This window comes from Streptomyces sp. NPDC029014, assembly GCF_055564695.1.
Genome location: NZ_JBVHVT010000015.1, coordinates 1 through 55,856, shown reverse-complemented (window position 1 = coordinate 55,856; position 55,856 = coordinate 1). Strand labels below are relative to the sequence as shown.

Sequence of the window (55,856 nt, the reverse complement as noted above, 5' to 3'; positions counted from 1 at the left end):
CACGGCCCGCTCCGCCAGCCCCGGCGTCGCCACCTGGAGGTCGATGCGCCAGCCGGCGTCGTTGTCGAAGGCCCGCCCCCGGTAGGACCACCAGGAGTACGGCCCCTCCGCGTCGGGGTGCAGCTCGCGGACGACGTCCACGTAGCCGGCCTCGGAGTAGACCTTGCCGAGCCACTCCCGCTCCTCGGGCAGGAAGCCGGCGCTCTTGCGGTTGGTCCGCCAGTTCTTCAGGTCCGCTTCCCGGTGGCAGATGTTCCAGTCTCCGCACACGACGACCTCGCGCCCGTCGGCCGCCGCCTTCTCCTTCAGGGCGGCCAGGTAGGGCAGGAACTCCGCCATGAACCGGTACTTCTCGTCCTGCTTCTCGGTCCCGGCCTCCCCGGAGGGCAGGTAGAGGCTGGCGACGACCACGCCGGGCAGGTCGACCTCCAGGTACCGCCCGGAGCCCTCGAACTCGTCGCTGCCGAAGCCCACCTGCACCCGCTCGGGCTCCCGCCGCGCGTACACCGCGACCCCGGCCCGCCCCTTGGCGGCGGACGGCGCGAAGACGGTGTGCCAGCCCTCGGGCTCCCGCACCTCGTCAGGGATCTGCTCCTCCTCCGCCCGCACCTCCTGCAGGCACACGACATCGGCCTCCGAGCCGGCCAGCCACGGGGAGAACCCCTTCTTGGCGGCGGCGCGGATCCCATTCACATTCACGGAGGTCACGGTGAGCATCCCAGCACCATAGCCGGACCCTTCCGTACGATGGCCGGATGTCTCACGGGATAGACCTGCGCGCGGTGCCGTACGACCACCCGGACGCGATCAGGCTCAACGACCAGGTTCAGCTCGAATACCAGGAGCGGTACGACGGCGAGGGCGACGCCACCCACCTCGACCCGGCGATGTTCCTGCCGCCGCAGGGCCTGTACCTCGTGGCGTACGACACGTCGGGGAGCCCGTTGGCCACCGGAGGCTGGCGCGCCCAGGACGAGAACGACGAGGGCTACTCGGACGGCGACGCCGAGCTGAAGCGCATGTACGTCATCCCCCGGGCCCGCGGCATCGGCCTGGCCCGCCGCATCCTGGCGGAACTGGAGGCCGACGCCCGCGCGGCCGGCCGCACCCGCATGGTCCTGGAGACCGGCGACAAGCAGCCGGAGGCGATCGCCCTCTACCTCTCCGAGGGCTACACCATGACGGAGAAGTTCGGCTACTACCGCGACTACGAATCCAGCCGCTGCATGGCCAAGCCCCTCGCCTGACCCGGCACCCGATTCCCGCCCGGCACCCGCCCGGGCGGGACCCTTTCGGCGTTCGGGCACAAAACAGAGGATCCCGCCCGATCTTCCGATCGGACGGGATCCTCTTTGTCTGTGGGGTGTTCACGAGTGCCTCTGATCAGGCATGCGTGGAGCCCTTGAAGATCGCTTCCCGCCAGACGGGTGATCGTTTCCCAGGCCTGGGACGGATCAGTCCCACCAGAGATCCCAGCGGTGGGCACCGGTGATCCGCTCGGCGTACGCGGCCAGTGTGTACGGTCTGCAGCCCTGCCAGATGTTGTCCGGGCAGAAGGCAAAGTGCTCGGCCGCAACCATGAGGGCGTCCTTCCGTCGCGCTGGGCGCCCCGCCTCGAGGACGTCCCAGGCTCGTGCCACCTTTTACCGGGTCATGAAGAAGGGGGTGAGGCCATCGAGCAAGTGCGGGGGCCCTTCTTCAGTTCGTTTCCACTGTGCAGTCTGGAGCGGGCCGCGGCGGCCTAGTGGCCCGAGGCACAGCCTGGCGGTGGGCGCGCTTTCCGTGTCGGAAAGCAGCAGCTCAGCAGGCGCTGATTATCCGCATGAACCTTTAGACAGCTGACGCAGGCAACCCACGTGTATGCTTGTCCATTTTTGCGCCCTTAAAATTTGCCCCGGTCAGCTTGGCGCCACGCAAATCAGCGCCGCGCAAGTCAGTGCCGCGGAAGTCAACGCCGCGCAAGTCGGCATCACGGAGATCAGCAGCGTTGAGAGAGGTGCGAGTCAGCTTAGCTTCCCCATATCCCAAGAGAGAGATTTTTGCGAGATCCGCACTCCGCAGATCGGCGCCGGCGAGGTTCGCACTGGTGAGGGTGGCTCCACCCAGCTCCGCCCTAGTGAGATTAACACCGTGCAGGTCCGCATTGCTCAGGTTCGCCCCCGCAAGATTGGCATCCGTGAAGTTGGCCCTCTTCACTTGACGCGCCCCACTGCCAGTGGACAGGCTAACTTCCCCGCCGACGAGTGCACCGGCGAGGTTTGCCTGCCCCAGGTCAGCCCTAGAAAAGTCCGAGCCGTAAAGAATCGCCTTGGAGAAATTCACAGAGGAGGCATAGGCGTCACTCAAGTCGGACAGACCCAGCTCGGCGTTGGATAAATCCACCCCTTCGAGAACAGCCTGCTTGAAGTTGCACAATACAAGATGGGCTTCGCGCAAGTCGGAGCCTGACAGGTGAACCCGCCGAAAATTCCTTATAGGCACCTCTCTGAGGAGCGGCACAGATCCGATTTCAAGTGCGCTGAGATTGACGTACTCAAGGTCGGCTGCGAGTGGCGAGGGCGACTCGGGACGGTTAGCCAGAACGGTGAGCGCCGCAGAGACATCGCCAGGTGGTTGGAATTTAATCTCTTCCTGCTTCTTGTCGGGCAGTGGAGCTTTTCCGCGGATGTAGGAGGACAGCACTGAGGTGACAGCGGCATCGTCGCGTGGGGAGTCCTGCAAGATGCGATGGAGCGCGTAGATTCCACCGATCCGTACGGGCTCTTCTGAGGCCCCTAGGTTAGTAATCGCCGTATTGAACCGGTTGGTAATTTGCCCCGCATCGGAGATACGTAGTTCCTTACTGGCCTGCCCCACCTGAACCCAGCTGAACAGCACCGCGGCCAGAGCGGCCACCCCCGGCAACATCGAGGCCACCAAACCCCATCGATGCAGCCGACTGCCACCCGCTTCCGTGACCGCCTGACGGAAGCCTAGCCTTGCTTCCCGAGCCGTCCGGCGTCGTGCGGCATTGCGCAACCGACCCAGCTCACGCTTCCTTCGCACAAGGCCATGTCACAGCACGAACAGTAGTCCTGAGCCTTGCCACGCGGGCCATACGTGGATGACCCCTCCGACGGCAGATCTCTAGCATGGCCCGGAGTGATGAAGCTAGCCGTCGGGAAGTCGCATGCCGGGCCTCAGACGGGTCTGCTCGGGGAAGTCGTACACACCCGTGCAGTCCTGCCAGTGCTTGACGGTGCCCTGCGGGCTGTCGTCGGTGGGCATGGGGAGCCTACGACGTGAACGAGACTTGTCGCCCCTCGATGGGGCTTGGGCGCGAGGTGAACGTGTGCGATCGGTTGGGGGCAGCTGCGGTCACCCTCTGCGATCTTGTTGCAGTCCGTCCTAGGGCTGCTCACGAGTACCCCTGACCAGGCGGCACAGGAGGGGTTTGAAGATCGCTTCCCGGTTACCCGAAGATCGCTTCCCGTTGACGCCGCGACCACTTGGGGCTTCTTGCCGGCAGCGCGAGAGGAAGCGGAGCCGTTCTGGTAGCCGAGTTTCATATGCTTCCGTTTCCTTGAGTCTCTCCCATAAAAAAAGGGGGGCATAGCGCTCTGCCCGCAGGTTCCGCGGCCGGTCGACAGGACGCTGCGCCCGACGACCGACCAAGAGAGCTCATCTCTTTCTGGCGCTGCCCCTACATCAAAGGTCCGGCCGACGCCCCGTTCATCGGCGAAAAGCCTACGCTGCGGACTGAGGAACGGCGAGGAGCACCCGCGTGTGCAGTGCCTGGCGGACACCGTCAGGCACTGCCTTTTGCCGTACGCCCCTTCGGCCCGCGAGAGCCGCCATGCTGATGAGTGCCGATGCCGCGTCTGGTGCGTGGCCATACGGAGTAACGCAGCAGACGGAAGACTGCCTCCCCGGGCATAGTGGGGGAATGGAAGGCGCTTCGGCGAGGCCGGCGATGTCTCGCAGTAGGCAACGATTCGAGGCTGTGCACAAGTGGTCTGCTACGGCTGCAGCTGTCGTCGCCCTGGTCATTTCGCTCTACAATTTTGCCGAGCTGCAGCGCCAACCAAACGTCGATATGACGCTCCCTCACCTCTTGCGTCTCGAAAAGCTCGGCAATGGCGTTCGGCTCTACGTACAGCCGACAGTGTCCACCAGGTTTAAGAGCGAGAATGTCGAAGTCGTCCGTGATGCACGCTTGCAGCTAACCCCTACCGACTCCACCTCTATTTCGAAGCGGCCGGTCTTTTATTGGAGAGAGAGCGTCACATGGTACTACGACCCGGATACGGACACGGTCAATAACCATTGGAGCAGCGACCCTGCCCCATTTCTTGTCAGTCAGGACAAACCTCAACAGCCGTCATTCGAGTTTCTGGCCGACAACTGGATGTACCAGGCGGGCCGGTACGAAGGCACCCTTGAGCTGAGCCGTTCAGGGGATCACGCTCTCTTGACCACGAAGTTCTGCCTGATCATTTCGGAGGCAGCCGTCAATGAACTGCGAAATCCACAGCCACCGGACCAGACGATCCGCTTCTTCCGCAACGACCTGCCCAAGTTCGCCTCGTCCGGCAGCGCTTCAGGCTGCTACCGGAGGGACACGGATTAGAGACCGTTGAGCCGCCAGCACACACGGCGAGACACGTCGCAGAGAACCCGACATCGTCCGTCCGCACTCCCACATCCGGGCCCATGGATGCGGCGTGGATGATGGCGAGGTGACGAACATCAGTGACGACCACGTGAAGGTCCACTTCCGGATGGACATAGACGAGGACGGCTGGCCGCCGGCGAGTGTCGAGAGTCTATGGGCGGTGGACCTTGGCGACGGCACGGTGCGGTTGGACAACACCCCGTGGTTCGTCCGCGGCATCGCCAGCGGGGACGTCATCAAGGTAGAGCTCGATGGAGACGGTGTCTTCTGGGCCGGGGAGACGGTCCGGCCGTCTCAGAACTGCACGATCCGGCTGATCGTGCTGAAGGACGACGGCTCAGCCGCTGCCCGGCAGAGTGTGCTGGAAGTCTTCCACCGCCTCGGCACCACCGGCGAGGGGATCGAGCGGTACCGGATGGTGGCCTTGGACGTCCCGCCTTAGGCGGACCTGCCGCGGATCCGCAACCTCTTGGAACGCGGCGAGGCAAAGGGGTGGTGGCACTGGGAGGAGGGCTGTATCACTGCTGCCTGGGACGCTGCGGCAGAGCGATGAGATCGCCTGCCTACCCTCGGCGGTTGGCGTTCAGCCATTCGTCGCTGTTCCACATTACGTGCATGGCCCCTACCGGGTCGAACTGAATGTCGGGGTCGTTGCTGTGGACGAGGCAGATCAGTCGGCGCTGAAGTACGGCTGCGTGACGGGCTTGGTTGGCGATGATGTCGAGTGCGGCTTGCGCGACTTTGGGGCAGGCGGCTGCGAATCGGTCGTAGTCGGTGAAGGTGAGGACCAGTCCCGTGCCTTCCGCTGTGTCGTCGTAGGGGCCGTAGCAGGCCACATCTCCGAGGCAGTCGTTGAGTGCGTCAAGGTTGTGGCCGTAGTAGTCGGTGAAGTGCAGGGCGGCAGCGAAGGCACGGTGCATGTCTTGCTCCGTGCTCCATTGACCGGCTGCCAGCCGGACGACGCGGAAGTCACGGTCTTCGAGACGCTGCACAGCCTGGTTGAGGAGCCGTTGGCGCCAGAAGAGGGTGACGAACGTGTTGCCCATGTACTCGATGCCGGGGAAGCGGGCCTTCGAGGTGTTTGGCGTCGGCTTCAAGGCTGCGTGACGGCGATAGTCGTCCAGCAGTCGGAAGAACTCCTCGATCGGAGTGGAGCCGTCCGGGGTGTTGCGTTCGATCTCTGCGGCCCAACCAAGGGAGCTGGACATGCCGTGGTGCTCGCGCAGCCACTGCGTGAAGTGGTCGTCTGGCCAGAAGGCGAACGGCTCGTTGATGGAGTGCACGCCCAGTGCGGCTCGGTAGCCGACGAGGATCGACTGCAGGTGGAGCAACGAACCACCAGGCAGCCACATGCCGGGGCGGAGGCGGATCTGCTCCAGGAAGTCGTACACGTCTGTGCACTCCTGCCAGTGCTTGGCGGTGCTCTGCAGGCTGTCTTCGGTCGGCATGTGCTGAGCCTACGGCTCGGACGGGAGTTGTCGTCTGGCGAAGGGGTGCGAGCGCAAGGCGGGCGGGCGTGGTCGTTTGGGAGCATTGGCGGTCACCCTCTGCGATCTTGCTGGCGCCGCCTCTAGGTTTGGCTGGGGCTTCGAGTGCCGCGAGGTCCGCCGTTGGCTGCGGGGTGGAGGCAGGGTCGGGATGACGTCGCTCTTCGAGCGTCTGGATGCGGAAGAGGCCATTGTGCGCGGTGAGTTGTCCGCGCTTCGCGAGAAGGTCGCGGTGGCCGAGGAGCGGCTGGTGCACCTGACGATCACGCGGGAGACGCTGATTTCCCTCGCCAGCGATCAGGACGACAAGCCTGGGCCGGAGGCCGGCGAGCAAGCCGCAGGTGGCGAGCCCTCGTCGGGTGGTGGCGCTGACTTCACAACTCATGGCACCGAGGAGCCTACTGAGAGGCCCACGCCTGCGAGGCCTCTGGAGTGGGAGGTCGCGCGCGAGCGGATCCTGGTTCTGCTGGCGGGGGCGGGGCGGGCGATGAAGGTGCAGGACATCGCCGCGGCGATCGGCGAGGACACCTCGAGCACCTTGAATGGGCGGCGGGTGGAGACGACTCGGTCCCGGCTGAAGCGGCTGGCGAAGGAGGGCCAGCTGGTGGAGGGCCCGATCGCATGGTTCGCAGTTGCCCCGGCAGCCAGCGCGAGCGGGGAGGAAGGGGCCGCCACGGGGTGAGCGCGGCCGCGAGCGCGCGGCATTCAAAGGGTGGCACCGCCGAGGGTTCAGCTCGGCGGTGCCGGGTTGCGTGACCGCCCAGGCAAGGGTGGCTTCCGCACGTCCGAGCGTAGTAGAGGCTCTCTCCGCTCGGCGTCCGGAGCCACGAAGTTCGTCATGCCCGTTCGCTGTTTGGCGTTTCCGGGCACGGATCGAGGCTCAATGCGTTCTGTTCCGTTCGATATCGATGCTGTCCGGCCACAGCGTGGTGTTGGTGAAGTGGGCCAGGCGGGCGACGGTGGCCACGTCGGGCCAGGACCGTCCCGCCAGCAGGTCGGCGATGGCCTGGCGGTTGACCCCGGAGCCGGCCGCGGCCGCCCGCAGGCTCAGCCCGTGGCTGGCGAGCGCCTCCTCGAGGGTTCGGGCGATCTGGCGAACCGCGTCGGCGGCTGGGTCGGCGCTGGCCTGCTCGGGCCAGGCTTCCGGATCGTCGGTCAGCTCCCGAGGGGAGCGTGCGCGGGCGCGTCCGCCGACCATGCGCGCACCACCTTGTCTATTGAAGTTGATCAGCTGTGGAATGGCTGCTTGTCCAGCCGGTATGCATGGACCGTGGTCCTTGATCCCGAGACTTCGGCGAAGATCACCCGGTATCGGCCGAAGCACGCAACGGCCGTCTGGGTAGACGTCGCGCCGATGGTGCGGTCGGTGGTCGCCGCTGTGGTGACTGCCGTGCCCTACGACGTGGAGAGGCTGCTTCACGTCACCGGGCGGCTGGCGCTGTGGGCGGAGGCGGCTGGGCTGGAGCGCAATCCGAATGAGTGGTTGGGCAACGAGGTCATCGACGCGTTCGTGCTCTCCCGCGCCGGTGACATCAAAGGGTCGTCGGTGCGGACCTACCGGACATGGCTCTTGCGGGTGCGGGACGCTCTGGCCTGGAGCGAGCGCGGGGAAGCGGCCCCGGCCCGCATGCACGCAGAGACCAGCCCGCATCAGCCCTACAGTCGTGCAGAGCTCGCGGGCTTGCGGCACTGGGCCATGCATCTGCCTCGTCAGCAGAAGACCGATGCCCTCGCGCTTCTCGGTCTCGGTGCCGGCTTCGGACTGACGCCACGGGAGATCGCGGCATGCCGAGGACAGGATCTGCGGCGGCAGCGTCCGGGCGGTCCGCTGATGCACACATCCGTCAACCGTCTGGTTCCACTCGTCGCCCGTGCCGCCTGGGACGGGGTCCTGGGGGAACTCGCAGATCACACGGGCAGCGGCTACCTGTTCCGGCCTCGCCGCACCACCGAGTACTCCAAGAACCTGATCGGCTCCTGGCCACTCAATCACCGGCCGCCGGACGGCCTGCCGCTGGTGTCGGCCGGCAGGGCGCGGGCGACGTGGATCGTCGAGCTGATGACGGCGCGGATCGACCACCATCTGATCGCCCAAGCCGCCGGCCTGGCGTCCGCCGCTTCCCTGGCCCGCTGGCAACATCACGTGCCACCTCTTGATCACGCCACTGCCGCCCGCCTCCTGCGCGGGCCGGAGGCATGACCGCAAGGCCCCGGCCCTGGCAGAAATCGGAACGGATCAGAGGGTGCAGGCCCCGGCCGGTCACCGATGCTCCGGCGGAGATCCCGGACTCCAAGGTGGGGCAACTTCTCGCCCTGCTGGAGAGCTCCGGGGCCCTTGACCTGATCGCTCTCGAACTTGCCGAGCGGCCGGGACCCAAGGGCCTGCCGGTCCGCACCGTGCTGGTCGGTGTGCTGCTGTCCCTGCACTACCACCGCAGTGCCACCCTTGCCGACGTCTGCCGGGTCCTCCTCGATCAACTGCGGCCACCAGCCCGTGCCTGGTTGGAGGTGCCCGACCCAGCCACGGTCGATGTTCACGGCCGGCACGCCTTCACGCGCCGGGTCTACCGCGCGTTCGACCGGCTCACCACCGCTTTGGACCCCCATCGCTGCGACCGGCGACGCCGCCTGCCCACGGTCGAGGCCGTGCAGGTGATCGCGGCCTGGGAAGACGAGGCAGGAGTCGAGCAGGTCCGCCGCCGGAGGGTGCTGCAAGAGATCAGCGACCGGCTGGTTCTCGTCACTGTCCGCATTGCCCACCAACGCGGCCTCTTTCGCGGCTGGCGAGGCGATATCGGTGTCGACACCACCCCGTTCCCCGCATGGCACAAGCCCCACCCGGACCGGAAGAACCTCTCGTCGGTCGAAATCACGGCGGGCTGGCATCACTGCGGCGGCTCCAAGGAAGGCATCTTCGGGCACTCCGCCACCCTGGTGGTCGCTGGTTCCCGGCGGCACCCCACAGGACACCCCCAGGCGGGCAAACGCGTCAGCCGGCACCCGCAACTCGCCCTTGGGGCCGTTCTTGACACCCCCGGGAAGCGGATCGGCCCGAATGCCATCCACAGCCTCACCAGGCTCGTCCCGTTCGGGTTCCCCACCGGGTTTCTGGCCGCAGACCGCGCCTACACCGACCAGCAGACCGAGAACTTCGCCGCCCCGGCCCGCCGACTCGGCCACCGGCTCGCCCTCGATTACAAGCAGGACCAGAGAGGCGTCCAGGGCACTCACGAGGGAGCCCTCCTCATCGACGGCTCCCTCGCCTGCCCCGCCATGCCCCACGCACTCGCGCACGCGACCACCGGCCTCGACGACGAGGCCGTACGCGACCTCGCCAACGCCCCCGCCCTGCAGGACCAGATCGCCCAGCGGGAGCCGTACTTCCTCAAGGTCAAGGAATCCGCCGACTCGCGGGGCGCTGTCCGCTACCAGTGCCCGGCCGCCGGGCCGTCGCCAGCTGTCGCCTGCCCCCGCTACAACCAGGTACACCGCATCCCGCCTCAGAGGCCGGTCGTCGTCGACCTGACCAGCCGACGATCCGCTCAGGCGCACCTCGCGGCCAAACCGACCGTCCCCATCCCTCAGACCGAACGGCTGCGGCCTCCACCCAAGAACGAGCTGCCCAGAATCTGCCAGCGGCCCACGATCACCGTCCGGCCCGGCGACCTCGGCATGATCGACAAGTTCCGCCAGGACAGGCACTACCTCCACCCCACCTGGCAAGACGTCTACCGACCGCAACGGGCCAACATCGAAGGGCTCAACGGCCGCGCCAAGGCCCACGGGATCGACATCTCCGACCCGTCCAAACGCCTCGCGCACGGACGCGTCGCCCAGACCATCTTCCTCGCCTTGATGATCTGCTCCGTGAACCTGGCCATCCTTCACAGCTGGCACCAGGCCACCGGCACACTGAACGCCCTCACCGGCTTCGACACCAACGTCACGGCCTACGACCACGAGAACCGCAGCCCCATCCCGGCCGGCCTTCCGCCGCCAAGAACCCGGATGATCCAAGCAAACACCTGAGAACCGGCATCACGCGCCGCGAGCTGCCATGCCCCCCAGACGGCCGAAAGCGTCGCATCCACGCGGACCACCCCCAGGAATTCCCTTCACCCCTGTCCCTGGTCGGCCAAGCACCGGGACGGGCCATCGGACACCGGCTCGAACACGCCGCAGAAACGCAGAGATCCCGTCCAGCCTTCCGGCTGAACGGGATCTCGTGACGATTCTTGAGAGCTACTCAAGAACTGTCGTCTGTGGACCTGTGGGGATTTGAACCCCAGACCCCCTCGATGCGAACGAGGTGCGCTACCAGACTGCGCCACAGGCCCTTGCGACGTGTGAAACATTAGCATCCTCGCGTCGCTGCACCAAAATCCGTTCCCCGGAGCGGCCGCGAGGCCGTTATTCGTTGGCCGCGCGGGGGCGGTCGTCGCTCTCGTACTGGTCGAACAGCGGGGTGCGGCCGCGGTCCCGACCGCGCGGGCGGGCCCCCTGCTGCGGCGCTGCGGCGTCCGACTTCGCCGGGGCTCCGGGCTGGGCGCGCAGGCGGGGGTCGGTCGGCTCGGCCGTGCTGGAGCGGGCGGCGCTCCAGCCGTCCGGCGCAGCCGGGCCGGTGGCGCGGGGGGCGACCGGGGCCGTCACGTACGTGGGCAGCGGGACCGGGACCGGCTCCCAACTGTCGCCGCGGCCGGGGCCGCGTTCGCGCTGCTGGTCCACCCACTCGGCGTGGTCGGTCTGCTCGACCAGGGCGCGCCGCCCGGCCTCCTGCGGGGAGACCGCCGCCGCGGCCTCCGGTTCGGCGCCCGCGGCCTCCTCGGCCTCGCGGCGGCCCGAGCGGTTCTCGCGCAGCTGGCGGGCGGCCGCCTCGGCGCGGCGGCGGTCCATGGTGAACTCGTAGCGCCGCCGCTCCTGGGCGCGCAGGTACGCGATGTACGCGCTCAGCATCACGGCCGGCAGGCCCGGCGCCCACAGGTAGGCGACGCCGCCGACGGCGGCGACGACGGCGCCCAGCGTGAAGACGAGGAAGAGCAGCGCGGTGGTGCGCCGGCGGCGGGCGAGCACCTGCAGGCGCTGTTGGCGCCGCTGCCGCTCGGCCACGGCCTGCCGCTCCACGGCGGCCGACCTCGGCTCCGTCCTGGTCGCGGGCATGCCGACGGGCCGGACGTCGGCGTCCACGGAATTCACCGTTTCCGTCGCGGCGTCCGGATCAGCAAGGTACTGGGGCTCCGCCTCCTGGTCGGCCCGCTCACGCAGCCCCTTGGCGTAACGGCGCTCCATTCCCGCCCGGCCGGAAAGCAGCCGGATGGCAGTGGAGAAGCGTTCCGTCGGACGGGCCTCGTTCAGCTCGTCCTGCCTCCGGAGCCACATGGGCACCAAGTAGGCGGCCCAGGCCCCCACAATGACTGCGTAGATGAGGCCGCTGCTGCTCACACCTCACACCGTAGAGGGATACGGCCGGGAGGATCCGCCAATTGGACCGGTGTGTCGCACGAACCGGCTGATATCAACGACTTTTTTTGTGATTCTTCGGATCAGGATATGGGCGAATCGGATCCCGGCTGCAAGAATTCGAACGGATATTCGAATTCGGGGTTTCGCCGGGTCCCGCCCGCCCTTTACGGCGCGCCCGACTCCGGCCCCCGGTCCCGCGTGCGGTGCCAGCGGTTCACCAGGCCGTCCTGGACCTCCTCCGCCGTCAGCGCGTACACCAGGTGGTCCCGCCAGGCGCCGTCGATGTGCAGGTAGCGCGGCCGCAGCCCCTCCTCGCGGAAGCCCAGCTTCTCCACCACGCGCCGGCTCGGCCCGTTCTCCGGCCGGATGCACACCTCGATCCGGTGCAGTCCGACCCGTGCGAAGCAGTGGTCCACCGCGAGCGCCACGGCGGTGGGCATCACGCCCCGCCCCGCCACCTCCCGGTCCACCCAGTAGCCGACGTGGCCCGCGCACATGGAGCCCCAGGTGATCCCGGCGACCGTCAGCTGGCCGACCAGCCGCCCCTGGTACTCGATGACGAAGGGCAGCATCCGCCCCGCGTTCGCCTCCGCCCGCAGGTGGCGGACCATCTGCCGGTACGTCGGGCGCTGGACCACCGGCCCCCAGGGCGCGGGCGGCGGAATCGTTGCTTCCCACGGTCGGAGCCATTCGCGGTTGCGGCGGTTCACCTCGCGCCAGGCGCTCTGGTCCCGCATTTTTATCGGCCGGAGGGTGACGTCGCCGTCGGTGAGCGCCACCGGCCAGGTGGGTCCGTTCAGCTCGGGCTCCCCGACGGTGCCGGGTGGTCGCCGCCCCGGATCTGGTCCACCGCGTGCGGGAGGATCCGCGCCAGCACGGCGAGGCCGTCGCGGACGCCCCCGGTGGAGCCGGGCAGGTTCACGATCAGGGTGCGCCCGGCCACGCCCGCCAGGCCCCGGGACAGCGCCGCGGTCGGCACCTTCGCCAGGCCCTCGGCCCGGATGGCCTCCGGGATGCCCGGGATCTCGTAGTCCAGCACCCGCGCGGTGACGTCCGCGGTGCGGTCGGTCGGCGAGATGCCGGTGCCGCCGGTGGTGAGGATGACGTCGTACCCGGCGGCCACGCCCTCGCGCAGCGCCTGCTCGACGGGGTCGCCGTCCGGGACGACGCGCGGGCCGTCCACGGTGAAGCCGAGCGCGAGCAGCCCCTCGGCCAGCAGCGGGCCGCCCTTGTCGGCGTACACGCCGGCCGAGGCCCGGTTGGAGGCGGTGACCACGAGCCCGCGCACCCGGCGGGGGCCGGCCTCGCCGGCCGGCGCCGGCCCCCCGGCGGGACCCACGGCCGCGTCCGCGTCCGCGTCCGCGCCGTGGGCGTGGGCGTGGGCGTGGCTGAAGGCGTCGCCGCCGCGCGGGGCGTTCACGCGCGGGTCCAGTCGCCGGACTTGCCGCCGGTCTTCTCCTCCACCCGGACGTCCGTGATGACGGCGCCCTTGTCGACGGCCTTGACCATGTCGATCACGGTGAGCCCGGCGACCGCGACCGCGGTCAGCGCCTCCATCTCCACGCCCGTGCGGTCGGTGGTCCTGACGGTGGCGAGGATCTCGACGGCGTCGTCGGCGACCGACAGGTCCACCTTCACCCCGGAGACGGCGAGCGGGTGGCAGAGCGGGATCAGGTCGGGGGTCTTCTTCGCGCCCATGATCCCGGCGATCCGCGCGGTGGCGAGGGCGTCGCCCTTGGGTACGCCCTCGCCGCGCAGCAGCTCGATCACCCGGGGGGAGACGAGCACGCGCCCGCTGGCGCGTGCCGTCCGCGTCGTGACGTCCTTCTCCGAGACGTCCACCATCCGGGCCGCTCCGGCCTCGTCGATGTGCGTCAGCCTGCTCTGCGTGTTCATGGGTCCGTGCCGCTCCCGCTCCCGGGCCCCGAGGGGGCCTGTGTGGTGCAACACGCTACCCGCACCTGCCGGGACGGGGGCGCCTGGGGAACGGGTCCGGCGCCCCGTCGGACCTGCGCCTCAGCCGAGCGGGATCACGTCCAGCTCGGTGCCGGGCTCCACGGAGGTGGTGTCCTCCGGTACGACCATCAGCGCGTCGGCATGGGCCAGGCCGGCGATCAGGTGGGAGCCGGTCCCGCCGACCGGGCTGACGGTGCCGCTGTCCGCGTCGTACGCGCCGCGCAGGAACTGGCGGCGGCCGGCCGGGGAGCGGAGCGCCTCGTCCGCCTTCAGGACGGCGCGCACGCTCGGCCGGCTGACGTCCTGCAGGCCCATCAGCGCGCGGATCGCGGGCCGTACGAACAGTTCGAAGGAGACGTACGAGGACACCGGGTTGCCGGGGAGGGCGAGCAGCGGGGTGTGGTCGGGGCCGACGGTGCCGAAGCCCTGCGGCTTGCCCGGCTGCATCGCGAGCTTGCGGAAGTCCATCCGGCCGGCGTCCGGTTCGTCGGGGCCGGTGCCGATCGAGGACAGGGCCTCCTTGACCACGTCGTACGCGCCGACGCTGACGCCGCCGGTGGTGACCAGCAGGTCGGCGCGGACCAGCTGGTCCTCGATGGCGGCCTTCAGGGTCTCGGCGTCGTCGGCGACGGCCCCGACCCGGTAGGCGATGGCTCCGGCGTCCCGGGCGGCGGCGGCCAGCGCGAAGCTGTTCGAGTCGTAGATGGCGCCCGCGGCCAGCGCCTCGCCCGGTTGGACCAGCTCGCTGCCGGTGGACAGGACGACCACCCGCGGGCGCGGCCGGACCCGTACGGTGGCGCGGCCGATGGCGGCCAGCAGCGCGATCTGGGACGGGCCGAGCAGCGTGCCCGTGGCGAGCGCGAGATCGCCGGCCTGGACGTCGCTGCCGCGGGCGCGGACGTGCGCCCGCGCCTCGGCGGGCCGGTGCACGCGGACCTCGCCGCCCGCGCCCTCGGGGGCCGCGCTGGCCGGGGCCATGCCGGCGGCCGCGCCGCCGCCCGTGCCGCCGTCGGTCCACTCGACCGGGACGACGGCCTCCGCGCCGGGGGGCAGCGGCGCCCCGGTCATGATCCGGGCGGCCTGGCCGGGGCCGACGGTGGGCAGCTCGCCGCTGCCCGCCGCGACGTCCCCGATGACCGTGAGCACCGCGGGGAACTCCTCGCTGGCGCCCTGGACGTCGGCCGTGCGGACCGCGTACCCGTCCATCGAGCTGTTGTCGAAGGGCGGGAGGGCGACGGGGACGGTGACGTCCTCGACCAGGACACAGCCCTGGGCATCGAGCAGCTGGAGTTCGATCGGCTCCAGCGGGCGGACGGCGGCGAGTACGTCCGCGAGGTGCTCGTCCACCGACCACAGGCGCTGCCGGCCGGAGGAGGCGCCGGTGTCCCGGGGTGCCTCCGCCGCCGCGTCCGTCGCCTGCGATGCCTCAGGGCTGCTGCTCAAGGTGCTACATCTCCTCCGTGACGTAACGGCGAAGCCAGGTGCGGAACTCCGGGCCCAGGTCCTCACGCTCGCACGCGAGACGGACGATGGCCCGCAGGTAGTCGCCGCGGTCCCCGGTGTCGTAGCGACGGCCCCGGAAGACCACGCCGTGCACCGGGCCGCCCACGGTCTCGTCGGCGGCCAGCTTCTGCAGGCCGTCGGTGAGCTGGATCTCCCCGCCGCGGCCCGGCTCGGTCTCCCGCAGTATGTCGAAGATCGCGGGGTTGAGGACATAGCGTCCGATGACCGCGTAGTTGCTCGGCGCGTCCTCGGGCTCCGGCTTCTCGACGAGGCCCGTGATGCGGACGACGTCCGCGTCGTCCGTGGGCTCGACGGCGGCGCAGCCGTACAGGTGGACGTTGGCCGGGTCGACCTCCATCAGGGCGATGACGCTGCCGCCGGTGCTCGCGTGCACCTCGGCCATCTGGCGCAGCAGCGGGTCGCGCGGGTCGATGAGGTCGTCGCCGAGGAGGACGGCGAAGGGCTCGTTGCCGACGTGCGGCTCGGCGCACAGGACGGCGTGGCCGAGGCCGCGCGGGTCGCCCTGGCGGACGTAGTGCATGGTGGCCAGGTCGCTGGACTCCTGGACCTTCTTCAGGCGGTCGTCGTCGCCCTTCGCGGCGAGCGCCGACTCCAGCTCGTAGTTGCGGTCGAAGTGGTCTTCCAGGGCCCGCTTGTTACGCCCTGTGATCATGAGGACGTCGTCCAGACCGGCCGAGACGGCCTCCTCGACGACGTACTGGATGGCCGGCTTGTCCACGACGGGGAGCATTTCCTTGGGCGTCGCCTTCGTCGCCGGAAGGAAGCGGGTGCCGAGGCCCGCGGCAGGGATGACTGCCTTTTTGATCACGGGGTGCAACTGAGTCATGGGCAGAACCATAGTGGGTGATGCCGTGGCCTCCGTTTGGAAACCGGTAAGTAGATCAACGTTTGATCGTCTTTGAGAGGAAATTCGAGCCGCCCGTGGTCACCACCCCGCCGAACCCCGCCCGCCCGCCGCAGCCGTCCCCGAAGACGCTGCTGCGCCGTGAACTGCTGGCCGCCCGCCGCGCCCTGTCCCCCGAGTCCCTGCGGGCCTCGGCCCGCGCGCTCTCCCGCTCCGCCCTGGCCCTGCCCGAGCTGTCCGACGCCCGGACCGTGGCCGCGTACGTCTCGGTCGGCAGCGAACCGGGCACCCGCGACCTGCTGGACGCGCTGCGCGCCGCCGGCAAGCGGGTGCTGCTGCCCGTCCTGCTGCCCGACAACGACCTCGACTGGGCCGCGTACGAGGGCCCGGGCTCCCTGGCCGAGACCGCCCACGCGGGGAAGATGCCGCTGCTGGAGCCCTCCGGGCCGCGCCTCGGGCCGGGTGCGGTCACCGGCGCCGACACGGTCCTGCTGCCCGGGCTGGCGGTGGACGGGCGCGGGATGCGCCTCGGGCGCGGCGGGGGCTCGTACGACCGGGTCCTCGCGCGCCTGGAGCGCGCCGGGGCGCATCCCGCGCTGGTCGTGCTCCTCTACGACGAAGAGGTGGTCGCGCGGGTCCCGGAGGAACCGCACGACCACCCCGTTCAGGCGGTGGCCACCCCCTCGGGGGTGGTGCGTTTCACGGATTCAGCGTGAGCCGGTACACCGTCGCCTTGTCCACGGCCTCCTTGCCGAAGGGCCAGTCGAGCAGGTCGCCCTTGGCCCACAGCGTGGTCTGGTCCGTGTAGTTGTCGTGGTACGCGTGCCCGGAGGCGCCGGTGAGGTTGATCCAGCGGGACTTGTCCAGGTCGGCCAGGTTCACGACCATCCGCATGGACGGGACCCAGGTGACCCCGTAGCCGCCGGCCGCGTTCCAGCCGGTCGCGTTCACGGTGGCCTCGCCGCCGCCCAGGTTCCACGGGCCGCGGTTGAGCACGAACCGCAGGAAGTCCGGGCCCTCCGTGCCGATGGTCTGGTTCTTCAGCGTCAGCTGGTGCATGCGGCCCCAGCTCCAGGTGGACTGGTCCTTGCCGAGCTTGGCGGTCAGCTCCCAGCGGGCGTCGACCATGGCGCGCGCGAACAGCTCGTCGCGGGTGGTGGTCGCCGGCTTGTTGCGGACGGCGGGCGACTGCCACCAGGCCGACTTCTCGTCCTTGACCAGGCGGCGGACCACCTCGAACCAGCGGTCGCCGCCGTCGGGCTGCGCCGAGTCGGCGTCGCGCGCACCGCATTCGCGGACGGTCTTGGCCAGGTCGTCGGCCGGCCCGCTCGTCGCCTCGCGTACGTTCATGCAGCTGCCCTGGATGCGCAGCTCCTTCGGCAGCTTGTCGCCGAAGGCCAGGCGGAGGATGTTGCTCCAGACCGCGTTGAAGTAGGCGGCCGCGGCCGAGTCCGGCTCCTGCGTGTAGTTCCAGCCGTCCAGCAGCTTCTGGGCGTCGCGGACGTCCGGGTCGGCCATCTCGATCTTGGCCAGGATCGGGGTCAGCAGCGCGGCGATCTCGCTGCTGTTGTCCATCTGCATGGCGCGCATGTCGTCGCTGGAGACCTTGCCGCTGTCCTTGATCTTCGCCTCGATGAGGTCGTTGATCCGCTGGCTGCGGGCGCCGTAGCCCCAGTCGCCGGTCAGCAGGTGCGGGTACTTGCCGGCGCCGGTGCCGTTCTCGACGACGGCCTGGTTCGCGGTGACGATGAAGCCGCGCGCCGGGTTGTAGTCGTACGGCATCTCGTCCTGCGGGATGTAGCCGGCGGCGTCGTCCTTGCCGCTCTTCCAGGCGTACTTCGGGTCCCAGCCCGGGGCGGGCATGCGGCCGTCGCCGGCGCCGCGGACCGGGATGCGGCCCGGGGCCTGGTAGCCGATGTTGCCGTTGGGGCCCTTGTTGTCGGCGTAGATCAGGTTCTGCGAGGGGACCTCGAAGTCGCGGGCGGCGGCCCGGAAGGTCGCGAAGTCCTTGGCCCGGTCGAGCTTGAAGACGGCGTCCATCGACTTGCCCGGGTCCAGGGCGGTCCAGCGCAGGGCCACGGCGTAGCCGTCGCCGCGGTCCGGGGCCGAGCTGGGCACCGGCGCGCGGCCGCCGACCGTGCCGAGCTCGTCGCTGCGGTCGGAGACCAGCGGGCCGTTGTTGGTGGAGCGGATGGTGATCTTCTTGGAGGCGCCGCCGGCGACCTTGATCTCCTCCACGCGGGTCTTGAAGGGGACCACCTTGTTGTCGTAGACGTAGCCCTCGGGCCGCACCTGCTCCAGGTAGAGGTCGGTGACGTCGGCGCCGAGGTTGGTCATGCCCCACGCGATGTCCGCGTTGTGGCCGATGACCACGCCGGGCATGCCGGAGAAGGTGTAGCCGGCGACGTCGTACTGGCACTGGGCAGAGACGGTGCGGCAGTGCAGGCCCATCTGGTACCAGACCGAGGGCAGCTGCGGGGACAGGTGCGGGTCGTTCGCCAGCAGCGGCTTGCCGGTGGTCGTGTACTTGCCCGAGATGACCCAGGAGTTCGAGCCGATGCCGCTGCCGTTGGGGCCGAGGATGGCCGGGACCTGGTCCAGGGTGTTGGCCAGGGCGCTCAGCGAGGTGCGCAGGCCCGCGGTCGCGCCCTGGGCGCTGGCGTCCCCCGCGAGGCCGGACTTCGGGGCGGTGGAGGCCTGGTTGGCGGTGGAGGCGCCCGCGGCGCCGGAGCCCGCACCCGCGCCGGCGCCCGTGGAGCCGGAGCCGGACGTCGAGCCGGAGCCCGCGCCCTTGGCGTTGTCGGAGCCGGCGGCGGCGGTGCCCTGCGGCGTGAACTTGCCGCCCTCGATCTTGCCGCCGTCGACGATCGGCTTGTTCCGGTCGAAGGGGTACGGCGGGTAGAGCTCGTCGATCTGCTGCTGCGAGAGCTTGTTGGTCATCAGCGCGCGGTCGATCTCGTCCTGCATGTTGCCGCGCAGGTCCCAGGCCATGGCCTTGAGCCAGGCCACCGAGTCGACCGGCGTCCACTTCTCGGGCTGGTAGTCGTCGCTGAGCTTGAGGGCCGCGTGCTCGACGGAGAGGTCCTTGCCGGACTTCCCCTTCAGGTACGCGTTGACCCCGTCGGCGTAGGCCTGGAGGTACTTCTTCGTCTCGGCGGAGAGCTTCGACTCGAACTCGGCTTGGGCGACCTGGCGCCAGCCGAGGGTGCGCAGGAACGCGTCGGTCTCGACCTGGCCGTCGCCGAACATCTCCGAGAGCCGCCCGGAGGTCATGTGGCGGCGCACGTCCATCTCCCAGAAGCGGTCCTGGGCGTGGACGAAGCCCTGGGCGCGGAAGAGGTCGTCGTCGTTGTCGGCGTACAGCTGGGGAATGCCGTTGGCGTCGCGCTTCACCTCGACGGTCCCGGTCAGGCCGGGGACCTTCAGGGAGCCGGTGGTCTGCGGGAAGGAGGCCCGGACGGTGTCCAGGCCCCAGTACGTCCCGTACCCGAAGCCCGACACGAGCGCCAGGACCAGAACGAGCACGAGCAGGCGGGCGCGTCGCCCCTTCTTCTTGACGGAAGGGGCGGTTTCTTTCTCGGGCATCGCTGTCCTTAGAGGGGCAGGGTGGTCCTGGCAGTACTGGAAGCAACCATAGGCGCAGGACCGCTCCCGTTGATCCGCCAGGGGTCGAGGTCCTCAGGACAAGGGCGAACCGGCGTTTCACAATGTGACTATCGCGTAAAGGAAGCGTCAAATATTAGGTAAGGTAACGAACTACTCGTCGATCCGATCGCCAGGGGGACCGATCCGCCAGGCGTGTTGAGGAGGGCCGCCCACTGACCGTCCACACGCTCAACGAACTTCTGCTGGTCTGCTCGCTCGTCCTGCTCGTCGCCGTCGCGGCGGTGCGCCTCTCCTCGCGCAGCGGCCTGCCCAGCCTGCTCATCTACCTCGGCATAGGCATCGCGATAGGCCGGGACGGCATAGGCCACGTCGTGTTCAGCAATGCCGCGCTGACGCAGGTCATCGGGTACGCGGCCCTGGTGGTGATCCTCGCCGAGGGCGGCCTGGGCACGAAGTGGAAGCAGATCAGGCCGGCGCTGCCGGCCGCGGCGGCCCTGTCGCTCGTCGGCGTGGCGATCAGCGTGGGCGTGACGGCGGCGGGCGCGTACTACCTGGTGGGGCTGGACTGGCGACAGTCCCTGCTGATCGGCGCGGTCGTCTCGTCGACCGACGCGGCGGCCGTCTTCTCCGTCCTGCGCAAGATCCCGCTGCCCGCCCGGGTCACGGGCGTGCTGGAGGCCGAGTCCGGCTTCAACGACGCCCCCGTCGTCATCCTCGTCGTCGCGTTCTCGACCATCGGCCCGATCGAGTCCTGGTACCTCCTGATCGGCAAGATCGCGCTGGAGCTCGCGATCGGCGCCGCGACCGGCCTCGCCGTGGGCTTCCTGGGGGCGTACGGCCTGCGGCACGTGGCCCTGCCCGCCTCGGGCCTCTACCCCATCGCCGTCATGGCCATCGCCGTGACCGCGTACGCGGCCGGCGCGCTGGCGCACGGCTCCGGCTTCCTCGCGGTGTACCTCGCCTCCGTGGTGCTCGGGAACGCGAAGCTCCCGCACTGGCCGGCGACCCGCGGGTTCGCGGACGGGCTCGGCTGGATCGCCCAGATCGGCATGTTCGTCCTGCTCGGCCTGCTGGTCACCCCGCACGACCTGGCCGAGGACTTCTGGCCGGCGGTGGTCATCGGGCTGGTGCTGACCATGGTGGCGCGGCCGCTGTCGGTGTTCGTCAGCCTGGTGCCGTTCCGGATCTCGGCGGCGGAGAAGACGCTGATGGCGTGGGCGGGCCTGCGCGGCGCCGTCCCCATCATCCTCGCGACCATCCCGATGGTGACCGGGATCGAGGGCAGCGACCACATCTTCAACATCGTCTTCGTGCTGGTCGTCGTCTACACGCTGGTACAGGGGCCGACGCTGCCCTGGCTGGCGCGCAAGCTCAACCTCGGCCGGTCCGACGAGGCGGCCGCCGACCTGGGGATCGAGTCGGCCCCGCTGGAGAAGCTGCGCGGGCACCTGCTGTCCTTCGCCGTCCCCGAGGCCTCGCGGATGCACGGCGTCGAGGTGAGCGAGCTGCGGTTGCCGCCCGGGGCCTCGGTGACGCTGGTGGTCCGGGACGGCAAGAGCTTCGTACCGCTGCCGGCGACCGTGCTGCGGCGCGGGGACGAGCTGCTGGTGGTGGCCACCGACCCGGTACGGGACGCGGCGGAGGCGCGGCTGCGGGCGGTGGCCCGGGGCGGGAAGCTGGCCGGATGGCTGGGAACGGGGAACGGGACGCCGCCCCGCTGACCGGATTCCTCGGTCGAGGGCCGGTGCGAACCGTCAATCCCATGGCTCTCACCGGCCTCAAACATTAGAGCGTCGCTCTAATGCGCACGTTTTCCATGGAAACTGCGGCCCTTTACCCCGGTTCGAGGGGTTCTGGAGGGGCGAACATCCAGTTAATCGCAGGCGAAGTCACATCTTGTCGGCGGAATCACAGGGCGTGATAGCACACCTGCCTGTACGATAAAGGCACACCATATCGAACCAACTCTGCCTGACGCAGAGCTGGCGCGACCGCAAAGCGGCCGTGGCTCCCTCACGCAGTGGGCGCCCAGGTATCACTCGGTTCTGCGCAAGAGGACAGCTCTCGGGGTTCCCGCGTACGGGTGCGGCCGCTCACCAGCGAAACACCTCCGCAAGCCGGGATCTCTACCAGGCAGCGGAAAGGCCAGGCCGTGACATCCGCGGTCACGACCGACACGTCCGCCCGGCCCGGATACGGAGCGCTGCTGCGCACCCCCGGCGCCCTGGGCTTCGTCCTCCCGGGATTCGCCGCCCGCCTCCCCTTCGGCATGCTGACCATCAGCATCCTGCTCCTGGTCCAGCACACCACCGGCTCCTACGCCTCCGCCGGCATCGTCTCCGCCGTCACCGGCATCTCCATGGCGCTGTCCGCGCCGGTCATGGGCAAGTTCACCGACCGCCGCGGCCAGAGCGCCGTCCTCGTCCCGGTCGTCCTCGCGCACGCCGCCGCCGTCGCCGTCCTGGTGACGCTGGCCCTGGTGGACGCCCCGCTGTGGGCGCTCGCCCTCTCCGCCGTCCCGACCGGCGCCTCGGTCCCGCAGGTCGGCCCGATGGTCCGGGCCCGCTGGACCGCCCGCCTGGAGGGCTCCCCGCTGCTGCCGACCGCGGCCGCCTTCGAGTCCGTCACCGACGAGTTCACCTTCGTCGTCGGCCCCGTGCTCGCCACCGCGCTGTGCACCGGCGTCCACCCCGCCGCCGGCCTGACCACCGAGGCCGCGCTGACGCTGATCGGCGGCCTGGTGTTCGCCGCCCGCCGCTCCACCCAGCCCACGGTCCTCGCGGCCGCGGCGACCGGCGAGAAGCACGCCTCCGCCCTGTCCTACGCCGGCCTGCGCGTCCTGATCGCGGCCTTCCTCGGGATCGGCGCCGTCTTCGGCGGCATGCAGGTCTCGCTGGCGGCCTTCTCGAACGAGATCGGCAACCCCGGCGCGAACGGCCTGCTGTACGGCGTCTTCGCGGCCGGCAACATGACCGCGGGCATCGCCTGCGGCGCCATCGCCTGGAAGATCGGCCCGCGCCGCCGGCTGCTGCTCGGCTACGCCGGCCTGACCGTCACCGCCTCCGTCCTGTGGACCGCCCACTCGGCCGTCCTGCTGGGCGGCCTCGGCCTGCTCGTCGGCCTGTGCATCGCCCCGGCCCTGATCACCGGCTACACGATGGTGGAGTCGCTGGTACCGGCCCACACCCGGACCGAGGCCTTCACCTGGCTGACCGGCGCCGTCGCCTTCGGGCAGGCCGTGGCCGTCATCGCGGCCGGCCGCCTGACCGACGCGCACGGGTCCTCGTACGGCTTCCTCGTGCCGATGGCGGGCACCGTCCTGGCGCTGGCCACGCTGCTCGCACTGCGGTCGAAGCTGGCACCCAAGGCCCCGAGCCGGATCATCAACTCGTCCGCTCCCGCCGACGAGCGTGGGATGGGTCACCGAGTGCCGGTGACGGTGGACTGATCCGCCGGAATACGTCACCATGGAACATCGTTAGCACTCATCGAGTCAGAGTGCCAGGAGGAAATTCGTGCCGACCTACCAGTACCAGTGCACCGAGTGCGGTGAGGGCCTCGAGGCCGTGCAGAAGTTCACGGATGACGCTCTGACCGAGTGCCCGAACTGCCACGGACGCCTGAAGAAGGTGTTCTCCGCGGTCGGCATCGTCTTCAAGGGTTCCGGCTTCTACCGGAACGACAGCCGCGGCGCCTCGTCGAGCAGCACCCCTGCCTCGAAGCCGGCTTCGACGTCGAGCACCACCTCGACGGCCTCCTCTGCGCCGGCCGCGTCGTCCGCCCCGTCCGCGGGCGGCTCCACCTCGGCCGCCTGACCGAGCCGCATCGTCGCCAGGCCCCGCCGCCCCTTCGGGCAGCGGGGCCTCGCGCATGCCCCGGTTAGGGTGACGGCATGGCTAACGCAGAGATCGGTGTCATCGGCGGCTCGGGCTTCTACTCCTTCCTGGAGGACGTCTCCGAGGTCCGGGTGGACACCCCGTACGGGCCCCCCAGCGACTCCCTCTTCCTCGGCGAACTGGCCGGGCGGCAGGTCGCCTTCCTGCCCCGCCACGGCCGGGGCCACAAGGTCCCGCCCAACAAGATCAACTATCGGGCCAACCTGTGGGCGCTGCGCTCGATGGGCGTGCGCCAGGTGCTCGGGCCCTGTGCGGTCGGCGGGCTGCGCGCCGAGTACGGTCCGGGGACGCTGCTCGTCCCCGACCAGCTCGTCGACCGTACGAAGTCCCGCACCCAGACCTTCTTCGACGGGGAGCCGCTGCCGGACGGGACCGTTCCGAACGTCGTGCACACCACCTTCGCCGACCCGTACTGCCCGGTGGGCCGTTCGGTGGCGCTGGCCGCGGCCCGCGGCCGCGGCTGGGAGCCGGTCGACGGCGGCACCATGGTCGTGATCGAGGGCCCCCGCTTCTCCACCCGGGCCGAATCGCAGTGGCACGCGGCCATGGGCTGGTCGGTCGTCGGCATGACGGGCCACCCCGAGGCCGTCCTCGCCCGGGAGCTGGGCCTCTGCTACACCTCGATGGCCCTGGTCACCGACCTGGACGCGGGCGCGGAGACCGGCGAGGGCGTCTCCCACACCGAGGTCCTGAGGGTGTTCGGGGAGAACGTCGGCCGGCTGCGCGAGGTCCTCTTCGACGCCGTGGCGGCGCTGCCGGCCACGGACTCCCGCGACTGCCTGTGCACGCACGCCCACGACGGCTGGGACCTGGGTATCGAGCTGCCGTAGGAAGGCCCGGGGCGGGGTGCCGTGAGGGCGGTCCGCCCTCGGCGACGCCACCCGCAGGACGACGCGGCCGCCTCGCCCGGTGCGAGGGGGCCGCGCCACGTCCGGGTGATGCGGTTGTCCACAGGCTGGGGACGGTCCACAGGCGGGAGCGGGATCGGGCGGGGCGGCGGATCGTGGGGGAGTCCGGACGCCCGTCCGGACACCGGACCACACGCGAACCGGCGGTGCCGTCATGTCCAGGACCTCGCAGACCCCGTCCTTCCCCTCCTCCTCTTCGACCCCCTCCCTCTCCCCCGTTTCCGTCCCCGGTTTCGTCCCCGGTGTCGTCCCCTCTGCTCCTCCGTGCCCGCCGGCGCACACGGTCCCGGCCTTTCCGCCGCTGCGGGTCGGGCGGGGCGGGGACCGGCTGCGGCGGGCGCTGCGGCGCCGGCGGCGGGCGGCCTCGGCCGCGCTGGCCGTCGCGGCGGCCGCGCTCGCGGTGGCGGGCGGCCCCCAGGCCCAGGCGACCCGGGGCGCCGGGCCGCCCGCGAAGGAACCACCACCGCCACCGCCCGTACGGATGGTCTCCGCGCCGGTGCGGATCGCGGACGCGGCGACGGTGCGGCTGCTGCGGCCCGGTGACCGGGTGGACGTGGTCGCGGCGGAGCGGGCCGGGCCGCCACGGGTGGTGGCCGAGGGGGCCCGGGTGGCAGGCGTGCCCGATCCGGAAAAGGGCGGCGCGGACACCGGGGCCGGAGGGGCGCTGGTGGTGCTGTCCGTGCCCCGGGACACCGCTCGGGCGCTGGTCGGGGCGGGTGCGGCGGCGCGGCTGGCGGTGACGCTGTGCTGATCAGGAATCGGACGCGCGTACCGGCTGGTGACCGCGGTCCGGACCCGGACTGGACACGCCGGGCCCCGACTGCCGTAGTTTTCGGAACCGTTGGCTCCATTCCAGACGGATTCGAAGAGAGGCTCAGCAGTGAGCGAGAAGAAGGAGAGCGTCCTGGCGGGCTTCAAGGCCTTCCTGATGCGCGGCAACGTGGTCGACCTGGCGGTCGCGGTGGTCATCGGCGCCGCGTTCACGAACATCGTGAACTCGGTCGTGAAGGGGATCATCAGCCCGATCGTCGGCGCCGTCGGCACCAAGAGCCTGGACGGCTACAGCTCCTGCCTGAAGGGCCCCTGCGGCGTGGACGCGAAGGGGGAGGCCATCGGCGTCAACATCCTGTGGGGCTCGGTGCTGAACGCCGCGCTGACCTTCCTGATCACGGCCGCGGTCGTGTACTTCCTGATGGTGCTGCCGATGGCGAAGTACCTGGCCAAGGTCGAGGACCGGCGCAAGGCCCGGGAGGGCGCCAAGGAGACCATCGAGGTCACGGAGCTGGTGGTCCTCAAGGAGATCCGGGACGAGCTCGTCGCGCAGCGCGGCCGGACGCCCGGCTACGGCAACGGGTACGGCAACGGCGGTCCCGCGGCGCCGGGCTCCCAGCACCACCAGTACTAGCAGTACCGGCCGGACCGCCGGCGGCGGGCGGTCAGAGGTGGTGGGGCGGCTTCTCGTCGAGGAAGCGGGCCAGGTCGGCGCTGCTCCCGGCGGCGGGGGCCCGGTCGCCCCACCCGTGGTCGGTGTCGTCCCGGGACTGCTGGTCCAGCGGGTCGTCGAAGACGAGCCGCGGCCGGGGCTTCCGCGGGGCCGCGGATCCGGTCCGGGACTCCGTCGGGGATTCTGCCCCGGCCGGGGCCGCCGGTGCGGCGTTCGCGGACTGCGGGTCGGAAGCGGGGACGGTGCTCATGCCCCCCAGGGTACGGCCGCCCGCGCCGCCGCCCCCGCCCGGCCGGGGCGGCCCCGGCACCGGGATACGGGGTCAGCGGTCCTCGGGGTCCAGCCGCCACAGGCCGAGGACGACGAGGAAGGACAGGGCGAGGAAGCCCGCCCCCCACCAGGCGGTGGCGGTGTTGCCCCGCATCCACGCGTCGACGGTCACCGTCAGCCCCCAGAGCTGTCCGGTGACGACCGTCAGGGCCAGGACCACACGGGCGGACAGTTTCGAGGAGCGCTCCGGCTCCTGTTCGGTGCCGGCCCCCGGGCCGGGCCCGGTGTGCCGGATCCGCGGGTCGCCGTAACCGCTGGTGGGGCGGATCTGCGGGTACCGCTCCCGCACCGGCCGGTTCAGCCGGGGTTGCGCGCTGCCGGGGTGGTACTCCGGGCCGGGTGGCGGTGTGGGTGGTGGTGCGTCGCTCATGTCCGCCGCCGCTCGGTGGTGCCGGCCGCGCCGGGGCAGCCCAGTCTGCGGGCCAGCGGGTCCTGCGGGTCACCGATCTGCCGGCACAGGGCGGCCTTGCCGGGCTCCCCCGACCGGGCGGTCGCGAGGGCCCAGATGCTCCCGTCGGGGTCCTCGGCCAGGAAGACCCTGGGGAGCGGGCGGGGCGGCGGTCCCGCGGTCACCTCGCCGGTGCGGGGGTCGAAGACGCCCTCGTGGCAGGGGCAGTACAGCTGCCCGTCGGCGCCGCGGTCGGCGCGCCACAGCACCGCGCAGGCCAGGTGCGTGCAGACGGCGGAGTAGCCGACGAGGGAGCCGTCGGGCAGGCGCACGGCGAGCGCGGGGTCCTCGTCCCCGGGGAAGCGGAAGGCCACGGACTGGCCCGGGGCCAGCCGGTCGGCGACCTTCTTGGGCCGGGGCATGGCGTGGGTGTCGCCGTGCCGGTGCAGGATGCCGGCGGCGACGCCGACTCCGCCGAGGGCGAGGCCTCCGGAGACGGTGGCCACGATCCGCAGGTAGTCGCGGCGGTTGGTGAGGGAGTCGGCCCTGATCCGGTCGCGGAGCCCGGGGGCGGCGTCCGGGTCGGCTTCGGGGGAGGCGGCGGGCGGTTCGGTCAGACTCATCGGACGTCGACTCCGTTGATCTCCACGACGGGCAGTCCGCCGGGTACGGGCCCTCGCGCCCGGTCGGCGGGGACGACCGTCGCCACGCCGGTGGCCACCACCGCGTCCCCGAAGGCGAAGGTGTCGGCGACCTCCACGCCGGGGCGTTCGGCCCGTAGCTCTTCGAGGGTGCCGTAGAAGAGGGCGCCGGTCGGGCAGACGGTGGCGCACATCGGGGCGAGCCCGTAGGAGGTGCGGTCGTAGCAGAGGTTGCACTTCATCTGGAGCTTCGCCGCGAGGTCGATCTTCGGGACGCCGAAGGGGCAGGCGTTGACGCAGTTGGCGCAGCCGATGCAGCGGCTGGGGTCGGCCTGCTGGACCACGCCGTCGGCGGTCACCGGGATCGCGTCGGCGGGGCAGACCTCGGCGCAGGGCGCGACGGGGTCCTCGCAGTGCATGCAGACGGTCGGGAGGGAGGCGACGGACGTGCCGGGTTCGGTGTAGTCCAGGTGGATCATCGACGTGCCGCGGTGCGAGTCGCATTCGCGGCAGGCCGAGACGCAGGCCTGGCAGCCGATGCAGCGGCCGGGGTCGATGAAGATCGTGCGGCCCATCATGGCGTCGGTCGGCTCCTCTCCGCCGTTCCGCGGCCCTGCGGCGCGGTGGGCGGCAGCGGGTCGGTGCGGGCGGTCCGGGTCTCGGCCGGGGTCTCCCGGCTGCCGGGGGCGGCGGGGGGTGCGGGGGCCTCGTCGACGCGTTCGGCGGCCTCCACGCGGGCGGCGCACACCTTGTACTGGGGGATCTTCGAGCGGGGGTCGAGGGCGTCGATCGTGAGGACGTTCGCGGCCGTCGGGGCGGGCCAGTGGTAGGGGACGAACACGGTGTCGGGGCGGATGGCCTCGGTGACCAGGGCGGGGAAGACGGCGCTGGCGCGGCGGGTGACCACGCGGACCGGGTCGCCGTTGCGGAAGCCGTGCGAGGGGTGGACCTCCACCCAGGGGCGCGGGGTCTGCTCGACGAGGGCGTCCAGGCGGCGGGTCTGGTTGCCGGAGAGGTAGTGGGCGACGGTGCGGCCGGTGGTGAGGGAGAGGGGGTACTCCCCGGTGCAGGGGTCCAGGGGCGGATGCCATTCGACGGCCTGGAGGTGGATCTTGCCGTCGGAGTGGTGGGTCCGACCGTCCTCGAACAGGCGGGGCGTGCCGGGGTGTTCGGTGGAGGGGCAGGGCCAGGCGATCCCGCCGGTCCGTTCCAGGCGCTCGTAGGTGATGCCGTAGTAGTCGTTGACGGTGCCGGCGGAGGCGACCCGTAGTTCCTCGAAGACCTCGCGGGAGCCGCGGAAGTCGAAGTGGTGGCCGGCGCCGAGCCGCTCGGCGAGCTCGCACAGGACCCAGGTGTCGGTGCGCACCCCGGGGGGCGGTTCCTGAGCCTTGTTGTGCTTGACGACCCGGGCCTCGGCGTTGGCCATCACGCCCTCGTCCTCGGCCCAGGTGGTGACGGGGAGGACGACGTGGGCGTTGGCCGCGGTCTCGGAGAGGAAGAAGTCGAGCTGGGCGTGGAACTCGGTGGCGTCGTAGCCCTCCTTGACCACGGCGTGGTGGGGGAGGGAGACGAAGGGGTTGTTGCAGACGCCGATCAGGCCGCGGATCTCGCGGCGCTGCATCTGCCAGACCATTTCCATCATGGAGGTGCCGGCGCCGGGGAGTTCGGACTCCTCGATGCCCCAGATCCGGCAGATCTGGCGGCGGTGCTCCGGGTCGGCGATCGAGCGGCCGCCGGGCAGGAGGTCGGACTTCTGGCCGTGTTCCCGGCCGCCCTGGCCGTTGCCCTGGCCGGTGAGGGTGCCGTAGCCGGCGCCTGGCCGGCCGATGTTGCCGGTGGCGACGCACAGGTTGATGACGGAGAGGCAGTTCTCGACGCCCTGGGAGTGGTGCTCGATGCCGCGGGCGTGCCAGGCCATGGCCTTGTCCGCACCGGCGAAGGTGCGGGCGACCTGCACGATCTGCTCGGCGGGGATGCCGCAGACGGCGGCGGCGCGGGAGGGCGGGCAGTCCCGCACCGCGTCCAGGACCTCGTCCCAGCCGGTGGCGTGGGCGGCGAGGTAGGCCTCGTCGGCCAGGCCCTCGGCGGTGATCACGTGCAGGAGGGCGTTGAAGAAGGCGGCGTCGGTGCCGGGTCTGAGGGCGACGTGGATGTCGGCGGTCCGGGCGACGGCCGTCTCCCGCGGGTCGACGACGATCAGGGTGGCGCCGCGGTCCCGGGCGCCCCACAGGTACTGGGTCAGCACGGGGAAGCACTCGCCGACGTTCGCCCCGGCGATGAGCAGGCAGTCGGTGAGGAGGATGTCGGAGAAGGGGTTGCCGGCGCGGTCGATGCCGAAGGCCAGCTTGTTGGCGCCCGCGGCGCTGACCATGCACAGCCGGCCGTTGTAGTCGACGTGCTTCGTCTTCAGGGCGACCCGGGCGAACTTGCCGACGAGGTAGGTCTTCTCGGTGAAGAGGCTGGCGCCGCCGAGCATCCCGAAGGCGTCGTTGCCGTACCGGTCCTGGATGCGGCGGACCTCGGCGGCGGTGAAGTCGAGCGCCTCGTCCCAGGAGGCCTCCCGGAACTCCTCGTTCCTGGAGCGGCGCAGCAGCGGCGCGGTGAGCCGGTCGGGGTGGTTGACCTGCTGGTAGGCGTTGATGCCCTTGGGGCACAGGCGCATCCGGTTGATGTCGTGGTTGCGCGGCTCGACGCCGAAGACCTTGCCGCCGCGGTCCACGCGCAGGTACATGCCGCACTGCACGCCGCAGAAGCAGCAGTGGGTGGGGACGAGGGTCTCGCCGTCGCGGTCGGCGCGCCACCGGTCGGCGGGGATGCCGCCCGCGTCGCGGAGGGCACGGGTGCCGGGAGGGGCGATCGACGGGTCGATCGCGGTCATCTGAAGCCCTTCTTGACGTGCGTGAGGTAGGCGCCGCCGCGCAGCACCCGTTTGCAGCGCGGGCAGTACTCGGCGAAGGCGTCGAAGCCGAGGCCGAGGTCCTGCATGGTGCCGCGCAGGTTCTCCACGTACGGGGCGGTGTCGACGGGCTCGCCGCAGCGCCTGCACGCGAAGACCAGGTCGTCCTGCCGGGCCGTGTACTTGAACAGCTGCATGCCGACGGCGGCGGGCCGCTGGACGATGTGGAAGAACTTCCCGAACGGGATGTAGACAAGGGTGAAGACCACCGCCGCCATGTGCAGCAGGGCCAGCGCCTGGTAGCCGCCGCCGTGCAGGAAGAGCGCCGAGAAGGTCAGCAGCAGCCCGGTCACCGCGATCACGATCAGGCAGATCAGCGGCAGCAGGTCCTGGGCGAAGCGCTGGCCGGTGGTGGCGCCGCGGTCCTTGGTGCGCCGCCACAGGAAGTAGCAGGCGCCGGGGATGACGAGCAGGGCGGCGAGGTCCAGTCCGTGGAACATCAGCCAGCCGGCGACGCCCAGCGCGTCGAAGCCGAGGACCTCGAAGCCCCAGATCCGCATCTCGTAGCCGGGGCCCGAGCCGGTGGCGGCGGTGAAGGTGAACCAGCCCCAGGTCAGCGGGAAGGTGATCAGCGCGGCCAGCACGCAGCCCCAGAAGACCAGCTGGTGGGCGACCCAGCGGGCGCGGGAGCGGGCGCCGAGGAACTTCTGGAGGCCGAGGTAGGTGGCGGCCATCCGCGGCACCGCGGTCGGGGCCCGTCTGAAGTTGGCGTACGAGAAGAAGCTGCCGAGGCCCTTGCGGAACAGGCGCCGGGCTCCGGGCGCGGAGACCCACACCGTGTACCGGTAGGCGACGCCGAAGGCGAGGAAGACGGTGGCGACGGCGTACGGGAGCAGGGCCGAGTCGAAGTCGCGCAGGAGCCGGCTGCCCAGCACGATCGCGGCGACGAGCAGCAGCGAGACAGCCGTACCGGCCAGGGCGGCCCGCGCGGCGACGGACGGCCCCGCCGGTGGGAGGGCCGCCGGTGGGAGGGCCGCGTACGCCCCGGGGGGAGGCGCGGGCGGGGCGGGGCCGCCCGCGGGCGGGGGCGGCGCGGGGCCGCGTACGTCTGAGGGCTCGGGCTCGGGCACAGCACCACGCTAGGCGTTTCATCCCGTTCAAGCCCGCTTTGATGGGGTCGTAGCGGGGCCGTACAGGTGAAGGCGTACCCTTCCGGCCGCCGCCAAGGCCCTGCGGGCCGACCCCGGGCTGCTGTGCTGGGCGGTATGACGTACGTACCGATGACGGCCCGCGACCGGGACGAGGGCCACCGGTCCGCCACCGCGCTGGAGCTCTTCTTCGACCTGTGCTTCGTCGTGGCGGTGGCGCAGGCCGGCCGCCAGCTGGTCCACGCGCTCGCCGAGGGCCACGTCGGCGCCGGGGTGAGCGGCTACTTCTACGTGTTCTTCGGCGTGTGGTGGGCGTGGATGAACTTCACCTGGTTCGCCTCCGCCTACGACGTCGACGACGTCCCGTACCGGATCGCGACGCTCGTGCAGATCGCCGGCGTGCTGGTCTACTCGGCCGGGATCCCGGAGGCCTTCAACGCCAGCGACTGGACCGTCGCCGTCATCGGGTACGTGGTGATGCGCCTGGCGCTGACCGCGCAGTGGCTGCGCGCCGCGGCCGGGGAGAGCGGCCCGGCCCGTGGCTGCGCGCTCAGGTACGCGACCGGGCTGGTGGTCTGCCAGGTGGGCTGGGTGGCGCTGCTCTGGGCGCCCGCGGCGAGCAGGAGGTGGCTGTTCCTCGTCCTCGTCATGGCGGAGCTGCTGGTGCCGGTCGTCGCGGAGCGCCACCACCAGACGCCCTGGCATCCGCACCACATCGCCGAGCGCTACGGCCTGTTCACCATCATCGTGCTCGGCGAGACCATCGCCGCCAGCACGGTCGCGGTGCAGTCGGCGATCGCCGAGCACGAGGCGCTGGACGTGCTCCTGCCGATCGCGGGCGGAGGCCTGCTGCTGGTGTTCTCGGCATGGTGGATCTACTTCGCCGCCCCCGTCCACGACCGGCTGCGCAGCAACCGGGAGGCCATTCCCTGGGGCTACGGGCACTACGTGATCTTCTCTTCGGCCGCCGCGATCGGTGCGGGCATCGAGGTGGCGATCGAGTACACCGTCGGCAAGGCGCACGTCTCACAACTGGCGGCCAACCTGGCGGTGGCGGTGCCGATGGCGGTGTACCTCGCCTTCGTCTGGCTGCTGCACTCCCGCCACTTCAAGCACGGCATGGTCCAGCAGCTGCTGCTGCCGGTGTCGGCAGCGGCGGTCCTTGCCTGCGCCTGGACGGGGCCGTACGCGGTGCTGTGGGCGGGGCTGGTGGCCGCGGCCACGGTGGCGGCGGGCGTGACCTTGGCGGAGCGGGAGCGTTCTGGTGCGTGAGGAGCGCGGGCGGCAGCGGCCGCGGCCAACGCGCCGGCAGAAAGAAGAAGAAACGATGAAGGTCCCGGTACAGCGGTACGGGCAGGCCGACCCGGCGGTGGCGGGGTACGGGGAGCTCGCCGACCCGGCGTTCTGGCAGCAGCCCCCGGCCGCGCGGCTCGCGGCGTTCGCCCGGCTCCGGGCGCTGGACGCCCCGGTGTTCGTGCCCGAGGGCAGGGGGCGGGGCCACTGGGCCCTGGTCCGGCACGCGGACGTGCAGGAGGCGAGCCGGCTGCCGAAGGTGTTCGCGAGCGCGCCGGGGGTGACCACGCCCGAGCCGGCGCGGTGGGTGCGGGCCCTGTTCGGGGACTCGATGGTCAACCTGGACGGCGCCGACCACGCCCAGCTCCGCAAGATCGTGCAGCGGGCGTTCACGCCGCGGCTGCTGGCGGCGGCGGAGGCGGACATCCACGCGGTGGCCGCCCGGATCGTCGACGACGTGCTGACCGACCGGCCCGACGAGTTCGTCTCGGCCGTGGCCTCCCGGCTGCCCCTGGAGGTCATCTGCAACATGATGGGCATCCCGGAGCGCCACCGGGCGGAGATCGCCGACCGCGTCAACCACGCCTCGGAGAACATCGGTGTCGAACGGGGCCTGACGGCACGGCTGCGGATGCCCGGGCGGGGCCTGCGCGCCCTGGCCCGGATGCAGCGGATGGTCGCGGGGATCGGCCGGGAGCGCCGCAGGAACCCCTCCGACGACCTGATCTCGGCGCTGGTCCGCGCGGACGTGGACGGGCAGGCGCTCGGGGCGCGCCAACTGGGGGCGTTCTTCTCGCTGCTGATGGTCGCGGGCGTGGAGACCACCCGCAACGCGATCACCCACGGCCTGTCCCTGCTGACCGACCACCCGGACCAGCGGGACCTGCTGCTGGAGGACTTCGAGGAGCACGCGGACGGGGCGGTGGACGAGATGATCCGGCACTCGACGCCGATCATCCAGTTCCGCCGGACGGTGGTGGCCGAACACGCCCTGCGCGGGCACCGCTTCGTGCCGGGCGACAAGGTCGTGCTCTACTACGCCTCCGCCAACCGCGACGAGGCGGTCTTCCCCGACCCCGACGCCTTCGACATCACCCGCTCCCCCAACCCGCACCTGGGCTTCGGCGGCGGCGGGCCGCACTTCTGCCTGGGCGCGCACCTGGCCCGGGTGGAGATGAAGGCCTTGTTCCGCGAGTTGCTGACCCGGCCGGTCGGGCTGCGCGCGGTGGGCCTGCCGGACCTGGCGGGGTCGAACTTCGACAACCGTGTCCGCTCGCTCCGGTTCGCCTTCGAGTCGCCGCGGCAGTAGCCCCACGGCGGGCGCGGGCCGCCTGGCCTGCGCCCGCCGACGCGGCCGCGGACGCGCGGAACCGGCCGCCGGGCGGGCTGGGGGCCCGGCGGCCGGAGCGTGCGCCGACTGCCGCCGGCCGCCGCCGGCACCGTGAGGTGCCGACGCGGCTCCTACTGCAGGCGCCGCACGGCGAGGAGGCAGTGCGCGCAGGTCGCGAGCACCTCCTCGTCGCCGGCGAACGCCTGGAGCGTTTCGGCGTCGACCGGGCGGCCCGGGACGGCCTCGGGCCAGGGGCGCGTGGCGAACAGGAAGTACGCGTGGCCGCTCTCGTTCGCCGCCTCGACCCACTCGTCCGGGACGGTGCAGGTGGCGTTCAGTCCGGGCAGGGTCAGCGCGACCTGGTTGTCGGCCAGGACGATCTGCACGGGGAATCCCGCCGGGTCCTTCCGCCCGTCCTCGACCTTGTCCCCGATGGACAGCTTGTTCTCCGCCAGCAGCGCCCGCGCGGCCTCCTCGGCGGCCTGCGGGCCGTGCGGGCCGTCGCCCAGCGAGTAGGCGAGGAGGTACGGCATGTCGTGGCCCTCGGCGGGGTCGCCGATCCAGGCGAGCACCGAGAGGGTACCGAGCCGGACCCGGTCGATTTCGGCTTGAGTTGAAGTCATGCGCCGCACCCTAGTGGCCTTCACACCGGGCCCTTCACGGCCTTTCACCCGTGCGGGCTACACCGCCCAGAATCCTTCTCCGGAATTCGACTGGACGTTCGCATCCTGGTACTGGAGCCGAACAATGCGCGTATTTTCCGGAATTTCGAACACGACCCACCCGTCCGCCTGTTCCCCGACGGCGAGCGAATCGAATACGAGGGGTTTTCCGGTGGTCAGTTCACCCGTCCGCACGACCGGGTGGCGCTTCCCCGCGCTGTCGTACGCCCACATGCGTCCGAGAGCCCCGTACGAGGCCCCGCCGACGTTGACGAACGACATCGAGGCGGCCACCCAGCGCTTCCCCGCGGGCGGGGCGAAGTTCTTCTCCACGCTGACCGCGGGGTCGACGTACGCGTTGAGCACCGCTTGGAGGTGCCGGCCGACCTGACGGCCGTGCACCCGGACGGGGTCGCCCACGTGGGCGTCCTTCGTGGCAGGGGCGCCCTCGGCGCCCGGCGCGGCGTCGTCCACCGGGACGGCGGGCGCTGCGGCAGGGGCGAGGGCGCCCCCGTCGGAGGGTGCGGAACAGGCCGTGGCCCCGAACAGGAGGAACGGCAGGAGAGCAGCGGCGAGGGCGGAAGCGGCGGCGGGAGCGGACTGGCGCATGCGCGATCCCTTCGGGGACCTTCGAGGGGGTTTTCCGGCCAGTCTCACGCGCCCGAGCGGGGAATTGCACACACCGACACGGGTGTACGGAGCGAGATGCCGCCCATCTGCCAGCACAATGCGTTCCGACGGAATTCCGACATCGGCATCCACCTGGAGGAAGAATGCGCACGTCCGGCAGCCGCATCACCCTGGCAGCCTTCTCCGCCCTGGCCGCGGCCACGGTATTCACCGCCCCGGCCGCGGCCACCGTATTCAATCAGGCTATTTCCGTACAGTCCGAAGCCCACATCGACGGGGACGGCACGATCACCCTTTCCGGCACCTACCGCTGCGAGCAGCCGTCACCCGACGGGACCATCCAGATCAAGGCCGCGCTCGTCCAGGACGGCGTCCACCTCGGCATCGGCGCCGGCGGGGCCGTCTGCGACGGCAAGGACCACGACTGGCACGCGCACGCCACGCTCGCCTACACCCCGCAGGTGCACGCCGGCCCCGCCAGGGCCACGGCGGAACTCCAGGAGATCCACCTCTCCGGCCTCATGCCCTCGTCGCTCGACACGGTGGCGGCGGACGAGAAGGTCGTCGAGGTCGTCGACCACCGCTGAGCCGTGGCGGCAGGGCGCCGGCCGCGCTACCGGCAGGACGGCGCCACCCCCGTCATCGACATGAACGCCACGGTCCGGCACCCCGGATCCGCGTGCCGGTGCCCCGTGGCCAGGTCGACGGCCAGGTCCACGGCCGCCGGCACCGCGGCCCCCAACAGGAGCAGCGCCAGCAGGCCGCCTGCCGTGCGCCCGCTCAGGCGGCGCCGCACGGGACGATCCGTTCCACACGCGTCCGTTTCATGGACCGCATCATCACGCCGCCCCCCACCTACCACAACTCGGCACGCACGGACGCTCACACGGAGCCACGGGGGCTGCCCGAGGCGTCGAACTCGCACCACACCGCCTTGCCGTCGCCCCGGGACTCCACGCCCCAGTGCGTGGCCAGCGCGTCCACCAGCAGCAGCCCGCGCCCGGTGGTGGCGGCCTCCCCCGGAGTGCGCCGGCGCGGCCAGACGCTGGAGCGGTCCTTGACCCACAGCCGGATCCGCCGCACCGGCTCCGGCAGCACCTCCATGGTCAGCACCGCCCCGCCGTCGGTGTGCAGCAGGGCGTTGACCAGCAGCTCCCCGGCGGCCACCTCGACGTCGTCGGCGAGCTCCGGCATGCCCCAGTCCCGCAGCGCCTGCCGCAGGGCGAAGCGGGCCTCCGACAGCCCCTCCGGGTCGGCCTGGTGGATGTACTGGTGGATGCGCGGAGCCCGGTGGGTGCCCGGGTCCGGGGCCCGGCGCAGCACCAGCAGGGCCACGTCGTCGCCGGAGCCCCAGCGCTCCCAGAGCCGGTCCGAGAGGTGGTCGGCGAGCGCTCCCGCCTCCTGCGGGCCGCTGCGGACCACGTGGGCGAGGGCCTCCATGCCCTGGGTGATGGCGGTGCCGGGCTCCTCCACCAGGCCGTCCGTGCACAGCACGAGGGTCTCTCCGGGGACGAGGTCGAGCCGGGTCTCGGGGAAGTCCTCCTGCTCGAAGACGGAGGCCAGGCCGAGCGGCAGCCCGCCGCGCACGTTGGGCCAGCCCGTCCGCCCGTCGGTGTGCCGGATCAGCGGGCCGAGGTGGCCGGCGCGGACGACCCGTACGCCGCCCGTCTCCAGGTCCACCTGTGCGTACATGCAGGTCGCGAAGCGCTCGGTGTCGAGCTCGGCGAGGAAGCGGGAGGCCCGCGCCAGCACGGTCGACGGCGGGTGCCCCTCGCCCGCGTAGGCGCGCAGCGCGATCCGCAGCTGGCCCATGATCGCCGCGGCGTGGGTGTCGTGCCCCTGGACGTCGCCCACCACGATGCCGACCCGGTCGCGGGGCAGCGCGATCACGTCGTACCAGTCCCCGCCGACCTCGCGCCCGCTCCACGCCGAGTGGTAGCGCACGGCGATCTCCCCGCCGCTGATCTCCGGGATCCGCCGCGGCAGCATCGAGGCCTGTAGGCCGGTCGCGAACTCCCGCTCCTGGTCGAACAGGAGCGCCCGCTGGAGGGACTGCGCGACGATGCCGGCCAGGCCCAGGCAGAGGTTGCGCTCCTCGGGGCTGAACTCGGTGCGCTTGCGGTAGAAGAGCACCAGCCCACCGATGGCCCGGGCCTGGGCGATGAGCGGGAGGTAGGCGGCCGCGTCGAACCGGATCCGGTTCAGGTAGTCGGCGAGCAGGGGGAACTCGTCGGCCAGGGCGCTCAGCGAGGTGGCGAACCGGGCCTTGCGGGTGAGCACCGCCTGGGACAGCGGCAGGGTGCCGTCCAGCCGGGTGAACCTCCGCTCGCTGAGGATCTCCAGGGACTCCCCGCTCAACGCGATGATCTTGATGGCGCCGTTCTCCACCAGCCCCAGGGCCAGCCCGTCCGCGCCCAGCCGCTCCAGCGCCCCCGCACCGGTCAGCGTCGCGGTCACGTCGTCGACGGTCACCGCCCGCGAGAGGGCCTCGGTGGTCCGCTGCACGATCGTCGCCTGTTTGGCCCGCGCCGACTCCAACTTCCGCAGCACGGTGGCCTGGGCCAGCTCGGCCGTCGCGTCCCGGACGATCCCGACGATCCGGTCGGGCTGCCCCGCGGCGTCCCGCAGGATCCTGCCCTGGGTGTGGGTCCACTGGTCGACGCCGTCGCGCCGACGGACCGTGAAGTACGAGCCGTGCGTCTCGGCGCCCTCGTCCACCGCGGTGCGCACGGAGTCCGCCAGGCGCGCGCTGTCGATCTGCGGGATCCGAAGACCGAGGCCCTCGGGGGTCCGGTCGAACTCCTCCGGGTCCAGGTCGAGGACCGCGTACCCGGCTTCGTCCAGCTCGAACGTACCCGCGCGCAGGTCCCACTCGAAGCTGCCCATGCCGTTCAGGGCCAGCCGCTCACCGGGACCGGTCGCCGGGCCGGATCTGTCACGCTCCGCCGCTGCCACCAGACAACACCACCTAACGGCCGGGCCAGCACGGCTGGGAGATCAGCCGCTCCCACTCCTCGTCCGGATGCCCCGGAAGGGTGCGCCCGGCCTCCCGCCAGCGCTTGACCAGGGAGAGGTAGATCATCGAAGGGTCCGGTGCGGCGGGCGCGGGAGGACCGTACGGGGCGGTCCGGGGCGCAGTGGTGTGCTGTTCCGCGCGACTGGCCGGGATGCGCACCCAGCCGCGGCCCTGTGCTCGCTGCTCCGCAGTCATCGCGGACCCCTCTCACCTCACCGCAGAGACGTCTTCGGATGCCCCGCGCCGGCCCGGGCGGGCCGCGGGGTGCCGAGGGAGCCCGTCGGCCGGCGCCGGGCGCCGAGGCGCCTGTGGACTCCTTTCACCAGTCTCCCCGCCGTGAACCCCGCACCGTGCACGAATCGCATGGAAGGGCCGAATGAGGGAGCCGTCAGCAGCCCCGCGAAGAACAGTCCCGGCCACGACGACTCGAATCCGGGGCTCAGCTCCGGCGTGCCGCCGTTCCCGACCGTGTCGAGGGCGGCGCGCAGCCGGGCGTCCAGCAGGTCCAGCCGGGCCAGGTCGGGGTGGAACCCGGTGGCGGCGATGACGTGCGCGACGTCCAGCACGGCGGACTCCCCGGCCGCACTGGTCAGCCCCAGCCTGGTCCGGTCCCCCGCCGCGACGGCCCGGTGCACCCGGTGCCCCAGCAGCGTCGGGACGCTCCGCTCGAAGCGGTCCCGCAGCCACCAGGCCCCGGCGGGCCCGAGCGCGGTGGCCGCGATCCGCTCCCGCCGGGCCGCGGGCAGCCGGCGCACCGCCCACGGCAGCTCGGACCACGCCCAGGTGCGCCAGCCGCTGCCCAGGCCGCTGTGCGGGCGGCGCAGCGCCTCCAGGGCCGGGCGCTCCAGCGGCGGGGGGACGGTGTTCCAGTCGATCCGGGCCCGCCGGGCGACCAGGCAGGGCCGGGCGCCGCTCTCGGCGAGCAGGGCGGCGGTCTCCAGGGCGGCCTGCCCGGCCCCCAGCACGGCGACCTCGCGGCCCGCGAACCGGCCGAGGTCGCGGTGGGCACTGCTGTGCGAGTAGTGCCCGGGCGGCAGCTCGCGCAGCGCTCCGGGGTGGCGGGCGAAGGGCATGACCCCGACGGCGACGGCCACCGTCCGGGCGAGCAGCGGGGGCCCTTCGGCGGTGCGGATGCGGAAGCCGTCTCCCTGGGGGGTGACCTCGGTGACGGTCACCTCCTCCACCTCCGGCACCGCCCGGCGGGCGAACCACATGCCGTACGCGCTGAACGCGCCGATCGGCAGCGGACGGCCGTGCTCGGCCGACAGCCCCCGGCCGGCGCAGTACTCGGCGAGGGTGTGGCGGCCGCCGGGCGCCGAGAGGTTCGAGGACCAGGGCTCGGACTTCAGGTACATGCCGTCGGGCATGTGGTCCCGCCACGAGGCCATGGGGCGACCGAGCACCCGTACGCCGATGCCGGCCGCCACCGCGTGCGCGGCGATCGACAGCCCGTACGGACCTGCGCCGACCACGACGAGGTCGTCCATCCGCGTCACCGCTGTCCCTCCGCTCTCATGGATCCCCCATCGTTCGCCGGGGCGGTACGGGGCCGGCCGGAGTCGTGCGCGCCGCCATCTCCGGCTTCCCGGAGCCCGGCGGCTCAAACGCCGACACGGCCCGTGTCGCCCGCAGGGGGCACGGCCCCGCCTGCCGGCCGGTCACCGCGTCACCAGCTCGTCCTCGGCGGCGGCCGCCGGCGGGCCGGGCGGGTGCGGGACGACCGGCGTCGCCGACCCGGGCGCGGCCGGTGCGACAGCCGCCCCGGGGGCGGGTACGGGCGCCGTGGGCACGCCAGGGGCACCTGGCCCACCCGGCACGGAAGGCGCCGGCGGCGGGGCCGGCACGGCGGGCTGTCCGGGCCCCGCCCGGTCGCCGTCGCGCTGGCGCGGGGCACGCTGGCGCGGGGCACGCACCACCGCGCGCGCCGTGCGCCGCCCGTGCGCCGGGATCCCGCGCAGGACGCGCGCCCCCTTGTCCGCGCCCCGCCCGAGGAACGCGGTGAGCATCGCCAGGAACGGCAGCAGGTCGTCCGCCGCGAACCAGGCAGCCTCCGTCCGCCCCTTCGCGCGCCGCCGCCCCGGCCCGCGCCCGGCGCCCGGCTCCCCGGCCGGGCCGGGCCGCCGTCCGCGCCGCCGCAGCGGCAGCTGCCGCCCGCGCAGCGACGCCAGCAGCGCGTAGTTCTCCGCGACGAACACCCGGCCCGGCCCCCCGGACTGCGCGGGCACCTGCTGGCCCGTCAGATCGAGGTACATGGCCTGGACGACGTCCAGCCCGGCCTCGTCCGTGAACAGCCGGAACTGGGCCCCGGGCCGCGGGTTGAAGTCCACCAGCCGGAAGCAGCCGCTCTCGTCCCGCCGGAAGTCCAGGTCCAGGATGCCCTGGTAGCCGAGGCGTTCGGCGATCCGCAGCCCCGCCTCCTCCACCGCCGGGTCGGGCAGCCAGCGCCCCACCGCCGTCAGCCCCGTCCGCACCGGCCAGGACAGCTCCTTGCGGCCCGACCCCGCGAGCAGCGGCCGCCCGCCCCGGCCGAACGCGCCGTGGAAGAACCAGTCCGTGTCGGCGCCGGCGGGCAGGAACCGCTGCAGCAGCAGCCGGCTCCCGGCCTCGGCGGAGCGCTCGTACAGCCGGCGCGCCTCCGCGGCGGTGTGCACGAGGGTGGTGCTGCGCAGGCCGGAGCCCGTCGGCAGCAGCCAGGGCCGGCTCCACTTGGCGACCGCGGGCAGCCCGAGCCGCCAGGCCGCCTCGGCCGCCTCCGCCCCGCTCCCGGGGATCACGGTCTCCGGGTGCGGGATGCCCCAGCGCGCGCAGAGCAGCGACAGCTCGGCCTTGTCGGCCACCCTGGCCGGCAGGCCGTCGGGTTGGTGGGGGATCCGGAACCGCCCCTCCAGCATCGGCGCGATCCGCGCGACGGCGATGGCGCTCAAGTCGTCCATCGCGATGAGCACGGCGGGCTGCCCGATCCGCTCCGACACCCCGGCCAGGCACTCCCCGAGCGCCTCCGGCGCCTCCGGGTCGAGCCCGCCCGGTGGCCCCTCGTGCAGCGCGCGCACGTACCGCGAGCGCCCCATGGGACCTCCCCCGGCCTCGACGACGGCATGGACCTCCACGCCCTTGCGCCCCAGGGATCTGACGGCGCCGAGGGTTCCGTGGTGGAACGGATTCCGGTCGAGTCTGAGCACAACAGCGGGCACGTGGCCGGAGAACTCGTACATGGGAAGGGTGTCTTTCACCTAGTCGGACCAAGCAGGGATGGTGCGCAACTGCGAATGGCCTACGGCGGCCGTCACCGGACAGGCCGTTCGTCGGATGTGATGCCTAACGTCTTGGGCAAGCACACCGATTCAGGAAAGCCCTGGAGATGCCATGCCCGGAACACATCGCCGCCTGGCGAGCACCTGCATCGGTACGGTCACGGCCGGGCTGCTCGCCACCGGAGCCGCGCTCGCGGCCCCCGACGACGAGCAGCCGAAGGCCCCGGACACCGCGATGGGGGCCTACCTGGACTTCGGCCCGGCCGGGGTCGCGCGGATCCCGTTCCTGTCGAACTGGCTCGGCGGCAAGGAGATCCGCGTCGGCCACACCTATCTGCCGGGCGACCGCTGGGCCGGCATCGAGGGGAACGTCGACTTCCTGGACGACTGGGCCGACTGGCGCCGGGCCAAGTCGGACCGGCTCTTCGTGCTCAACGTGCCCATGCAGGAGCGCAACGAGGGCCGGGTGCCGGACCAGCAGGTGGCCCGGCTGATCCGGGAGGGCGCCGCGGGCCGGTTCGACGGGCACTTCAGGAAGCTGGCCGAGCGACTGGTGGACCTGGGCGTGCCGGACACGGTGATCGTGCTCGGCTGGGAGATGAACGGCACCACCTACACCCACCGGTGCGCGCCGGACCCGGACAAATGGAAGGCGTACTGGCGGCGCATCGTCACCACGATGCGCTCCGTCCCCGGCCAGGAGTTCACCTTCGACTTCGCCCCCAACCGCGGGTCGGACGCGATCGGCTGGACCCGCTGCTACCCGGGTGACGACGTCGTCGACGTCATCGGCATGGACTCCTACGACCAGGGTCCGGGCCGCACCTTCGACGAGTACATCACCCAGCCGTACGGGCTCCAGCACCACGTCGACTTCGCGAAGGCACACGGCAAGCGGATCTCGTACCCGGAGTGGGGGCTGTTCCGCCGCGGGGACAACCCGGAGTACGTGCGGCGCATGCTCCGGTGGATCGAGCAGCAGAAGCCGGTCTACCACACCATCACGGACTACTGCCCGCACGGCGTGTGGCAGTGCAAGCAGAACCCGCTGTCGGCGAAGGCGTTCCGCAAGGCGCTCACGCCCGAGGTCCCGGACCCGGGGGTCCCGACGCCGGTGGTCCCGACGCCGGTCCTCCCCACGCCGGTCGTGCCGACCCCCGTGAGCCCGACCCCGGTGGTCCCGACCCCGGACGTGCCCAACCCGCACGTCCCAACCCCGGACGTGCCCACACCGGCCGTGCCCACACCCGAGGTCCCGGTCCCGCTCCCGACCCCCGTCCTGCCGGTGCCGAAGCCCTCGCCGCTGGTTCCCTCGCCCGAGGCACCCGCCGTGACCCCGGCCCCGGTCGAGACCACCCCCGGGTCCCCTGAGCCGAAGCCCGAGCCCAAGCCGCAGCCCTCGGCCGAGGAACCCGAAAGCCCGGCACCCGAGAGCCCGGCGGCGTCGCCCGTCGCCCCGAGCCCCGTCGCCCCGAGCCCCGTCACGCCGAGCCCCGTCACGCCGAGCCCCGCGGCACCGAGCCCGGCCGTGCCCGGCCCGGTGCCGCCCCGGCCGACGCCGGTGAACAGCACGCAGTGGTGCGTGCCGCTCACCTTCGGCGACTGGCTCTCCAAGCTGGTCGGCAAGCAGTCGGTCTGCATCACCCTCGACTGGGACCGGGACTCCGGTTTCTGGCCCTGGTAGACCCGTCATCGCACCCGCAGTTCGTTGAGCCGTGCCCGCCAGTCCCGGGCGGCCGGCAGCGCCTCGCGCAAGACGTCCACCGCCCGCTCGCGCCCCGTCACCTGCGACTCGTGCAGTCGCAGCAGGGGCGCGAGCGCCGTCCGGGCCATCAGGAACCGCTGGTTGACGACGGTGTCGGGCCGCCAGTGGTTCTTGTACGGTTCGCTGCCGCGCAGGAAGCTCACCACCGGGCGGCCCTCCGCCAGGGCCCGGCGGGCCTCGTAGCGCAGCAGCAGCGTCGCCACGTCCACCTTCCGCGCCCGCAGGTCCGGGTCGGCCCCGTACAGGTACCCGCCGCTGAGCGTCCCCGACAGCAGAGTGACGTTGGCCGCCACCACCTTCCCGTCGAGCCGGAACTCGGTCAGCCGGCCCTCCCCCGCGCGCACCATCCGCCGGGTGGCCCGGGTCAGGTGCTCGGCGAAGCGGGGCTTGAGGTGCTCCGGCGTCACCCCGCGGCCGCGCCACTGCTCCTCGTGGAGCCGCAGCAGGGTCCGCACGGCCCCGGGCACCTCGTGCTCGGTGACCTCGTGCTCCTCGATCCCGGCCGCATCGGTCTTGCGGAGCTTGGCCCGCACCCGCTGGGCCCCGGAGGCCGGCATCCGCTTGACCAACTCGTCGAAGGGCAGCGCGGGCAGCTCCATGCACGTGGAGTCGGCGAGCTTGCTGCGCGCGCCCGGCCACTGCTCGTACACCGCCTCCGCGGACGCCCCGGGCCGCACCTCGCGCAGGTCGACGACGGCGCCGCGCGCCGCCCGGTGCAGCCCCCGGGCCAGCGCGGGCACGACCTGGTCGGCGTGCCCGTCGGCCACGAGCACGTCGGAGTGGTCGGTGATGCCGCCGCCGAGCGGCACCAGCAGCGGCAGCGGCCGGTGGACGAGCATCAGCGGGGCGGCGCCGACCAGTTCCCCGTCGCGCCGCACGAGCACGATCCGCAGCCGCCCGTCCCGGCCGTACGACAGCCACCACGAGTGCAGCCAGGCGTGGCTCTGGAAGGGGGTGGCGGTACGACAGGATCGGAACAGCCGGTTCCAGGGCTCGGCCAGTGCGGCGAACTGCCGGGGGTCACGGCACAGCGTCACCGACAGGGCCCCGGTGGAGCCCTGCGTCATCGCACGGACTCCTTCTCCTTGGCTTCCGCGTGCTCGCCCTGGGCCGGCAGCGTGGGCGTGGCGGTGACCTCGACGGCGGCCTCCTCCTGCCGCGGCGGCTGCTCCTGCCGCCGCTCCTCCTGCCACGGCTGCTCCTCGTCCTCCTGCCTGCGCCCGCGGCCGGGCCGGGCGAGCAGCCACAGCCCGCCGAGCAGCCCGCCCGCGCACAGTCCGACGGCCCCGGCGACCGGGGCGGACGGCGAGGCCGGGTCGGCCGGGGCCACGGCCTGGCTGAACAGCAGCAGCTGCACACCGGTGTTCTTGGCTGCCTGGTTGCTGCTCAGCGACAGCGCGTCGGCCACCGAGTTGGCGATGTCGGCGGCCTCGGCGGCGCTCGTGGAGGTGCCGGTGATGGCGATCATCGGGGACTCGGGGGAGGTTTCGGCGCGGACCTGGGTGCGCAGCCGGCGGGCGTCCAGGCCCGCGCGGGGCTGGGCGTACGCGAGGGTGGAGCTGCTGGTGGCGATGCGGCCGTAGGCCTGGGCGAAGCCGAGGGCGGTGGCCGGCTCGGTGGTGTCGTCCGGCACGGCGACGACATAGCTCGTGGCGGCGTACTCGGGCGCCTTGAGGACCCCGTACGCGCCGCCCGCGGCCAGCCCCAGCACGGCGGCGACGGGCAGCGGCCACCAGGAGGGCAGCGGCAGCAGCCGTACCCGGCGGCGTCGGTGGTCGGACTTCTTCTGCTCGGCGGTGTCGGCCATGTGCGTGCTCACTTCCTGGGTGAAGAGGTGTTCCTCCCGGGCCCGTTCGGGACCCGGGGCATGCGGTTCAGTCCCGGTCGCCGGGTGCCGGCCGCGGCTCGTGCGCGGGGCCCGGCGTCCCCGCCGGCGCGGGCGTCCGGTCGGCGTCCCGCTCGGTGGCCGCGGCGGAGGCGGCCGAGGCGGTCGAGGCGGTCGAGGCGGTAGATGCAGTGGAGGCGGCGACCGTGGCCTCCGTGGGGGCCGCCGCACCGGACGCCGGGTCCGGGGCCGGCGCCGCCGACACCACCGCCGCGGGGCGGGGGACGCGGGGAGCCGGCACCCGGTCGGCGAGGGCCAGCCGGTAGACGTCGAGCAACTGCTCCGCGCTGCGCGCGATGTCGTAGCGCCGGACCACGGGCGGCGGCGGCAGCCGCGTGGCCCCCGCCTCCATGTGTCCGCGCAGGGCGGCGACCAGTTCCTCCGCCCCGGTGCCGATCCGCCGGGCGCCCGGCGCCTGCGCCGCCGGCAGGTCGTCGATCGCCGGGCAGGTGACGTGCAGCACCGGCAGCCCGGCCGCCAGCGCCTCCACCACCGCCAGCCCGAACGCCTCCTCCCGCGACGGGGACACGAACACGTCCATCGCGGACAGCAGCGCCGGGATCCCGGGCGTGCGCCCGTCCGGGCCCTCGCCCAGCGGGTCCCGCTCCCCCACCAGGTGGATCCGGTTCTGCGCGCCGAGCTCGGCGGCCAGCCGGCGCAGCGCGGCCCGCTCGGGCCCCTCCCCGGCCAGCAGCAGGTGCGCGCCCGGGAGCGCCGCCACCGCCCGGACCAGCGCGTCGAACCGCTTGCCCGGCACCAGCCGGCCGACGCCGCCGACGACGAACGCCCGCTCCGGCAGCCCGGTCCGGGCCCGCGTGGACCGGCGCGCGCCGGCGTCGAAGCGGAACCGGGCGGCCTCGATCCCGTTCGGCACGACGCGCACCCGGGCCTCGGGCACGCCCCAGCCGGCCAGCCGGGCCGCGACCGTGTCGGACACGGCCACCGTCGCCGCGCCCAGCCGCTCGCTCGCCAGGTACAGGGCCCGGACCCCGCCCGTGAGCGGCCGGCCCTCGATCTCGGCGTCGCCGAGGGAGTGCTCGGTGGCCACGATCGCCCCGGCGCCCGCGAGCCGGGCCGCGAGCCGCCCGTACACGCAGGCCCGGTACAGGTGCGTGTGGACGAGGTCGTAGCCGCCCCGCCGGATGAACCGGGCCAGCCGGGGCAGCGCCCCCAGGTCCCGGTTGCCCTGCATGCCGAGGTGCACCACGCGCACCCCGTCGGCCCGCAGCCCGTCGGCCACCGGCCCCGGGTTGGTCAGGGTCAGCACGTCGCAGCGCATGGGCAGGTGCCGCAGCAGCAGTCGGAGCTGCTGTTCGGCCCCGCCGACGCCGAGCCCGGTGATGACGTGCAGCACCCGCAGGTCCTCGATCGGCGGCAGCGGCTTCACCGGTGCACCGCCCGGCCCAGCTCCCGCGCCCGGTGCCGCAGCTGCTTGATCCGCAGCCGCCCGCCGCCGTCGGCCTGGCTGACGTGCGTGCGCGGCAGGGCGTGCGGGCCGGTCAGCCGCCCGGGGTCGATGGCACAGGCGTACGCGTACCCGGCGGCCCGCGTCGCGTGGACGACCCGCGCGTCGAGGTAGCCGTACGGGTAGCAGAAGCCCTCGGGCAGCGTCCCGGTGAGCTCCCGCAGCAGTTCCCGGCTGCCGCGCAGCTCCTGCTGGAGCACGTCGTCGGAGACGGCGGTGAGGTCCTGGTGGAGCAGCCCGTGGGAGCCGATCTCCTGCCCGGCGGCGGCGACCTCCCGGATGCCCTCCGCGGTGAGCAGTGATCTGCGCGGCCCCAGCGGATCCCACACGTTGTCCACGCCGAGCCGCCCGGGCAGCACGAACAGGGTGGAGGTGCACTCGTGGTGGCGCAGCAGCGGCAGCGCCCCGGTCAGGTAGTCGGTGTAGCCGTCGTCGAAGGTCAGCCCGACCAGTCCGGTGCCGCGGCCGGCGGCGCGGGCCCGCAGCAGTTCGCCGACGGAGACCCCGCGCAGGCCGCGCGAGCGCAGCCACTGCAGCTGGGCCTCCAGGGTGCGGGGGGTGACGGTGATGCCGTACGGGTCCTCGGCGGGATCGGTGAACTCGGTGACCGAGTGGTACATCAGGACCCACGGCGAGGCGGCGGTCCGGCGGGCGGGAGCCATCGCGGCGGCCGGTGCCGTGTCGGTGTCAGCGGGCATTGCGGAACCTCTGGGTCGTGTGGGCGATCTGGGCGGACAGGGTGGTGATCTCGAGCGCCCGTATGGCCGTGCCTGCGGCCGTGAACATGGCGGGGACCAGCAGGCAGCCGAGCGCGGCGCTGAGCAGCGGGTCGGGGATCATCGGGCCGGCGATCCAGCCGGTGCCGCCGGCGGCGAGGGAGGCGACGGCAAGCCGGCCGATGCTGAGGGCGACCCTGCGGACCTGGATCGCGATGATCCGCCGGCCGATGCCGAGGAGCAGCAGCACGGCGGTGGTGGAGATCCCGGCCGCGTTGGCGCCGGCGAGGCCGTAGACGCCCCACCAGCGGACAGCGGCGGCCCCGCCCGCGATGTTGACGAGGAGTCCGGCGCCCATCGCGAGCGCCGGGAACCAGGTGGGCCGGGCGGTCGCGAAGAAGGGCCGGCTGAGCGCGCCGACAAGGCAGTGGCCGAGCAGCCCGAGGCCGTAGACCCGCATGACGGCGGCGGTGGCCCGGGTGTCCTCGGGGGTGAAGGCGCCCCGCTGGAAGAGGACCTCGATGATCTGCGGGGCGTAGCCGATGACCAGGGCGGTGCCCATGAGGACGGCGAGGCAGGACAGCGCCAGGTCCTGTTCGACGCGCCGGCGGGCCTTCTCGCGTTCGCCGCCGGCCATGGCCTGCGCGACGACGGGGAAGGTGACGGTGCAGATCATCAGGGACAGCACCATCGGCATCTGCGCGACCTTCTGCGCGTAGTTCAGGTGCGAGATGGCCCCGGGCGGCAGGGACGCGGCGAGGAACCGCTCGACGAGCACCTGCGACTGCCGGAACACGGCGAAGCAGATGACGGGGGCGATCACGCCGAGGGCGATCAGGGTGGGCCGGTCCCGGTCGCGCTGGCTGCGCGGAGCGGCGGCCTTGGCCCGCGGCGCACCGAAGCCCACGTTCCGGATGAAGGCGGGCAGTTGGACGCAGACCATCAGCAGCCCGCCGACGGCGACCCCGGCGGCCGCGGCCCGCACGCCCCACGCGGCGTGCAGGGCGATCATCGTGGCGATGATCCCGACGTTGTACGAGAGGTAGATCGCGGCCGGCGGCACGAAGGAGCGGTGGGCCCGCAGGGCGGCGCTGAAGTAGCCGGCCAGCCCGAAGGACAGCACGGTCAGCGCGGTGAGCCGGGTGCACTCGACGGCGAGGCCCGGGTCCGGCAGCCCGGGCGCGATGACGGAGACGACCAGCGGGGCGGCGACGACCAGGACGGACGCGACGACGGCCAGGAACACCGCCAGCCGCGGCAGGGTGGCCCGCACCAGCAGCCGGACCGGGTCCTGGGCCCGGGCCTCCGTCCGGCTGAGCCCGGCCCGGCCGGCCGCCCGCCGGGCCAGGGCGTGGCTGAACGCGGGCACCATCAGCAGCGCCATGGCGTCCTCGATCAGCAGGGTCGAGGCCATCTCCGGGACGGTCCAGGAGATGAGGAAGGCGTCGCTGTCATGTCCGGCGCCGAAGAGGTGGGCGATGGTCTGGTCCCGGACTAGCCCGAGCACCGAGCCCGCGGCGGTCAGCCCGGCGGTGACGGCGGCGGCCTTGGCCAGGAACCGGCCGAGCGGAGCGGACGCGCCGCGGTCGGGACCGGAGCCGGAGCCCGGGCCGGGCGACCCGCCGGGCGCGGCGGGGGGCCCGGGCGGGAGCGGCCCGGGGGCGGGCGCCTGGGCGGCCGCCGGGGCGGACTGCGGCGGCTGCGCGTCCCCGGGCGGGCTCGGCGGACGGCCCGCAGCCGCGGCAACGTCGGTCGCCGCGGCTGCGGGCCGCCTCCAGGGCGTCGTATCGGTCACCGGCCGGCCGCACCGGAAACGGCGCGCGGGCCCGCCGGGGACGGCAGGGCCCACCAGGCCGCAAGCCCGATGATCACTCCGGTGAGGACGGTGGACGGCCCGCCGATGTCCGCGTAGAGGAAGTCGGTGAGCTGCCACACCAGGAGCCCGATCGCGATCAGTCCGCAGTCGCGCATCGCGCGGTCCGAGCGGTCCGAGCGGTCCGAGCGGTCCGAGCGGTCCGAGCGGTCCGAGCGGTCCGAGGCACCCGTATCGCCCCTGTCGACCGTATCGGGCGCGCGCCCCGCGGCGTACCGGCGGAGCCCGGCGACGAGCAGCGCCGCCCAGCCGCCCGCCAGCGCCAGCAGCCCGATCAGCCCCTGCTCGCCGAGGACCAGCAGGTACATGTTGTGCGGGGACAGCAGCGGCTGGCGCACGTACCCCTGCCCCGCGCCGGCGGTGTCGCTTCCGGAGGACAGCCCCAGCGAGGCGTGGCCGTCCCGGTGCGCGGGGAACCCCTTGAGGCCCACGCCCGCCGCGGGCCGCTCCTGCCACATCGCCTCGGCGGCGGCCCACATCGTGTAGCGGTCGGTCACCGACTGGTCGGGGGCGCTGGAGACCTGCGTGATCGAGGTCAGCCGCTCCGTCACCATTGCGGACCCGACCCCGAACCCGCCCACCAGCACCACGCCGAGCGCGGTGAGCGCCAGCAGCACCCGCACCCCCCGCCGGATCCCGGCCAGCAGCATCACCAGCACCGCGGTCCCGGCGGTGGCGATCCACGAACCCCGGCTGAACGACAGCACCAGTGGCACCACCAGCAGCAGCGCCGTGCCGCCCGCCACCCGGCGCACCGGCCCCGGCAGGCCCGGGGCCAGCGCCGCGGCCGTCGCCACGACCAGCCCGTACGCCACCACGGTGGCCATGCCCATCACGTCGCCGGGGCCGAAGGTGCCGACGGCCCGGACGTCCGCGCCCTGGTAGGAGGCGCCGGTGTGGGTCAGGTACTGCACGACACCGACCGCGCCCTGCACCAGGGCCAGCACCGTGAAGCACCCGGCGGCGACCCGGAACTCCCCGGCGTCGCGCACCAGCAGCACGACCGCCACCGGCACCAGCACGAACACCTGGAGGTAGCGCACGAACCCCGGCAGGGCCGCGTACGGGTCCCCCGCGGTCGCGGTCGCCACGGCCAGCCCCACGGCGGGCACCCCCAGCACCGCCACCGCGAGCGGGCTCAGCACCCGCACCCGGCCGCGCAGCGCCTGCAGCGCGCACACCAGCACCAGCACCAGCGAGGCCGCGTCGCCCGGGCCGACCTTGCCGGAGGCGCTCGCATCGCCGGCGGGGACCGGGACCAGCAGCATCAGGACGGTCGCGGCGAGCGGCAGCAGCGGCCAGTGCCGGCGCACCAGCCGCGGCAGGTCCGGCCGGGCTCCGGCGACGCCGATCGTCGTCACGGCGAGGCTCATGGTCAGCTGCCCCCCAACCGGAAGCGGAAGAAGGAGGCCGCGGTGCGGGCGAGGATCCACAGGTCCTGCCACAGCGACCAGGTGTCGATGTAGTGGTTGTCGAAGCGGGCCCGGTCCTCGATGGAGGTGTCCCCGCGCAGCCCGTTGATCTGCGCGAGCCCGGTGATCCCGACGGGCATCCGGTGCCGGGCCTCGTAACCGGGGTGCACGCTGCTGAACTTCGCGACGAAGAAGGGCCGCTCCGGCCGGGGGCCGACCAGGCTCATGTCGCCGCGCACCACGTTCCACAGCTGCGGCAGCTCGTCCAGCGAGGACTTGCGCAGGAAGGACCCGACCGGGCTCATCCGGTTGTCGCCGGCGACGGTCCACCGCGTGGCGGACTCGTGCTCGTCGGCGCGCAGCGTGCGGAACTTCAGCAGGGTGAAGGGGCGCCCGTACAGGCCGACCCGCTCCTGACGGAAGATCACCCCGGGCCCGTCGGCGATCCGTACGGCCAGCGCGCACACCCCCATCAGCGGTGCGACGGCGATCAGCGCGCACAGGGCGAGGGCGCTGTCGAGGCCCCGCTTCACCCCGCGCTCCAGCTGCCGGGCGGGGCGCGGCAGCAGCGGCTGGACGGCGTACCCCCACAGCTGGTCGGCGGGCTGGGCGACCCGCATCCCGGTGACCTTGGCGGTTCCGGCGGGGTCGGCGAGCCAGAGCCGGCAGCCGTGGTCGTGGAAGAGGCGGACGAGGGAGGCGGTGTGCTCGTCCGACTCCGGCGGCCGGGTGAACACCGCGTCCCGGACGGAGTTCTGGATGACCGCGCGCCGGACGTCCTCGTGGGTGGCGAGGACCGGCATCGCTCCGTCGCCGTCGACACCGGCACCGGTGTCGGCGAGCCCGACGGGCCGCAGCCCGTACTCGGGGTGCCCGTGCAGGGCGGCGGCGACCGCGGCCGCCCCGGCACCCGGGCCGACGACGAGGGCCGAGGCGGGCCGGCGGCGACCGGAGCGGCGCCGGAGCTGGTTGACGAGCCCGCGGCCCGCGCACACCAGGGCGGTCTGCAGGCAGACGGCGGCCAGCAGCGCCCACCAGCCCAGCGCCTGGCGGGGGTCGGCGGCGGCGACCACGGCGGCGGCCACGCACCACAGGGCGGCCGCCCGCGCGGCCAGCGCGGGCAGTTCGAGCAGGGCGGACGGGGCCAGGCGCGGCCGGTACAGCCCGGCCTGCGCGTGCAGCAGGGCGACCAGGACGGCGAGCGGTCCGGCCGCCTCGCCCGGGAGTTCCAGCCCGGGCGAGGCGGCCGTGGTCAGTGCGGCGGCCAGCGCGTCGGCGGCCAGCAGCGGGAGCGCCCCGTGGCGGCGCCGGTCCCGCCGCTGCCGCACGAGCGGCCCGGCCTGGTCGGCCCGGGGGCGGCGCGGGGGGTGGATTGCGGTGACGGTCCGTCGGACGGCGGCCGTGCCGGCGGCACCGGCCGCGTGCCCCGTGCCGCCCTGTCCGGTGTGCCGGGGGGGTGCGCTGTCCATCGTCATCGGCTGATGCGCTCCTGGTTCGAGAGCCGGGGCCTGCCCAGCAGTTCGTGGTACAGACCGGTGACCGCGTCCGTGGTCCGCCGCACGTCGAATTCGGTCCGGGCGTGCTGCTGGGCCTGCTCGCCGAGTTCGGCGAGCAGCCGCGGCTCGGCGAGCAGCCGTCCCAGGGCCTTGGCCAGGGCCGTCGGGTCCTCCGGCGGCACCAGGCAGAGCCGTCCCTGGCCGGGTGGCAGGCTCTCCCGGGCACCGCTGACGTCGGAGACCAGGACCGGGCGGCCGCAGGCCATGGCTTCCAGCGGGGCGAGCGCCATGCCTTCCCACCGCGACGGCAGTACAACGAGATCGGCGGCCCGAAGCCACGGTCGGATGTCGGCGGCCCCGCCGGCGAAGAGCACCCCGGGCGGGGCCGTACGGCGCAGCCTCTCGGTGTCGGGGCCGTCCCCCACGAGGGCGAGTCGGGCCTCGGGAAGGTTGCCGCGCACCTCCCGCCAGGCGCGCAGCAGCACGTCCTGGCCCTTCTGCCGGCAGAGCCGGCCCACGCAGACGACGAGCGGCCCGTCACCCAGGAAGGCGGCGGGCAGGGGGAGTTCGGCGCGGGCGGCGCAGCGGTCATCCGCCCGGTCCGGGGCGCCGGGTCGGTAGTGGTCCAGGTCCACTCCGTTGCGGATCACCGACCAGCGGGCGGCGATCCCCTCGGCCTCGCCGACCCGGCGCTCGGCCTCGCTGACGCAGAGCACCCGGTCGGCCCAGCGAACGCCGTAGCGCTCCCAGCGCCGGGCGAGGGCGCCGGTGGCACCGCCGACCGCGTCGAAGGACCAGGCGTGCGGCTGGAACACGGTGGGGACGCGCCCGCGGGCGGCGAGCCGGCCGGCCAGTCCGGCCTTGGCGCTGTGGGCGTGCAGGACGTCGGGGCGGGCCCGGCGGATGACCCGGCGGGCGCCGACGACCTCGGCGGCCAGGTCGGGTCCGGGGGCGCGGCCGGCCCGCCAGGCGAGCACCTCGGCGCCGGCGGCGCGGGCTTCCTCGGCGAGGCGGCCCTCGCGCGGGCAGCCGACGACGGCGCGCAGGCCGGCGGCCGTCTGGGCGCGCACGAGGTCGACGACGACGCGGGCGACCCCGCCGTCGACGGGCTGGACGAGGTGCAGGACGGTCAGGGCGGGTGCGGTCGGGGGCTGCGCGGGGCAGGGTTGTTCGGGGGCAGGCTGTGTCGGCACGCGGAGCGGTCTCCTACGTTCAGCGGCGCGCGTCGGTCTGAACGAAGAGCACGCCGAGGAATTGGCCCTGGCTTTCGCCCGTGAACCTGAAGTTCAGGCTGTGGGCGCCACCGGAGAGGGCGGGACTCAGGTCGAACACGTCCGCGTCATATCCGAGGTTGTTCAGGTGTTCGGGCTGTCGCGCGGACGAGGGGCGCCCGAATTCCGTGATAGTGGAATTCATGACGTCGTTGAAGGGGTTTTCTTCGTCACTGACATCGGTGCGGCGTCCGGAGTCGGCGATCACGGTGAGTGAGTCCCCGAGGGTGCCCCGGTCGCCGTCGTACGCCACGATGCCGGCCTTGCCCGAGGCGCCTGCCGGCGCGTCCACCCCCGAAATCTCGATCGCCTCGCCCGCCGCCTCCCCGGCTCCGGCACCGAGGCCCTCGAAGCCGTCCCACAGCGAGATCCGGCGCAGCGGCTCCTGCGGGTGCTCGTAGGCGACGACCATCGTCCAGCCGCCCCAGGCACCCACCTCGGACTGGCCCATCGCGATGTTGAGCTGGGCCACCGTCCACATCCCGGCACCGCCCTTGCGGACCAGCGGGGTGACGTCGGCCGAGGCCTGGTACGCGTCGCTCCCCTCGTCCGTGCGGTGCCCGATCACGGTGTCGGCCAGCACTTCCTTGTACGCGCCGCCCGGCTCGGCGACCAGCACCCGCCCGTTGTCCTCCGGCGGCTTCTGCTCACCGACGCGCAGGTTCCCGCCCCAGTACAGGCGGGCGTACGAGACCTTCGCCCCCTGCGGGACCTTCAGTTCGGCGCGGGTGGAGTTGTAGGTGTCGGGGTCCTTGTCGACCTCGCTGTAGAACATCTCGAAGTCGCTGTTGACCGCCGTCGCGCCCTTCTTGACCTCGGCGCACGGCGCGGCGTCGGGGGCCGCCTCCTTGCGGCAGCTGATCGAGGAGTTGGAGGCCCGGACCAGCCCGCCGTGCTGCACGGACTGGTAACGCTGGGTGAACGGGACCTGGGGTGCTTCCTTGGGGCCCGGCGGCGCCTCGGCGCCCGCGGCGGGGACGGTGGCCGAAAGTGCGAGGCAGGACAGGAGGCCGAGCGTTCCGAGGATTCTGCGGGAGGAACCCATGATCCTGTCTCCATTTTCGATCAAGGGGGACAAAACAGGAGTGAACTTTGTCAGAAACCCGACCCGGAATCACGCCGGACTCGCATGTACGGCCTTTTGGGCGATACCTCGCACCCTCGCAGGCGGCGAGTCGTTAATGCGGGTGCACCGTTGTTCGAACCGAAAGGAAAGTACAGAGATGAAGAAGAGCCTGGTGCGCGGCACCACCGCGGCAGCCGCCGGCGCGGCGGTCCTGATGGGCGGCGCGGGCCTCGCCTCCGCGAACGACGCCACCGCGGGCGCCCTCGCCGCCGGGTCCCCCGGCGTGATCTCCGGCAACTCGGTCCAGGTCCCAATCAACATCCCGATCAACATCTGCGGCAACAGCGTCAACGTCGCGGCCCTGCTGAACCCGGCGTTCGGCAACGTCTGCCTCAACCGCTGACCGCACACCCGAGCGTCAACCGCGCCGTCCGAAACGGCGGCATCCGGGTGAAGCGACGCAACCCGGGCCGGCGGCGCCCCGTTGACCCGGGTGCTCAAGTACCGGGCAATCCTGCAAAAAAGGGACCACAATGATCAAGAAGATGATGGCCACGGCGGCGGCCGCGGCCTCGGTCGTGGGCATCGGTGCCGCCATGGCGCCGCAGGCGATGGCCATCGGGAACGACAACGGCATCAACACCGTCAACGGCAACGGCGCCTCCCAGATCTACGGCAACCAGGCCACCTACGGGAACATGAGCCCGCAGATGGCGCTGATCCAGGGCTCCTTCAACAAGCCCTGCATCGCCCTGCCCGCGAAGGTCAACGCCCAGTCGCTCCTCGCCCTGGTCAACGTCGGCGTCCAGGACATCCCGATCCTGTCCAACCCGATGAACCAGCAGTGCACCGAGAACTCCACCCAGGCCAAGGGCGACGAGCCGCTGTCGCACATCCTGGACAACATCCCGGTCCTCTCCGGCAACGCCTCCGCCGGCAGCTGACCCTCCCCCGCGCCACCGAGGCCGTCGCACCCGCCGGGTCGCGGCGGCCTCGCCACGTGCGGGCCCGCCCGGCCCGGGAATTCACCGCGCAAATACGCGCCGAATTCCCGGCGCCAGGGCGCCCGCCGCCGGGGAAATTCCGGCGACGCCCCGGAAAACCGGGGGTTTCCTTTTCACCGCCCACTCGTTGTTGTTTCTGCAGTGGAAAAGCCGCTGCGGGAAAGGATCGAAATCACATGACGTACAAGAAGGCAGTGGTGCTGGCCGCCGGCGTTCTCATGGCCGCCGGTGCCGCCTCCCCCGCCATGGCCGACTCGGTTGCCGACGGTCAGGCCGTGGGCTCCCCCGGCGTGGCGTCCGGCAACCTCGTCCAGGTTCCGGTCAACGTCCCCGTCAACCTCTGCGGCAACACCGTGAACATCATCGCCCTGCTGAACCCCACGTTCGGCAACACCTGCGTCAACGCCTGACGAAGCGGCTGCGCCCGCGGGGCGAACCTCCTCGGGGTGGGGGGGGGGGGGGGGGGGGGGGGGGGGGGGGGGGGGGGGGGGGGGGGGGGGGGGAGAGGGAGGGGGGGGGGGGGGAAGAGGAGGAGGACG

General features: G+C 72.5%; 53 protein-coding genes, 1 tRNA gene and 1 pseudogene (1 of these 55 running past the window's edge). 20 read left to right on the top strand and 35 right to left on the bottom strand.

The window, feature by feature from the left end; all coding sequences use genetic code 11:
• Positions 1-717: the 5' portion of an exodeoxyribonuclease III gene (locus ACZ4VL_RS10815; RefSeq protein ID WP_468198278.1), read on the bottom strand. The gene continues 87 nt to the left of window position 1, outside the view; 717 of the gene's 804 nt are visible here — the first part of the coding sequence; the start codon lies at positions 715-717; the stop codon falls past the left edge of the window.
• A 38-nt stretch (positions 718-755) separates the two neighbouring features.
• Here ACZ4VL_RS10815 and ACZ4VL_RS10810 point away from each other — a divergent pair, with 38 nt between their 5' ends.
• Positions 756-1,247 carry a GNAT family N-acetyltransferase gene (locus ACZ4VL_RS10810; RefSeq protein ID WP_468198276.1) on the top strand — a complete coding sequence of 164 codons (492 nt, stop codon included), beginning with the start codon at positions 756-758 and terminating at the stop codon, positions 1,245-1,247.
• Between the two features lie 207 nt (positions 1,248-1,454).
• Here the strand turns inward: ACZ4VL_RS10810 and ACZ4VL_RS10805 are convergent, their stop codons facing one another.
• Both ACZ4VL_RS10805 and ACZ4VL_RS10800 read right to left on the bottom strand, forming a co-directional pair.
• Positions 1,455-1,640 carry a DUF4253 domain-containing protein gene (locus ACZ4VL_RS10805; RefSeq protein WP_468198273.1) on the bottom strand — a complete coding sequence of 62 codons (186 nt, stop codon included), beginning with the start codon at positions 1,638-1,640 and terminating at the stop codon, positions 1,455-1,457.
• 190 nt (positions 1,641-1,830) lie between these two features.
• Complete coding sequence (locus ACZ4VL_RS10800) at positions 1,831-2,895, bottom strand: pentapeptide repeat-containing protein (protein ID WP_468198270.1); 1,065 nt, start codon at positions 2,893-2,895, stop codon at positions 1,831-1,833.
• Positions 2,896-3,982: 1,087 nt separating this feature from the next.
• Between ACZ4VL_RS10800 and ACZ4VL_RS10795 the strand changes: the two genes are divergently transcribed.
• Both ACZ4VL_RS10795 and ACZ4VL_RS10790 read left to right on the top strand, forming a co-directional pair.
• Positions 3,983-4,609 carry a hypothetical protein gene (locus ACZ4VL_RS10795; RefSeq protein WP_385805964.1) on the top strand — a complete coding sequence of 209 codons (627 nt, stop codon included), beginning with the start codon at positions 3,983-3,985 and terminating at the stop codon, positions 4,607-4,609.
• A gap of 94 nt (positions 4,610-4,703) precedes the next feature.
• A complete protein-coding gene (locus ACZ4VL_RS10790; protein ID WP_468198269.1) occupies positions 4,704-5,096 on the top strand; it encodes a DUF4265 domain-containing protein in 393 nt (130 codons plus the stop codon).
• A gap of 121 nt (positions 5,097-5,217) precedes the next feature.
• Here ACZ4VL_RS10790 and ACZ4VL_RS10785 read toward each other — a convergent pair whose 3' ends face one another.
• Complete coding sequence (locus ACZ4VL_RS10785) at positions 5,218-6,102, bottom strand: barstar family protein (protein WP_468198266.1); 885 nt, start codon at positions 6,100-6,102, stop codon at positions 5,218-5,220.
• Between the two features lie 190 nt (positions 6,103-6,292).
• Between ACZ4VL_RS10785 and ACZ4VL_RS10780 the strand changes: the two genes are divergently transcribed.
• Entirely contained in the window at positions 6,293-6,823 is a 531-nt protein-coding gene (locus tag ACZ4VL_RS10780; RefSeq protein ID WP_452937263.1) for a hypothetical protein, read from the top strand.
• Between the two features lie 198 nt (positions 6,824-7,021).
• Here the strand turns inward: ACZ4VL_RS10780 and ACZ4VL_RS10775 are convergent, their stop codons facing one another.
• Positions 7,022-7,339: a helix-turn-helix domain-containing protein gene (locus ACZ4VL_RS10775; RefSeq protein WP_385805972.1), complete on the bottom strand. Its 318-nt coding sequence runs from the start codon at positions 7,337-7,339 to the stop codon at positions 7,022-7,024.
• A gap of 72 nt (positions 7,340-7,411) precedes the next feature.
• On the opposite strand from ACZ4VL_RS10775, the gene ACZ4VL_RS10770 reads away from it, so the two are divergent.
• Both ACZ4VL_RS10770 and ACZ4VL_RS10765 read left to right on the top strand, forming a co-directional pair.
• Positions 7,412-8,341 carry a hypothetical protein gene (locus ACZ4VL_RS10770; RefSeq protein WP_468198263.1) on the top strand — a complete coding sequence of 310 codons (930 nt, stop codon included), beginning with the start codon at positions 7,412-7,414 and terminating at the stop codon, positions 8,339-8,341.
• A 95-nt stretch (positions 8,342-8,436) separates the two neighbouring features.
• The gene (locus tag ACZ4VL_RS10765) at positions 8,437-10,170 is read left to right on the top strand and encodes a hypothetical protein (RefSeq protein ID WP_468198261.1); all 1,734 of its coding nucleotides are present in this window, start codon (positions 8,437-8,439) and stop codon (positions 10,168-10,170) included.
• A gap of 234 nt (positions 10,171-10,404) precedes the next feature.
• Here ACZ4VL_RS10765 and ACZ4VL_RS10760 read toward each other — a convergent pair.
• From ACZ4VL_RS10760 to galU, 7 genes are all read right to left on the bottom strand, one after another.
• Positions 10,405-10,478: transfer RNA gene (locus tag ACZ4VL_RS10760), tRNA-Ala, on the bottom strand.
• A 73-nt stretch (positions 10,479-10,551) separates the two neighbouring features.
• Complete coding sequence (gene sepX, locus ACZ4VL_RS10755; protein WP_468198259.1) at positions 10,552-11,580, bottom strand: divisome protein SepX/GlpR; 1,029 nt, start codon at positions 11,578-11,580, stop codon at positions 10,552-10,554.
• 185 nt (positions 11,581-11,765) lie between these two features.
• Positions 11,766-12,380: a GNAT family N-acetyltransferase gene (locus ACZ4VL_RS10750; protein WP_404241046.1), complete on the bottom strand. Its 615-nt coding sequence runs from the start codon at positions 12,378-12,380 to the stop codon at positions 11,766-11,768.
• Between the two features lie 17 nt (positions 12,381-12,397).
• A complete protein-coding gene (locus ACZ4VL_RS10745; protein ID WP_468198380.1) occupies positions 12,398-12,940 on the bottom strand; it encodes a MogA/MoaB family molybdenum cofactor biosynthesis protein in 543 nt (180 codons plus the stop codon).
• A 77-nt stretch (positions 12,941-13,017) separates the two neighbouring features.
• A complete protein-coding gene (gene moaC, locus ACZ4VL_RS10740; protein ID WP_468198257.1) occupies positions 13,018-13,497 on the bottom strand; it encodes a cyclic pyranopterin monophosphate synthase MoaC in 480 nt (159 codons plus the stop codon).
• A gap of 120 nt (positions 13,498-13,617) precedes the next feature.
• Entirely contained in the window at positions 13,618-14,913 is a 1,296-nt protein-coding gene (gene glp, locus ACZ4VL_RS10735) for a molybdotransferase-like divisome protein Glp (protein WP_468198378.1), read from the bottom strand.
• A 91-nt stretch (positions 14,914-15,004) separates the two neighbouring features.
• Entirely contained in the window at positions 15,005-15,907 is a 903-nt protein-coding gene (gene galU / locus ACZ4VL_RS10730) for a UTP--glucose-1-phosphate uridylyltransferase GalU (RefSeq protein ID WP_468198255.1), read from the bottom strand.
• Between the two features lie 149 nt (positions 15,908-16,056).
• Between galU and ACZ4VL_RS10725 the strand changes: the two genes are divergently transcribed.
• On the top strand, positions 16,057-16,641 hold the full coding sequence (locus tag ACZ4VL_RS10725) for a 5-formyltetrahydrofolate cyclo-ligase (protein ID WP_468198376.1): 585 nt from the start codon (positions 16,057-16,059) through the stop codon (positions 16,639-16,641).
• Here the strand turns inward: ACZ4VL_RS10725 and ACZ4VL_RS10720 are convergent.
• Positions 16,625-19,510 (bottom strand): penicillin acylase family protein, encoded by a 2,886-nt coding sequence (locus ACZ4VL_RS10720; RefSeq protein ID WP_468198254.1) that lies wholly within the window; start codon positions 19,508-19,510, stop codon positions 16,625-16,627. The genes ACZ4VL_RS10725 and ACZ4VL_RS10720 overlap by 17 nt on opposite strands.
• A gap of 233 nt (positions 19,511-19,743) precedes the next feature.
• On the opposite strand from ACZ4VL_RS10720, the gene ACZ4VL_RS10715 reads away from it, so the two are divergent.
• The 6 genes from ACZ4VL_RS10715 (at position 19,744) to mscL (ending at position 25,740) form a co-directional block, all read left to right on the top strand.
• Complete coding sequence (locus tag ACZ4VL_RS10715; RefSeq protein WP_468198374.1) at positions 19,744-21,252, top strand: potassium/proton antiporter; 1,509 nt, start codon at positions 19,744-19,746, stop codon at positions 21,250-21,252.
• Positions 21,253-21,683: 431 nt separating this feature from the next.
• The gene (locus ACZ4VL_RS10710; protein WP_468198252.1) at positions 21,684-22,979 is read left to right on the top strand and encodes an MFS transporter; all 1,296 of its coding nucleotides are present in this window, start codon (positions 21,684-21,686) and stop codon (positions 22,977-22,979) included.
• A 67-nt stretch (positions 22,980-23,046) separates the two neighbouring features.
• Positions 23,047-23,346 (top strand): FmdB family zinc ribbon protein, encoded by a 300-nt coding sequence (locus ACZ4VL_RS10705; protein WP_468198250.1) that lies wholly within the window; start codon positions 23,047-23,049, stop codon positions 23,344-23,346.
• A 77-nt stretch (positions 23,347-23,423) separates the two neighbouring features.
• Positions 23,424-24,257: an S-methyl-5'-thioadenosine phosphorylase gene (locus tag ACZ4VL_RS10700; RefSeq protein ID WP_385805990.1), complete on the top strand. Its 834-nt coding sequence runs from the start codon at positions 23,424-23,426 to the stop codon at positions 24,255-24,257.
• A 232-nt stretch (positions 24,258-24,489) separates the two neighbouring features.
• Positions 24,490-25,086: a hypothetical protein gene (locus ACZ4VL_RS10695; protein WP_468198248.1), complete on the top strand. Its 597-nt coding sequence runs from the start codon at positions 24,490-24,492 to the stop codon at positions 25,084-25,086.
• Positions 25,087-25,215: 129 nt separating this feature from the next.
• Complete coding sequence (mscL, locus tag ACZ4VL_RS10690) at positions 25,216-25,740, top strand: large conductance mechanosensitive channel protein MscL (protein ID WP_468198245.1); 525 nt, start codon at positions 25,216-25,218, stop codon at positions 25,738-25,740.
• Between the two features lie 31 nt (positions 25,741-25,771).
• Here mscL and ACZ4VL_RS10685 read toward each other — a convergent pair whose 3' ends face one another.
• The 6 genes from ACZ4VL_RS10685 to ACZ4VL_RS10660 all read right to left on the bottom strand — a co-directional run bounded on the left by ACZ4VL_RS10685 (position 25,772) and on the right by ACZ4VL_RS10660 (position 31,164).
• Positions 25,772-26,029: a hypothetical protein gene (locus ACZ4VL_RS10685; RefSeq protein ID WP_468198242.1), complete on the bottom strand. Its 258-nt coding sequence runs from the start codon at positions 26,027-26,029 to the stop codon at positions 25,772-25,774.
• Positions 26,030-26,101: 72 nt separating this feature from the next.
• Positions 26,102-26,479 carry a hypothetical protein gene (locus ACZ4VL_RS10680; protein ID WP_468198240.1) on the bottom strand — a complete coding sequence of 126 codons (378 nt, stop codon included), beginning with the start codon at positions 26,477-26,479 and terminating at the stop codon, positions 26,102-26,104.
• The gene (locus ACZ4VL_RS10675) at positions 26,476-27,120 is read right to left on the bottom strand and encodes a QcrA and Rieske domain-containing protein (RefSeq protein ID WP_468198238.1); all 645 of its coding nucleotides are present in this window, start codon (positions 27,118-27,120) and stop codon (positions 26,476-26,478) included. Before ACZ4VL_RS10675 ends, ACZ4VL_RS10680 begins: the two co-directional genes overlap by 4 nt.
• Positions 27,117-27,716 (bottom strand): 4Fe-4S dicluster domain-containing protein, encoded by a 600-nt coding sequence (locus ACZ4VL_RS10670; RefSeq protein ID WP_468198237.1) that lies wholly within the window; start codon positions 27,714-27,716, stop codon positions 27,117-27,119. Before ACZ4VL_RS10670 ends, ACZ4VL_RS10675 begins: the two co-directional genes overlap by 4 nt.
• Positions 27,713-30,016 carry a molybdopterin oxidoreductase family protein gene (locus ACZ4VL_RS10665; protein WP_468198235.1) on the bottom strand — a complete coding sequence of 768 codons (2,304 nt, stop codon included), beginning with the start codon at positions 30,014-30,016 and terminating at the stop codon, positions 27,713-27,715. Before ACZ4VL_RS10665 ends, ACZ4VL_RS10670 begins: the two co-directional genes overlap by 4 nt.
• Positions 30,013-31,164 carry an MFS transporter gene (locus tag ACZ4VL_RS10660; RefSeq protein WP_468198233.1) on the bottom strand — a complete coding sequence of 384 codons (1,152 nt, stop codon included), beginning with the start codon at positions 31,162-31,164 and terminating at the stop codon, positions 30,013-30,015. Before ACZ4VL_RS10660 ends, ACZ4VL_RS10665 begins: the two co-directional genes overlap by 4 nt.
• A gap of 135 nt (positions 31,165-31,299) precedes the next feature.
• On the opposite strand from ACZ4VL_RS10660, the gene ACZ4VL_RS10655 reads away from it, so the two are divergent.
• Together ACZ4VL_RS10655 and ACZ4VL_RS10650 are read left to right on the top strand one after the other, a co-directional pair.
• Positions 31,300-32,454 (top strand): low temperature requirement protein A, encoded by a 1,155-nt coding sequence (locus tag ACZ4VL_RS10655; protein ID WP_468198231.1) that lies wholly within the window; start codon positions 31,300-31,302, stop codon positions 32,452-32,454.
• A 55-nt stretch (positions 32,455-32,509) separates the two neighbouring features.
• Complete coding sequence (locus ACZ4VL_RS10650) at positions 32,510-33,784, top strand: cytochrome P450 (RefSeq protein ID WP_468198229.1); 1,275 nt, start codon at positions 32,510-32,512, stop codon at positions 33,782-33,784.
• A gap of 152 nt (positions 33,785-33,936) precedes the next feature.
• Here the strand turns inward: ACZ4VL_RS10650 and ACZ4VL_RS10645 are convergent, their stop codons facing one another.
• Positions 33,937-34,428, bottom strand: a complete 492-nt coding sequence (locus ACZ4VL_RS10645; RefSeq protein ID WP_468198226.1) for a DUF5949 family protein — start codon at positions 34,426-34,428, stop codon at positions 33,937-33,939.
• A gap of 57 nt (positions 34,429-34,485) precedes the next feature.
• A complete protein-coding gene (locus tag ACZ4VL_RS10640) occupies positions 34,486-35,076 on the bottom strand; it encodes a DUF4352 domain-containing protein (protein WP_468198224.1) in 591 nt (196 codons plus the stop codon).
• 164 nt (positions 35,077-35,240) lie between these two features.
• Here ACZ4VL_RS10640 and ACZ4VL_RS10635 point away from each other — a divergent pair, with 164 nt between their 5' ends.
• A complete protein-coding gene (locus ACZ4VL_RS10635; protein ID WP_468198222.1) occupies positions 35,241-35,684 on the top strand; it encodes a DUF6299 family protein in 444 nt (147 codons plus the stop codon).
• Between the two features lie 26 nt (positions 35,685-35,710).
• Here the strand turns inward: ACZ4VL_RS10635 and ACZ4VL_RS10630 are convergent, their stop codons facing one another.
• From ACZ4VL_RS10630 to ACZ4VL_RS10610, 5 genes are all read right to left on the bottom strand, one after another.
• Positions 35,711-35,893 (bottom strand): hypothetical protein, encoded by a 183-nt coding sequence (locus ACZ4VL_RS10630; RefSeq protein ID WP_361099798.1) that lies wholly within the window; start codon positions 35,891-35,893, stop codon positions 35,711-35,713.
• Positions 35,894-35,979: 86 nt separating this feature from the next.
• Positions 35,980-38,052: a SpoIIE family protein phosphatase gene (locus tag ACZ4VL_RS10625; RefSeq protein WP_468198218.1), complete on the bottom strand. Its 2,073-nt coding sequence runs from the start codon at positions 38,050-38,052 to the stop codon at positions 35,980-35,982.
• A gap of 13 nt (positions 38,053-38,065) precedes the next feature.
• Positions 38,066-38,308, bottom strand: coding sequence for a hypothetical protein (locus ACZ4VL_RS10620; RefSeq protein ID WP_468198216.1), 243 nt, complete (start codon positions 38,306-38,308; stop codon positions 38,066-38,068).
• Between the two features lie 17 nt (positions 38,309-38,325).
• Entirely contained in the window at positions 38,326-39,600 is a 1,275-nt protein-coding gene (locus ACZ4VL_RS10615; protein ID WP_468198214.1) for an NAD(P)-binding domain-containing protein, read from the bottom strand.
• A gap of 171 nt (positions 39,601-39,771) precedes the next feature.
• The gene (locus ACZ4VL_RS10610; RefSeq protein ID WP_468198212.1) at positions 39,772-41,325 is read right to left on the bottom strand and encodes a carboxylate--amine ligase; all 1,554 of its coding nucleotides are present in this window, start codon (positions 41,323-41,325) and stop codon (positions 39,772-39,774) included.
• Positions 41,326-41,476: 151 nt separating this feature from the next.
• On the opposite strand from ACZ4VL_RS10610, the gene ACZ4VL_RS10605 reads away from it, so the two are divergent.
• Complete coding sequence (locus ACZ4VL_RS10605; protein ID WP_468198209.1) at positions 41,477-43,048, top strand: glycoside hydrolase family 26 protein; 1,572 nt, start codon at positions 41,477-41,479, stop codon at positions 43,046-43,048.
• Between the two features lie 5 nt (positions 43,049-43,053).
• Here the strand turns inward: ACZ4VL_RS10605 and ACZ4VL_RS10600 are convergent, their stop codons facing one another.
• The 9 genes and pseudogenes from ACZ4VL_RS10600 to ACZ4VL_RS10560 form a co-directional block, all read right to left on the bottom strand.
• Entirely contained in the window at positions 43,054-44,196 is a 1,143-nt protein-coding gene (locus tag ACZ4VL_RS10600) for a GNAT family N-acetyltransferase (RefSeq protein ID WP_468198207.1), read from the bottom strand.
• Positions 44,193-44,936: a YveK family protein gene (locus ACZ4VL_RS10595; RefSeq protein ID WP_468198372.1), complete on the bottom strand. Its 744-nt coding sequence runs from the start codon at positions 44,934-44,936 to the stop codon at positions 44,193-44,195. The genes ACZ4VL_RS10600 and ACZ4VL_RS10595 overlap by 4 nt, the downstream gene beginning before the upstream one ends.
• A 304-nt stretch (positions 44,937-45,240) precedes the next feature.
• Positions 45,241-46,374: pseudogene (locus tag ACZ4VL_RS10590) on the bottom strand (glycosyltransferase); the annotation flags it as partial.
• Positions 46,375-46,397: 23 nt separating this feature from the next.
• Positions 46,398-47,177, bottom strand: coding sequence for a polysaccharide deacetylase family protein (locus ACZ4VL_RS10585; RefSeq protein ID WP_468198205.1), 780 nt, complete (start codon positions 47,175-47,177; stop codon positions 46,398-46,400).
• Positions 47,167-48,990, bottom strand: coding sequence for a murein biosynthesis integral membrane protein MurJ (gene murJ, locus ACZ4VL_RS10580; RefSeq protein WP_468198202.1), 1,824 nt, complete (start codon positions 48,988-48,990; stop codon positions 47,167-47,169). The genes ACZ4VL_RS10585 and murJ overlap by 11 nt, the downstream gene beginning before the upstream one ends.
• Positions 48,987-50,441, bottom strand: a complete 1,455-nt coding sequence (locus ACZ4VL_RS10575; RefSeq protein WP_468198200.1) for an O-antigen ligase family protein — start codon at positions 50,439-50,441, stop codon at positions 48,987-48,989. The genes murJ and ACZ4VL_RS10575 overlap by 4 nt, the downstream gene beginning before the upstream one ends.
• Before the next feature lie 2 nt (positions 50,442-50,443).
• Positions 50,444-51,955, bottom strand: a complete 1,512-nt coding sequence (locus ACZ4VL_RS10570) for an exopolysaccharide biosynthesis polyprenyl glycosylphosphotransferase (RefSeq protein WP_468198198.1) — start codon at positions 51,953-51,955, stop codon at positions 50,444-50,446.
• Positions 51,952-53,169, bottom strand: a complete 1,218-nt coding sequence (locus tag ACZ4VL_RS10565; RefSeq protein ID WP_468198196.1) for a glycosyltransferase — start codon at positions 53,167-53,169, stop codon at positions 51,952-51,954. Before ACZ4VL_RS10565 ends, ACZ4VL_RS10570 begins: the two co-directional genes overlap by 4 nt.
• 19 nt (positions 53,170-53,188) lie before the next feature.
• Positions 53,189-54,292 (bottom strand): DUF3344 domain-containing protein, encoded by a 1,104-nt coding sequence (locus ACZ4VL_RS10560; RefSeq protein ID WP_468198194.1) that lies wholly within the window; start codon positions 54,290-54,292, stop codon positions 53,189-53,191.
• A 178-nt stretch (positions 54,293-54,470) separates the two neighbouring features.
• Here ACZ4VL_RS10560 and ACZ4VL_RS10555 point away from each other — a divergent pair, with 178 nt between their 5' ends.
• The 3 genes from ACZ4VL_RS10555 (at position 54,471) to ACZ4VL_RS10545 (ending at position 55,727) form a co-directional block, all read left to right on the top strand.
• A complete protein-coding gene (locus ACZ4VL_RS10555; protein ID WP_468198193.1) occupies positions 54,471-54,716 on the top strand; it encodes a chaplin in 246 nt (81 codons plus the stop codon).
• Positions 54,717-54,846: 130 nt separating this feature from the next.
• Positions 54,847-55,257, top strand: a complete 411-nt coding sequence (locus ACZ4VL_RS10550) for a rodlin (protein ID WP_404241182.1) — start codon at positions 54,847-54,849, stop codon at positions 55,255-55,257.
• A 236-nt stretch (positions 55,258-55,493) separates the two neighbouring features.
• A complete protein-coding gene (locus ACZ4VL_RS10545) occupies positions 55,494-55,727 on the top strand; it encodes a chaplin (RefSeq protein ID WP_404241184.1) in 234 nt (77 codons plus the stop codon).
• The last annotated feature ends 129 nt before the right edge of the window (positions 55,728-55,856 follow it).

Bases quoted from the DNA above. Each gene is read 5' to 3' on its own strand.
- ACZ4VL_RS10810 (WP_468198276.1), top strand. From the start codon at position 756: ATGTCTCACGGGATAGACCTGCGCGCGGTGCCGTACGACCACCCGGAC.
- ACZ4VL_RS10785 (WP_468198266.1), bottom strand. From the start codon at position 6,102: ATGCCGACCGAAGACAGCCTGCAGAGCACCGCCAAGCACTGGCAGGAG.
- ACZ4VL_RS10780 (WP_452937263.1), top strand. From the start codon at position 6,293: ATGACGTCGCTCTTCGAGCGTCTGGATGCGGAAGAGGCCATTGTGCGC.
- ACZ4VL_RS10775 (WP_385805972.1), bottom strand. From the start codon at position 7,339: ATGGTCGGCGGACGCGCCCGCGCACGCTCCCCTCGGGAGCTGACCGAC.
- moaC (WP_468198257.1), bottom strand. From the start codon at position 13,497: ATGAACACGCAGAGCAGGCTGACGCACATCGACGAGGCCGGAGCGGCC.
- galU (WP_468198255.1), bottom strand. From the start codon at position 15,907: ATGACTCAGTTGCACCCCGTGATCAAAAAGGCAGTCATCCCTGCCGCG.
- ACZ4VL_RS10720 (WP_468198254.1), bottom strand. From the start codon at position 19,510: ATGCCCGAGAAAGAAACCGCCCCTTCCGTCAAGAAGAAGGGGCGACGC.
- ACZ4VL_RS10700 (WP_385805990.1), top strand. From the start codon at position 23,424: ATGGCTAACGCAGAGATCGGTGTCATCGGCGGCTCGGGCTTCTACTCC.
- ACZ4VL_RS10695 (WP_468198248.1), top strand. From the start codon at position 24,490: ATGTCCAGGACCTCGCAGACCCCGTCCTTCCCCTCCTCCTCTTCGACC.
- ACZ4VL_RS10685 (WP_468198242.1), bottom strand. From the start codon at position 26,029: ATGAGCACCGTCCCCGCTTCCGACCCGCAGTCCGCGAACGCCGCACCG.
- ACZ4VL_RS10680 (WP_468198240.1), bottom strand. From the start codon at position 26,479: ATGAGCGACGCACCACCACCCACACCGCCACCCGGCCCGGAGTACCAC.
- ACZ4VL_RS10675 (WP_468198238.1), bottom strand. From the start codon at position 27,120: ATGAGTCTGACCGAACCGCCCGCCGCCTCCCCCGAAGCCGACCCGGAC.
- ACZ4VL_RS10670 (WP_468198237.1), bottom strand. From the start codon at position 27,716: ATGATGGGCCGCACGATCTTCATCGACCCCGGCCGCTGCATCGGCTGC.
- ACZ4VL_RS10665 (WP_468198235.1), bottom strand. From the start codon at position 30,016: ATGACCGCGATCGACCCGTCGATCGCCCCTCCCGGCACCCGTGCCCTC.
- ACZ4VL_RS10655 (WP_468198231.1), top strand. From the start codon at position 31,300: ATGACGTACGTACCGATGACGGCCCGCGACCGGGACGAGGGCCACCGG.
- ACZ4VL_RS10650 (WP_468198229.1), top strand. From the start codon at position 32,510: ATGAAGGTCCCGGTACAGCGGTACGGGCAGGCCGACCCGGCGGTGGCG.
- ACZ4VL_RS10645 (WP_468198226.1), bottom strand. From the start codon at position 34,428: ATGACTTCAACTCAAGCCGAAATCGACCGGGTCCGGCTCGGTACCCTC.
- ACZ4VL_RS10640 (WP_468198224.1), bottom strand. From the start codon at position 35,076: ATGCGCCAGTCCGCTCCCGCCGCCGCTTCCGCCCTCGCCGCTGCTCTC.
- ACZ4VL_RS10635 (WP_468198222.1), top strand. From the start codon at position 35,241: ATGCGCACGTCCGGCAGCCGCATCACCCTGGCAGCCTTCTCCGCCCTG.
- ACZ4VL_RS10620 (WP_468198216.1), bottom strand. From the start codon at position 38,308: ATGACTGCGGAGCAGCGAGCACAGGGCCGCGGCTGGGTGCGCATCCCG.
- ACZ4VL_RS10615 (WP_468198214.1), bottom strand. From the start codon at position 39,600: ATGGACGACCTCGTCGTGGTCGGCGCAGGTCCGTACGGGCTGTCGATC.
- ACZ4VL_RS10610 (WP_468198212.1), bottom strand. From the start codon at position 41,325: ATGTACGAGTTCTCCGGCCACGTGCCCGCTGTTGTGCTCAGACTCGAC.
- ACZ4VL_RS10605 (WP_468198209.1), top strand. From the start codon at position 41,477: ATGCCCGGAACACATCGCCGCCTGGCGAGCACCTGCATCGGTACGGTC.
- ACZ4VL_RS10600 (WP_468198207.1), bottom strand. From the start codon at position 44,196: ATGACGCAGGGCTCCACCGGGGCCCTGTCGGTGACGCTGTGCCGTGAC.
- ACZ4VL_RS10595 (WP_468198372.1), bottom strand. From the start codon at position 44,936: ATGGCCGACACCGCCGAGCAGAAGAAGTCCGACCACCGACGCCGCCGG.
- ACZ4VL_RS10585 (WP_468198205.1), bottom strand. From the start codon at position 47,177: ATGCCCGCTGACACCGACACGGCACCGGCCGCCGCGATGGCTCCCGCC.
- ACZ4VL_RS10575 (WP_468198200.1), bottom strand. From the start codon at position 50,441: ATGAGCCTCGCCGTGACGACGATCGGCGTCGCCGGAGCCCGGCCGGAC.
- ACZ4VL_RS10570 (WP_468198198.1), bottom strand. From the start codon at position 51,955: ATGACGATGGACAGCGCACCCCCCCGGCACACCGGACAGGGCGGCACG.
- ACZ4VL_RS10560 (WP_468198194.1), bottom strand. From the start codon at position 54,292: ATGGGTTCCTCCCGCAGAATCCTCGGAACGCTCGGCCTCCTGTCCTGC.
- ACZ4VL_RS10555 (WP_468198193.1), top strand. From the start codon at position 54,471: ATGAAGAAGAGCCTGGTGCGCGGCACCACCGCGGCAGCCGCCGGCGCG.
- ACZ4VL_RS10550 (WP_404241182.1), top strand. From the start codon at position 54,847: ATGATCAAGAAGATGATGGCCACGGCGGCGGCCGCGGCCTCGGTCGTG.
- ACZ4VL_RS10545 (WP_404241184.1), top strand. From the start codon at position 55,494: ATGACGTACAAGAAGGCAGTGGTGCTGGCCGCCGGCGTTCTCATGGCC.